This is a genomic window from Nitrosomonas sp. HPC101 (assembly GCF_009833125.1).
Taxonomy (GTDB): domain Bacteria; phylum Pseudomonadota; class Gammaproteobacteria; order Burkholderiales; family Nitrosomonadaceae; genus Nitrosomonas.
This window is the reverse complement of the sequence record NZ_QRCC01000008.1, coordinates 230,687-278,453: the sequence shown is the minus strand read 5'-3', so window position 1 is coordinate 278,453 and position 47,767 is coordinate 230,687. Positions and strand designations below refer to the sequence as shown.

At 51.7% G+C, this 47,767-nt stretch carries 43 protein-coding genes and 5 pseudogenes (1 of these 48 only partly in view); 8 read left to right on the top strand and 40 right to left on the bottom strand.

Going from position 1 to position 47,767, the window contains the following annotated elements; translation table 11 throughout:
• A partial coding sequence (locus tag ABO04_RS06395) for an integrase core domain-containing protein (RefSeq protein WP_160809833.1) occupies nt 1–225 on the top strand: 225 nt, incomplete at its 5' end.
• Between the two features lie 323 nt (nt 226–548).
• Nucleotides 549–719, top strand: a pseudogene (locus ABO04_RS06390) (IS630 family transposase); the annotation flags it as partial.
• A 1-nt stretch (nt 720) separates the two neighbouring features.
• Here the strand turns inward: ABO04_RS06390 and ABO04_RS06385 are convergent.
• The 35 genes and pseudogenes from ABO04_RS06385 to ABO04_RS12315 all read right to left on the bottom strand — a co-directional run.
• A pseudogene (locus tag ABO04_RS06385) lies at nt 721–972 on the bottom strand (transposase); the annotation flags it as partial.
• Nucleotides 973–1,097: 125 nt separating this feature from the next.
• The gene (locus tag ABO04_RS06380; RefSeq protein ID WP_240141445.1) at nt 1,098–1,631 is read right to left on the bottom strand and encodes an SRPBCC family protein; all 534 of its coding nucleotides are present in this window, start codon (nt 1,629–1,631) and stop codon (nt 1,098–1,100) included.
• 471 nt (nt 1,632–2,102) lie between these two features.
• Nucleotides 2,103–2,369, bottom strand: a complete 267-nt coding sequence (locus ABO04_RS06375; protein WP_164504281.1) for a type II toxin-antitoxin system YafQ family toxin — start codon at nt 2,367–2,369, stop codon at nt 2,103–2,105.
• A gap of 7 nt (nt 2,370–2,376) precedes the next feature.
• Nucleotides 2,377–2,634 (bottom strand): type II toxin-antitoxin system RelB/DinJ family antitoxin, encoded by a 258-nt coding sequence (locus ABO04_RS06370; RefSeq protein ID WP_160809830.1) that lies wholly within the window; start codon nt 2,632–2,634, stop codon nt 2,377–2,379.
• Nucleotides 2,635–2,785: 151 nt separating this feature from the next.
• A pseudogene (locus tag ABO04_RS06365) lies at nt 2,786–3,163 on the bottom strand (recombinase family protein); the annotation flags it as partial.
• A 615-nt stretch (nt 3,164–3,778) separates the two neighbouring features.
• Nucleotides 3,779–5,689 carry a pyruvate kinase gene (locus ABO04_RS06360; RefSeq protein WP_160809829.1) on the bottom strand — a complete coding sequence of 637 codons (1,911 nt, stop codon included), beginning with the start codon at nt 5,687–5,689 and terminating at the stop codon, nt 3,779–3,781.
• Nucleotides 5,690–5,997: 308 nt separating this feature from the next.
• Nucleotides 5,998–8,331: a heavy metal translocating P-type ATPase gene (locus tag ABO04_RS06355; RefSeq protein WP_160809828.1), complete on the bottom strand. Its 2,334-nt coding sequence runs from the start codon at nt 8,329–8,331 to the stop codon at nt 5,998–6,000.
• A gap of 590 nt (nt 8,332–8,921) precedes the next feature.
• Nucleotides 8,922–9,809, bottom strand: a complete 888-nt coding sequence (locus tag ABO04_RS06350) for a PPK2 family polyphosphate kinase (RefSeq protein WP_160809827.1) — start codon at nt 9,807–9,809, stop codon at nt 8,922–8,924.
• A 301-nt stretch (nt 9,810–10,110) separates the two neighbouring features.
• The gene (locus ABO04_RS06345) at nt 10,111–10,842 is read right to left on the bottom strand and encodes a hypothetical protein (RefSeq protein ID WP_205012755.1); all 732 of its coding nucleotides are present in this window, start codon (nt 10,840–10,842) and stop codon (nt 10,111–10,113) included.
• A 55-nt stretch (nt 10,843–10,897) separates the two neighbouring features.
• On the bottom strand, nt 10,898–11,965 hold the full coding sequence (gene pstS / locus ABO04_RS06340) for a phosphate ABC transporter substrate-binding protein PstS (protein WP_160809826.1): 1,068 nt from the start codon (nt 11,963–11,965) through the stop codon (nt 10,898–10,900).
• Nucleotides 11,966–12,054: 89 nt separating this feature from the next.
• Nucleotides 12,055–12,816, bottom strand: coding sequence for a phosphate ABC transporter ATP-binding protein PstB (gene pstB / locus ABO04_RS06335; RefSeq protein ID WP_193565784.1), 762 nt, complete (start codon nt 12,814–12,816; stop codon nt 12,055–12,057).
• Between the two features lie 72 nt (nt 12,817–12,888).
• Nucleotides 12,889–13,779 carry a phosphate ABC transporter permease PstA gene (gene pstA, locus ABO04_RS06330; protein WP_160809824.1) on the bottom strand — a complete coding sequence of 297 codons (891 nt, stop codon included), beginning with the start codon at nt 13,777–13,779 and terminating at the stop codon, nt 12,889–12,891.
• The gene (gene pstC / locus ABO04_RS06325) at nt 13,779–14,744 is read right to left on the bottom strand and encodes a phosphate ABC transporter permease subunit PstC (protein ID WP_160809823.1); all 966 of its coding nucleotides are present in this window, start codon (nt 14,742–14,744) and stop codon (nt 13,779–13,781) included. Before pstC ends, pstA begins: the two co-directional genes overlap by 1 nt.
• Nucleotides 14,745–14,879: 135 nt before the next feature.
• Nucleotides 14,880–15,905 (bottom strand): phosphate ABC transporter substrate-binding protein PstS, encoded by a 1,026-nt coding sequence (gene pstS / locus ABO04_RS06320; RefSeq protein ID WP_160809822.1) that lies wholly within the window; start codon nt 15,903–15,905, stop codon nt 14,880–14,882.
• A gap of 268 nt (nt 15,906–16,173) precedes the next feature.
• The gene (locus ABO04_RS06315; protein WP_160809821.1) at nt 16,174–16,692 is read right to left on the bottom strand and encodes a hypothetical protein; all 519 of its coding nucleotides are present in this window, start codon (nt 16,690–16,692) and stop codon (nt 16,174–16,176) included.
• Between the two features lie 349 nt (nt 16,693–17,041).
• A complete protein-coding gene (locus ABO04_RS06310; protein WP_160809820.1) occupies nt 17,042–18,328 on the bottom strand; it encodes an arsenic transporter in 1,287 nt (428 codons plus the stop codon).
• Nucleotides 18,329–18,382: 54 nt separating this feature from the next.
• Nucleotides 18,383–18,868 carry an arsenate reductase ArsC gene (locus ABO04_RS06305; RefSeq protein WP_160809819.1) on the bottom strand — a complete coding sequence of 162 codons (486 nt, stop codon included), beginning with the start codon at nt 18,866–18,868 and terminating at the stop codon, nt 18,383–18,385.
• 1 nt (nt 18,869) lies between these two features.
• The gene (locus ABO04_RS06300) at nt 18,870–19,289 is read right to left on the bottom strand and encodes an ArsI/CadI family heavy metal resistance metalloenzyme (protein ID WP_160809818.1); all 420 of its coding nucleotides are present in this window, start codon (nt 19,287–19,289) and stop codon (nt 18,870–18,872) included.
• Between the two features lie 27 nt (nt 19,290–19,316).
• Nucleotides 19,317–19,646 carry a metalloregulator ArsR/SmtB family transcription factor gene (locus ABO04_RS06295; protein ID WP_160809817.1) on the bottom strand — a complete coding sequence of 110 codons (330 nt, stop codon included), beginning with the start codon at nt 19,644–19,646 and terminating at the stop codon, nt 19,317–19,319.
• Between the two features lie 250 nt (nt 19,647–19,896).
• On the bottom strand, nt 19,897–21,846 hold the full coding sequence (locus tag ABO04_RS06290; protein WP_275689218.1) for a bifunctional DedA family/phosphatase PAP2 family protein: 1,950 nt from the start codon (nt 21,844–21,846) through the stop codon (nt 19,897–19,899).
• A 93-nt stretch (nt 21,847–21,939) separates the two neighbouring features.
• Nucleotides 21,940–23,115 carry an MFS transporter gene (locus ABO04_RS06285; RefSeq protein ID WP_240141444.1) on the bottom strand — a complete coding sequence of 392 codons (1,176 nt, stop codon included), beginning with the start codon at nt 23,113–23,115 and terminating at the stop codon, nt 21,940–21,942.
• 23 nt (nt 23,116–23,138) lie between these two features.
• Nucleotides 23,139–26,246: a CusA/CzcA family heavy metal efflux RND transporter gene (locus ABO04_RS06280; protein WP_160809815.1), complete on the bottom strand. Its 3,108-nt coding sequence runs from the start codon at nt 26,244–26,246 to the stop codon at nt 23,139–23,141.
• A 347-nt stretch (nt 26,247–26,593) separates the two neighbouring features.
• Complete coding sequence (locus ABO04_RS06275) at nt 26,594–27,682, bottom strand: glycosyltransferase (protein WP_240141453.1); 1,089 nt, start codon at nt 27,680–27,682, stop codon at nt 26,594–26,596.
• Nucleotides 27,683–27,794: 112 nt separating this feature from the next.
• The gene (locus ABO04_RS06270) at nt 27,795–28,817 is read right to left on the bottom strand and encodes a hypothetical protein (RefSeq protein ID WP_205012753.1); all 1,023 of its coding nucleotides are present in this window, start codon (nt 28,815–28,817) and stop codon (nt 27,795–27,797) included.
• Nucleotides 28,814–29,338, bottom strand: a complete 525-nt coding sequence (locus ABO04_RS06265; protein WP_160809813.1) for a glycosyltransferase — start codon at nt 29,336–29,338, stop codon at nt 28,814–28,816. Before ABO04_RS06265 ends, ABO04_RS06270 begins: the two co-directional genes overlap by 4 nt.
• Nucleotides 29,286–29,933 (bottom strand): glycosyltransferase, encoded by a 648-nt coding sequence (locus ABO04_RS06260; protein WP_160809812.1) that lies wholly within the window; start codon nt 29,931–29,933, stop codon nt 29,286–29,288. Before ABO04_RS06260 ends, ABO04_RS06265 begins: the two co-directional genes overlap by 53 nt.
• Nucleotides 29,930–30,310: an efflux RND transporter permease subunit gene (locus ABO04_RS06255; RefSeq protein ID WP_160809811.1), complete on the bottom strand. Its 381-nt coding sequence runs from the start codon at nt 30,308–30,310 to the stop codon at nt 29,930–29,932. Before ABO04_RS06255 ends, ABO04_RS06260 begins: the two co-directional genes overlap by 4 nt.
• Nucleotides 30,311–30,319: 9 nt before the next feature.
• Nucleotides 30,320–31,015: pseudogene (locus tag ABO04_RS12080) on the bottom strand (efflux RND transporter periplasmic adaptor subunit); the annotation flags it as partial.
• Nucleotides 31,016–31,472: 457 nt separating this feature from the next.
• Complete coding sequence (locus ABO04_RS06240; RefSeq protein WP_160809809.1) at nt 31,473–32,780, bottom strand: TolC family protein; 1,308 nt, start codon at nt 32,778–32,780, stop codon at nt 31,473–31,475.
• A complete protein-coding gene (locus ABO04_RS06235) occupies nt 32,777–32,926 on the bottom strand; it encodes a hypothetical protein (RefSeq protein WP_160809808.1) in 150 nt (49 codons plus the stop codon). The genes ABO04_RS06240 and ABO04_RS06235 overlap by 4 nt, the downstream gene beginning before the upstream one ends.
• A complete protein-coding gene (locus ABO04_RS06230; RefSeq protein ID WP_160809807.1) occupies nt 32,926–33,288 on the bottom strand; it encodes a GtrA family protein in 363 nt (120 codons plus the stop codon). Before ABO04_RS06230 ends, ABO04_RS06235 begins: the two co-directional genes overlap by 1 nt.
• 320 nt (nt 33,289–33,608) lie before the next feature.
• A complete protein-coding gene (locus tag ABO04_RS06225) occupies nt 33,609–35,021 on the bottom strand; it encodes a heavy metal sensor histidine kinase (protein WP_160809806.1) in 1,413 nt (470 codons plus the stop codon).
• The gene (locus ABO04_RS06220; protein WP_160809805.1) at nt 35,008–35,703 is read right to left on the bottom strand and encodes a heavy metal response regulator transcription factor; all 696 of its coding nucleotides are present in this window, start codon (nt 35,701–35,703) and stop codon (nt 35,008–35,010) included. The genes ABO04_RS06225 and ABO04_RS06220 overlap by 14 nt, the downstream gene beginning before the upstream one ends.
• A gap of 68 nt (nt 35,704–35,771) precedes the next feature.
• A pseudogene (locus tag ABO04_RS12075) lies at nt 35,772–35,983 on the bottom strand (IS3 family transposase); the annotation flags it as partial.
• A gap of 8 nt (nt 35,984–35,991) precedes the next feature.
• A complete protein-coding gene (locus tag ABO04_RS12315; protein WP_205012752.1) occupies nt 35,992–36,840 on the bottom strand; it encodes an MBL fold metallo-hydrolase in 849 nt (282 codons plus the stop codon).
• Between ABO04_RS12315 and ABO04_RS12065 the strand changes: the two genes are divergently transcribed.
• Complete coding sequence (locus ABO04_RS12065; protein WP_240141443.1) at nt 36,835–37,068, top strand: hypothetical protein; 234 nt, start codon at nt 36,835–36,837, stop codon at nt 37,066–37,068. The genes ABO04_RS12315 and ABO04_RS12065 overlap by 6 nt on opposite strands.
• 180 nt (nt 37,069–37,248) lie before the next feature.
• Nucleotides 37,249–37,839: a Cthe_2314 family HEPN domain-containing protein gene (locus ABO04_RS06205; protein WP_160809804.1), complete on the top strand. Its 591-nt coding sequence runs from the start codon at nt 37,249–37,251 to the stop codon at nt 37,837–37,839.
• Nucleotides 37,840–38,002: 163 nt separating this feature from the next.
• Here the strand turns inward: ABO04_RS06205 and ABO04_RS06200 are convergent, their stop codons facing one another.
• On the bottom strand, nt 38,003–38,908 hold the full coding sequence (locus ABO04_RS06200; RefSeq protein ID WP_160809803.1) for a DUF4365 domain-containing protein: 906 nt from the start codon (nt 38,906–38,908) through the stop codon (nt 38,003–38,005).
• A 540-nt stretch (nt 38,909–39,448) separates the two neighbouring features.
• On the opposite strand from ABO04_RS06200, the gene sbcB reads away from it, so the two are divergent.
• The gene (gene sbcB, locus ABO04_RS06195; RefSeq protein WP_160809802.1) at nt 39,449–40,939 is read left to right on the top strand and encodes an exodeoxyribonuclease I; all 1,491 of its coding nucleotides are present in this window, start codon (nt 39,449–39,451) and stop codon (nt 40,937–40,939) included.
• Nucleotides 40,939–41,655 carry a SprT family zinc-dependent metalloprotease gene (locus ABO04_RS06190; RefSeq protein ID WP_160809801.1) on the top strand — a complete coding sequence of 239 codons (717 nt, stop codon included), beginning with the start codon at nt 40,939–40,941 and terminating at the stop codon, nt 41,653–41,655. Before sbcB ends, ABO04_RS06190 begins: the two co-directional genes overlap by 1 nt.
• Nucleotides 41,656–41,679: 24 nt before the next feature.
• Here ABO04_RS06190 and glcF read toward each other — a convergent pair whose 3' ends face one another.
• Genes glcF through ABO04_RS06170 form a run of 4 tightly spaced genes read right to left on the bottom strand, consistent with a single transcriptional unit; the run spans nt 41,680 to nt 46,411 of the window.
• Entirely contained in the window at nt 41,680–42,948 is a 1,269-nt protein-coding gene (gene glcF / locus ABO04_RS06185) for a glycolate oxidase subunit GlcF (RefSeq protein WP_160809800.1), read from the bottom strand.
• 3 nt (nt 42,949–42,951) lie between these two features.
• Nucleotides 42,952–44,037 (bottom strand): glycolate oxidase subunit GlcE, encoded by a 1,086-nt coding sequence (gene glcE / locus ABO04_RS06180; RefSeq protein WP_160809799.1) that lies wholly within the window; start codon nt 44,035–44,037, stop codon nt 42,952–42,954.
• Nucleotides 44,038–44,046: 9 nt separating this feature from the next.
• Nucleotides 44,047–45,501 carry an FAD-linked oxidase C-terminal domain-containing protein gene (locus ABO04_RS06175; protein ID WP_160809798.1) on the bottom strand — a complete coding sequence of 485 codons (1,455 nt, stop codon included), beginning with the start codon at nt 45,499–45,501 and terminating at the stop codon, nt 44,047–44,049.
• Nucleotides 45,491–46,411 (bottom strand): 2-hydroxy-3-oxopropionate reductase, encoded by a 921-nt coding sequence (locus ABO04_RS06170; RefSeq protein ID WP_160809797.1) that lies wholly within the window; start codon nt 46,409–46,411, stop codon nt 45,491–45,493. Before ABO04_RS06170 ends, ABO04_RS06175 begins: the two co-directional genes overlap by 11 nt.
• A gap of 232 nt (nt 46,412–46,643) precedes the next feature.
• On the opposite strand from ABO04_RS06170, the gene rfbA reads away from it, so the two are divergent.
• Nucleotides 46,644–47,528, top strand: coding sequence for a glucose-1-phosphate thymidylyltransferase RfbA (rfbA, locus tag ABO04_RS06165; protein ID WP_160809796.1), 885 nt, complete (start codon nt 46,644–46,646; stop codon nt 47,526–47,528).
• Between the two features lie 114 nt (nt 47,529–47,642).
• Nucleotides 47,643–47,767, top strand: partial view of a UDP-glucose 4-epimerase GalE gene (gene galE / locus ABO04_RS06160; RefSeq protein WP_160809795.1) — the 5' portion only. 883 nt of this gene lie beyond the right edge of the window; the window shows 125 of its 1,008 coding nt (coding positions 1–125); it begins with the start codon at nt 47,643–47,645; its stop codon lies beyond the right edge, outside the window.

Below are 47,767 nucleotides of genomic sequence, written 5' to 3'. Positions count from 1 at the left end.
CGGCAGCGGCACATGTTTATACGGGATAGGTTCCGGGATGAATGCCTGTCGATGGAATGGTTCCGTAATCGGCTGGAAGCCAAGGTGATCATCGAGAATTGGCGCCATCATTACAATGAGGTTCGACCGCATTCCAGCCTGAATTACCTGATCCCACGGCAGTTCGTGGGTAATCTGAGCGATGATTTAACAACCATGGCCAGAATCTCTAGTTCCAATTGGTAGGAAATTCCCGGTCAGGTCACTTCACACGTCAGCCAACACTCAAGGAATCTTTGGAAAACTATCTGCGTTGTTTTCGGCGTTAGAAATTGGCTCAAGATGCTCATTTATTACGTGTAACGGCTCGCGTTTGAAACTGGCCCTGCTCGCATTTGACGCATTTTCCGGCTTACAATAATTGCAAATGAAAAGTTGTTCATGCTCATACTATCTGCAAATGAGCTTGCATTTGACGGTGCCGGCTTGCATTCCATCGTGATGTACTCACGCTAAGTGAAAATGAACTTTATCTCTACGATCATATTGAGTGTCCAGGTTAGGTATACCCTATTGAGAAAATGTTCTCCAAACTCAAGGCTTTGTTGCGCAAAGCGGCCAAACGAACCGTGGAATCCCTCTGGATCGAGATCGGCACCGTCTTGGATCTCTTCACTCCGCATGAGTGCTCCAATTACTTCGCATCATGCGGATACGTAAATAAATCAAAAATGCTCTAGGGCGGCGCAATTCCTTGTTCTCTCGCTCAAGCGCCTTGATGCGTTCTTGCTCTGCCTGTGGGACGCCTGGTCGAGTACCGGCTTCCACCTCCTGGCGCTGAACCCACTTCAGCAGGGTGTGGGCAGAACAGCCGATCTTGGAGGCAATGGACTGCGCAGCCGCCCACAGCGATGGATACTCGCCACGGTGTTCATGCGCCAGCCGTATAGCACGTTCACGCAGCTCGGGTGAAAATTTTGTTTGATTACTCATGGCTCCACTCTCTCAAGAATTGAAGCCTCCTCAAAACCCGGTGTGATTTACCATGCCCCCTCTCTGCAATGTCTCTTCAAATTTCTGTAATAAATCTTGCGTTTGTTTATATCTTCTAGATTCAGCTATTTTTTAAATTGAGCTGCAAGGTCTTTTAATAAGCTGACGTAAATTGAATTCATGTACGGAATGGCTTCTGAACTATCTGAGACCCAACTACCTGTCCACTCTACATATGTTTTGCCTTCAGATGTGATAGGTAAAAGATGTAAGTCACCTACATAGTTGCTAATTTCTTTATTAGAAATGGGTGAAGGTCCTGAATCAATCGAATAGTTAATGCGGTGATCTGCTGGGTTATAAGCGATCATTGTGTCTAAAAACTGTCCGTTCAGTAGTCGTTTTGCTCCAACTGTAGTTCCATCTTTTGTTCCCACATTTTCAGTCTTTTTAACCAAGGTCGGAGCCCAAGAAAAGTCATGGAAGTCTTTAATACGATTCCAAACAACATCTATCGGAGCGTCTACTACAATTGAGTTGTACACCTTGTGGCGGCCACTCACAGATTTTAATTGGCTTGGATCTACCTTAGTTTCAGCGACCACCGACGTTGTGAATAAAGCCATACTTAAAACGAGCACGCTAGTAATTTTTTTCAATTTTTATCTCCTGAATTTAAGAATATCAACTTCAATTTAAAGACAACCGATTCACTAATTGTAGCGACCTGCAATCAAAAACAGTCCGAACTGCATTTGATCGTCGTTAACCGGGAATAAGTGCAACTGACGTGCCCCTCATTTAAGATCGGCAATCCCGCCGCTGATCAGATCAGCATGGCAGCAAGTCCAATAAATCACGAAATTTACGTATTGCTGGAATTTGAATATTGGAAAGAGATTATGGAGTATCTGAAGGCGGGTTACAGCAGCAGTGCGCGAGGTTGCAAATCGAGTGCAAAAAACGGACGTTTGTTGGAATTCACTGTACAGACACCCGACACGAGTCGAAACAGCCCGCTAAGATGGCGCTCGAATTGGCTCAGGGCCAATTCCAAGCGTTGGGGTTTGTCGCCGGTAAAACCGTCCTGTTGCGTGGGCAATGCAACTAATCATGAGTGATCTTGTTGATTATTCGTCAAACAAGTCTGAATGGGTTCCAGTCCGGGCAAGGTGCAATTCATTGCCAGCAATCCGATAGATCAGCAACCAGTCCGGCTCAATGTGAGCATCGCGCCATCCAGCCCATTCCCCTTTTAACGGATGATCGCGGTAGTGTTCCGGCAATAGCGTGCCCTCGATCAGCAACAACAGAAGAGCCCGCAATCTTTTCATATCCTTGCCGCGTTTTTCGGCACGTTTCACATCACGCTTGAAGGTACCAGATCGAACTGGCATCCGCACATTAAAGCCCCAAGTCTTTTAGCAGATCGTCCGAGTTACCGAAGTGCTTCCCCTTACCCTCATCCAGTTCCTTTATAGCCTTGCGCGTGGCTCGGTTCGGAATCGCCACATCGAAGGGTAACCGGCCTTCTTCTGCAACACGCAGGAAAGTCAGGCGGATTAGATCAGATACGCTTAATCCCATACGATCCAGCGTTTCAATGGCCTTGTCTTTCATATCAGCGGGAATACGCGCCCGCACTACAGCATCAGCTTTCATATTTTTTCCCCATAACAGGTTTGAAAGTGTAGCTCTATTGTGACTACAAATCAACCTGTGTCATTTTCAGAAGACGATTTCACAGAATGTCATGAGTTGATAGCACTCAATTGCTGAAGTTAATGTTGAGACTACTCAATAACAAAGCGAATCAATCCACCATTTTCAAGTATTGGTATAACGTTTCCCGGCTGATACCAAAGTTACGGGCGATCAGTGCTTTTTGATCCCCTGCCATGACTCTTCGCTTTAATTCCGTAACCTGCTTGTTGTTCAGTGATTTCTTACGCCCTCGATAAGCACCGCGTTGTTTGGCAAGTGCAATACCTTCACGTTGTCGCTCGCGGATGAGCGCACGTTCGAATTCGGCAAAAGATCCCATGACCGACAACATCAAGTTAGCTATCGGCGAATCTTCACCGGTAAAGGTCAATCCTTCTTTGACAAACTCGACGCGGATACCGCGCCCGGTAAGTTCTTGAACCAATCGGCGCAAGTTATCCAGGTTACGTGCCAGCCGATCCATAGTCCAAACGGACACTCAACACAATCGTAGGGACAAAGTTCATTTTCACTTAGCGTGAGCACGTCACGATGGAATGCAAGCCGGCACCGTCAAATGCAAGCTCATTTGCAGATAGTGTGAGCATGAACAACTTTTCATTTGCAATTATTGTGAGCCGGAAAATGCGTCAAATGCGAGCAGGGCCAGTTTCAAACGCGAGCCGTTACAATTACGTATAAACGCCACTTTTCGCTGACTTTTTCCTTGAACTGACTGCCTCGCCGACGTTTTTCAGAGGTTTCTTAGCAGAATAAAACGGGTAGATAAAACGCTGCCACGAGATACCAGGAAACGGCGCGACGTAACCGACGCCGGCTTGAAAGATCTGTTATATGGATCCATGTTTCTTTGATGGCTATTTTTACGAAGAGCTTCATATGCTTGATAAAGGACATTCCCCAAAAAATATCCCTTGACAGCTCTTTTCTGACAAGGGATCAGGAACCATTACTAAAGGGGAGCAATGGTTGAGGGGAATCGTGAATATTTCACACCCTCATACTGCCATTGGATTGTTTCTTTAATATGAAAAAGATTGTGTGTATTTCACACCTGTGGGGGAGGCGGTGTTTCGCTGATTCATCGGGCAGGTGCCTGTGAGTGTGACCACGCTGTGAGTGCACGCAGCAATGAGCGCTTCTTCGATTGATGGCCCTGCATACGCTTGAGGATATCATCCAGGGTGTGTATCGCTTCCAGGATATGAGGCCCCTTATTAAGCATTACGCACTCGGCACGCTCGCCCATTGCTGCGTCAGTGATTTCAGCGCGCGACGGCCGGCCCGTCTTGGCAAGTGTTTCGAGTACCTGGGTTGCCCAGATCACCGGCATATGTGCGGCTTCTGCTGCCCATAGGATTTCTTCCTGTACTTCAGCCAGTCGTTCGTAACCGCACTCAACTGCCAGGTCACCCCGTGCAATCATGATTCCCGCTGCACTGCAGTTCATGGCTGACAGTAACAGATCAGGCAGATTTTCGAATGCGCGACGTGTCTCGATTTTCAGAATTACGCCCAAGGTATGGTTTCCGAGCGCATCAAGCTGACTGCGTAATATATTGATGTCGTCGTTGCGCTGTACGAAAGATAGTCCGACCAGATCAGCACACGATGCTACTACGGCCAGATCCTCGATGTCCTTAAGGGTCAGGGCGGGCAAGTTCAGCTGACTGTCTGGTAAATTAATTCCTTTATCTGCTCGCAATCGATCACCCTGAGCGCGAATTTGAGAAATTTCTACCACCAGCGTTTCGGGGTTAACAGTACGAATTACGCCGCCAATGCGACCATCATCAAACCAGATACGCTCACCGACGCATACCTGAGAAAAAACTTCCGGGAGTGTGCATGCAATGGAAGGAATGGTTGTGTTTGTGCCTATATGGTTCGTGTTCGCTGCTTTTTCTTGGACGATCGTAGATTTTGTCAGCTCTAAATGATCTCCCTTGCGCAGAAAAATACTGCCCGGGGTTAATGGAACTTCAGTGACTGCTGTGGTATTTACTGTTCGGCCGTCGCGCCGCAGATGAATTTTTGTATCAACGGCGATGTAGGTCGTGTCATCGCATTCGACCAGCACCCCGATATTATTACGCGCCATTACGCGTAAGGTTCTTTTAGCTTCGCGCGTATCAATCAGCTCCAGATTGTCTCCCGGCTCCAGGCGGGATAACCAGGCGGCATTCACACCGAAGTAGGCCGTGGTGCCCGGTACATCGTTGGATGATTTCTCAGCACGCAGGCCCGCAAGCGCTGGTTCTAGCACTCGTCCATACGTATCACGTTTTGGCCGGATTCGGAATACCGCGGGCGCAGATGCCAGTGAGCCCGTGCGCAGTTTGGGGCCACCGAGATCCATCATCACACGCACGTCACAACCTTGTGCTTTTGCAGCACGTCGTACATGCGTTGCCATTGCTTTCCATTGCCGTGCGCCATCGTGCGCGCAATTGATGCGAGCGATATTCATGCCGGAAGCAATAAGCCGATACACTAAACCGTAATCTATTGCGGCTTCTGAGGGTAGGGTGACCATGATCCGTACTGATCGACTGGCTGGTGAGCTCCCCAGCAAATGTTCTGTATGGCGATCAAGCAAGTGTCGATTAGTAATGACTCCGATTGGCTCGTCCGCTGAGCGTTCTTCCCATTGCTGACCGGTGATGCGATACAAAATGCGGAGTACTTTATCCAGATTGGCAAGTACGTGTGATTCCGCGTGTCCAAGGGAAGAGGTGCCGATCCGTGAGAGTTTTTTCTGCAGCAAACGCCGGTCTTCACGTCGTAGTACCAGATAATGCAGCAGATTACGGGCACTTGCACGGTAATCAGGGGAAATCTTTTCCAATCGTGCGGACTGACTGACCTCGTGATCCAACATCTGTTTGCGCAAGTTTTCCAGTTCTACGATCAGATCCTGACAGATATCAATATCCCAGGTGCAAGCATCGGTACCAGGTGAGGGTAGAGAAATAAGTTGAGGAATATTCATAGTGTTGTTTTGTTGGTATCAGGGGCGAATAGCGAGTGCTGTTTGTAGATGGGTGCTGTGGAAGCCTTACTGATCCGTGTTGTCGGGAGCAAGGCTGCCAGATATATTCAAATGTTATTCTATGTTGCTTTGATGACAGTTCAGAGACAATGGCACAAAGAATCCCACTATCCATATTTCTTCAGACAACTTCCTGAGTGTTCTATTAGAAGGCGTTTATGCTGAAAAAAGCGATTATAAGCTGCTGAAGCATCCATTCTTCAGCCGCTTGTTCTACCGTCTACCGGAGAAGCATTTCCAACCCTTATTCAATCACGCGAGCCACGAAGCCGGAGGGCATTGAACACTACTGATGCCGAGCTGAGGCTCATTGCGAGCGCAGCAAACATGGGTGAGAGCAAGATACCGGTGAAGGGATATAACACCCCGGCTGCGATCGGGACGCCGAGCGCATTGTAGATAAATGCAAATCCCAGATTCTGCTTCATGTTGGCAACGGTACTTTCAGAAAGCTGACGCGCTGTGGAGATCCCGCGCAAGTCGCCTTTGATCAGAGTTACCTGAGCACTGTTCATGGCCACGTCAGTACCCGTACCCATGGCGATGCCTACGTTGGCCTTTGCCAGAGCCGGGGCATCATTTATCCCATCGCCCGCCATTGCCACAATACAGCCTTCATCCTGAAGTCTGGTGACCAGATCAAGCTTGTCAGCAGGCTTGACTTCGCCGTGCACCTCGTCGATTCCCAGCTGCCTGGCAACAGCGTTAGCTGTGGCAACACCATCGCCAGTAGCCATGATGACGCGAATCCCGGCTTTCTGGAGATTCCGCACGGCTTCCGGCGTGCTCTGCTTGATTGGGTCGGAGACAGCCAGCAGGCCTGCAAGCTGGCCATCCGAGGCAAGATACATGACGCTTGCACCATTTTCGCGCAATGTATCAGCGATACCGGTTAGCTCGGTAACAGCAATCCCGTTATGCTGCATCAAGGCAGTATTGCCCAGCACAAGCGTTTTGCCATCGACTTGCCCACGAACACCAATACCGCTGCCTGAATCAAAATTATAGACTGCACTGAGTGCGAGGCTGCGCTCACGCGCCGCGTCCACAATAGCATCGGCCAGTGGATGCTCGCTGCCTTGATCCAGACTCGCAGCGAGACGCAATACTTCATCGGCAGTTATGTCACCTGTCGGGACCGCTTGTTCAAAAGCCGGACGTCCTTCAGTCAATGTGCCGGTTTTATCGACAATCAGTGTATCGACTTTACACAGATTCTCAATTGCCGCAGCATCGCGAAACAGCACGCCTTGCGTAGCAGCTTTGCCGGTGGCAACCATGATGGACATGGGGGTTGCCAGGCCCAACGCGCACGGGCAAGCGATAATCAGTACCGCAACAGCGTTAATCAGGCCATATACCCAGCTCGGTTGCGGTCCAAAAAATCCCCAAACAAACAGGGTGGTGATGGCGATGACGACTACCGCTATCACAAAGTAACCGGCAACCTGGTCAGCCATGCGTTGCATGGGCGCGCGTGAGCGCTGCGCCTGGCTAACCAGTTGCACAATCTGTGATAGTACGGTGGCCGAACCTACTTTCTCTGCTCGGATCACCAGGGCGCCCGAGGTATTGATTGTTGCGCCAATTACCTTGTCTCCAGGTCGCTTGCTGACCGGGAGTGGCTCGCCGGTCAGCATCGATTCATCCAGTGCGCTGTTACCTTCCTCTACCGTGCCGTCCACCGGAACCTTCTCTCCCGGGCGCACGCGCAGGCGATCGCCTTCATGCACATGATTCAAGGGTACATCTTCCTCACTGCCATCCTGGTTGATACGCCGTGCCGTTTTCGGCGCCAGACCCAGCAAGGATTTGATGGCGGCTGACGTTTGCGAGCGTGCCCGCAGCTCAAGCATCTGGCCCAACAAGGTTAGCGAAATAATGACTACAGCGGCTTCAAAATAAACGGAAACCCGGCCCATCGATCTAAAGGCTTCCGGAAATATGTCCGGCGCTATCGTGGCTATGGTGCTATAGATGAAGGCTGCCCCGGTGCCAAGACTGATCAGCGTCCACATATTGGGGCTGCGGTTGACTATCGATTGCCAGCCCCGCACAAAGAATGGCTGCCCTGCCCACAATACCACGGGTACTGACAGTACAAGTTCAATCCATGTCTGCGTTGTCATATTGAACCAGCCCAGCTGGGGGCCGAACATCGCCAGTACTGTAACGATGACGGTCAACGGCAGGGTCCACCAGAACCTGCGTGAAAAGTCTTTCAATTCGGGATTGTCATCATCATCCAGGCTGGGCATCAATGGCTCGAGCGCCATGCCACACTTGGGACAGCTTCCCGGGTGATCCTGGCGAATCTCGGGGTGCATGGGGCACGTGTAGATCGTCCCGGGTTCAGGCGGAGCAGCGGACTCTTCTGACTTGGAAGGATTGAGATATTTCCCCGGGTCGCTTTTGAACCTGTCCAGGCATTTGGCGCTGCAAAAATAGAAAGGTTTACCTCCATGTTCCATGTGATGGGGTGAGTTCTCAGTAACTCGCATGCCGCATACGGGATCCGAAAGCTGAGAATCTATATGCGATTGATGAACGTGGAGCGCTTCTTCTGATTGATGTTGTGCCATGACGATTCATCCTTTCAGGTGTGTATGAAAACTCCATATGAACATGCGTACTATCCGAATATGCATGAATGGAGAAGGAAATTCCTGATAAACTTTTTATGGCTCAGTTACCTGGACTGAATAAAAGAGAGGGATCGTTAGTGATAAATTGTACTCTCAGAGTATTCACTTTTACAGAAGTCAAAAAACATGTTGTCGAAGCGAATTTTGCAAGTGAGACACAGCATTGGATGGGGGTAATGTTACTGTGGCAGGTGAATTGGCTGATTGAATTCAAATGCTGGATCTACTACCAGGAAAAAATCTGTACGATGCCATACAGAAAAAGAATTTTTGTGAACGAGGCGCTCGCAACCTTTCCTGGCAACGTGAAACGCTCCTGATAGAAGGAAAGAACCGGCATAGACGTGGGAAAACTGGTCTTATTATTTGTTATTAGCTTGAAGCGGCCTTCAAAGAGAATTGAAAATAGAGCCAATTTGACAGGGAACCGAGCTTCCCGGCTCAAACCATACATAAACTCTGTGCGGCATGCATGCAAGAACAGCACTGGATCGAGATGTGACGTGAGGAGTGGGCACAGCAGTTAGTCAAATATGCACTTTCTTCTTTTTTATTTCGTGCTTCTCTGCTGCGAGATAACGGCGGCGGATATCGGCCAGATTCACACGCACAGGCGGGGATTTCAAATTCATTGTTTCCAGCCGTTCGGCAATGATCTGTGCCACTGCCAGGTTGCGGGCCCATTTGCGGTTTGCAGGGATGACGTACCATGGCGCAACTTTGGTTGAAGTAGCAGTCAGGGCATCTTCGTAAGCATTCACATAGGCAGGCCAGAAGTGGCGTTCGGTATAGTCGGATTCACTGATTTTCCATTGTCGGGCCGGATCATCAAGCCGATCGCGGAAACGATCCAATTGTTCCTCGGGACTGATATGTAAGTAGAATTTCAGGATGGCTGTGTCGTTTGCAGCCAGCAACGCTTCAAACTGGTTGATCTGATCGTAACGGTCACGCCAGACCTTTTCCGATACCAGTTCGTGGACGCGAGGCACCAGCACGTCTTCATAATGCGAACGGTTGAAGATTATCACTTCACCCCGGCCTGGCGCATCGCGATGAACACGCCACAGGAAATCATGCGAGGCTTCTTGCGAAGTCGGTTGTTTGAAGGCTGCGACTTTGACACCTTGAGGGTTCATTCCGTTTGCGATGTGGCAAATCGTGCCATCCTTGCCCGCTGCATCCAGTCCTTGCAATACGATCAGCAGTGATTGTCCGGCATCAGCGTAAAGCAGATATTGCAGCCGGCTGATCTGGTCGAGGGTGTTGTCTCTCAGCTTGGTTGAATCCTTTTTATGCAGTTGCTTAAACGGCCGCTCGGCCGGATCACGGTTAGCCAGGCCGGGTTTATGGCCCGGGTGCACAATCAGGCTGTCAACCCAATGTGTTAGTTTATCTTGCTGATCACTGCCCATGTGTTCTCCTTTTGCGTTTTATTGGTGGTGGGTAGCAATAACGGTAACACGGAATGAGTAACCCATCAGCGCTGCTGATTGCTAAGGAACCTCTGATTAAATTTCACATGCCACACACTGTGTTTTGCGAATGAGATGGAATCATTTTTATATTATCCGCGGCGCACACATGGTTGGCCAATAATTTCATCCAAATTTTTTATAACGAGTGGGGCAAGCCGGAAAGAAAGATGACTTAAGAATGATTTGTATCGGTACAAATTACGTAGCAGTAAGTGTGCAAATCAATTCGCAGGGTATATCAGCGCGCTCTGTTTTTGGTTGCACGCTTATGTTTTTTGAGCAGAAATTTGGATGAGGCATGATCTTCGAGGAAGGCGGCATATTTTTTCTTGATTTTGGGCAGACGGAACAATGCGGATAATCCGTTTTTTGGCACGCGCCGAATGACAGACGCTGGATTAAAGAAACCAACTGCATTGTCGGTGGATAGCACGAATGGAGGTAAACCTTCCCGCACCAGGAGAAAACTGGCAATGAGCGAGGCACTGCGATGATTTCCCTCAATAAACAGCTGCGGCTTACTGAGAATACGTACAAAAACACCTGCAGCCTGTTTCCATGCTGATTCGCCGCGATGCAGGCGGTGCCATTCTAAGAGATCACGCGCACCGCCTTCGCTACTATCGAAGAAGCGCGAGCGAGTCATGGCGATGTGTCGGGAAAACTCTTTCCGCCGTTCAGGATCAGCTCCGCACAACACCATTGTATTGATCTCGATCATCCAGTCGATTTGCTGCAGATCAAACAAGTCGGCACCTTCAGTGATCAGTTTGTCAATGAGCGCATAGCCCTGCAGCATGTTATCGCAGACCATATCATCTGGAGGATCGCGCTGTTCATCAAGCTGGGTACGTATTGATTCGAATTGTTTCTGTACTTCGTTCAGGGATTTTCTGATGGTATTTAGATCAAGGATATGACAAGACTCCATGGCTTGAGTGAATGAAAGAGTGCTATTGGAAATAATCATCTGAAACCGGGATTACAAGTTGTTGATTCCGCAGTCGGCTCTGTTGAAGAGACAATCAGGGAGCAGGAGTAGTCTGTACTGTAGCCAGTGCCTTGTTGCTGCGCTTTGCTATTTCATCCGGCAAGCGGATATAACCCAGCGCGCTGCTAAGGCTCTGACCTTCCCCCAGACACCATGTTATGAAGCGCTTCAGCGATGTTCCTTTAACGCCGTCTGGGTAGTGCTTTTTGAGCAGCAACCAGGTAAATGATATCAAAGGATATGTATCGGTTCCGGCAGGATCCGGGATATGAATGCGCATGTCAGCGGGTATTTGTTCGATATTTGCTGTCAATGTTGCAATCCCGACATGATCATCCGGGGCGATGAAATGTCCTTCTTTATTCTCCAGATGGGCTGTTTTCAGGTCAAGAAGCTTGGCGAAGCTGTATTCAACATAGCCGATTGATCCTACACTGCGCTGCACCAGCGCTGCAACCCCCTCGTTACCGGGAGCAAACATCGCATTTTCCGGCCAGCTGACGCGCTTGCCAATACCGGGACCATCACGCCATTCCGGGCTGATGGCACTGAGATGTGAGGATAGTACAAATGTCGTGCCGCTGCTGTCCTTGCGTACGACCAGCCGGATTTCACGATCAGGCAGATTAAGCCTGGGGTTAATCGCCTGAATGCGAGCATCATTCCAGCGCGTGATCTCACCTCTTAACAGAGCGGAGTATGTATCCCGGTTCAGCTTCAGCACACCATTCAATCCCGGCAGGTTATATGCCAGTACGACCATGCCCGCAGTAACGAGCACCGTGATTGCGCCATGCGGAGCAGAAGCTATCTGAAAATCCGTCAAGGGGACATCGCTGGCACCAAAATCCACGGTATCATCCAGAAAACGTTTTATTCCTTCACCGCTGCCGACTACGGCATATTTGATTGTGGTTCCTGGATCTACTTCTTTGTAAGCAGCAATCCATTTTTTATACAACGGTGCGGGGAAAGTCGCGCCTGCGCCGTTGAGAACCGGAGGATTAATATCGTTTTGTGCCTGTATTGCTGAAGTTACCAGCAAAGCGATTGCCAGGATCACGCCAGAAACGCCGATTCTTACACCGGTCTGAAGTTTCATCTTTTTTCTCCTCGTTCACTGTCTCACTCGCCTTGCATTTCATCCGCAAAACACAGTGTGCAGCCATGCAGGACCTAATCAGAGGTTCCTTAGCTGAACTGGCCGCTAATGTAATCCTTGGTGAGCTTTTCTCGCGGATTTCCGAAGATTTGGGAGGTAGGCCCAAGTTCCACCAGGTAGCCGGTCCGGGATCCTCCCGAGATGTCAACCGAGAAGAACGCAGTGGTGTCCGCCACGCGCATTGCTTGCTGCATGTTATGGGTCACCAGTGCGATGGTGTAATCCTTCTTCAGCTCGGTCATCAATTCTTCAACGCGACGCGTGGCGATCGGATCCAAAGCAGAGCATGGTTCATCCATCAGCAGCACTTGCGGTTGAGTAGCAATCGCACGGGCGATACACAAACGCTGTTGCTGGCCACCTGAAAGCGACAGACCGCTGGCTTTAAGTTTATCTTTGACTTCATCCCACAATGCGGCACTCTGGAGTGCGTGTTTGACCCGATCACCTATATCGCCTTTGTAACGGTTGATACGTAAACCAAAGGCAACATTGTCATAAATGCTCATTGAGAAAGGGTTGGGTTGCTGAAACACCATGCCGATGTAACGGCGTACGACTACAGGATCCACTCCCTTGCCGTAGATATCCTGCCCGATAAATTGCACATGTCCTTCGAAGCGAAAGCCTTCTATCAGGTCATTCATACGGTTAAGGCTGCGCAGTACCGTGCTCTTGCCGCAACCGGATGGTCCAATGAAACCGGTGATTTTATTTTTTTCAATGGGTACGTGGCTGTCGCGGACCGCCAGAAAGTTACCATAGAAAATCCTGTTCAGTTTGCAGTCCATTGCCAATACCGCTGGCTGAGCATCAGTATCAGTAGCTACTTGTTGCATCATTATGGTGTTCATCATTTTCATTTAAAACTTGGGCTTGCCAAAAATACGGCTGATGGCATTGATGATCAGTACAATTATGACGAGCACCAAGGAAGCTGCCCAGGCAAGTTCAATCTGATTATCGAAGGGCATGCCAGAAAAGTTGTAAATCAGCACGGCTAGTGAGGCGGTGGGATTCATGGCATCCAGGCGGCCATCCTGAATCAGCCAGTAGTTGCTGAATAATGCTGTAAACAGCAGCGGGGCGGTTTCTCCGGATGCCCGCGCAATCGCCAGCATTACACCAGTGAGAATGGCGGGCATGCCGGTTGGCAACACGATTTTCCAGATAACTTGTGTATGGGTGCATCCCATGCCGTAGGCAGCATCTTTCATGATTTTTGGAACCATTTTCATGGATTCCTCAGCAGTCAAAACAACAATGGGCAGCATCAGCACGGCCAGCGCTACACCACCGGCGATCGCTGAGTAGGTGCCGGTGGTAACCACTACCGTGGCGTAGGCGAAAACACCGGCCAGAATCGAGGGCACACCGGCCAGTACTTTTGCCGAGAAGCGGGCAATGGTAGCCAGTTTGCTGTTGGGCCCCAGTTCAGCCAGAAAAATGGCGGCTAAAATACCGAGTGGAATCGCGATCAATGAGGCGATCCCGACCATGAAGAGTGTACCCACCAGAGCGTTACCGAATCCTCCTCCCATTTCGAAACCGGCTGGAGGCAGCTCGGTAAAAGCTTCCCAGTTAAGACGCGCGCCGCCGCGAGTACTCAGCATATACAACACGGAAAACAGCGGTATGCTAGTCAGTATCGCACTGATCCATACTAAGATACTTAGTAGCATGCTGCGCAATGCTCGACCTTCAAGCTTGCGTTGCAGACTTGGGGTTGATTCAGGAAGTGAGGTTTCATTCATTATTTCATTCCACGCTGAGCGTACGTGATTATCATCGAACCAAGAACGTTGACTACTAACGTAATCAGCATGAGAACCAGAGCAGCATACATCAGTACTTCAATTTCGCTCGGACCTGCTTCGGGAAAGTTCAGTGCCAGCATTGCTGCAAGCGTATTGGCCGGTGCGAACAGGGAGAGCGAAATCTGGTTTGAATTACCAATCAGCATCGCCAGCGCCATAGTCTCACCCAGTGCTCGCCCCAGACCTAATACCAATGAGCCAAAAATACCGGTGGCTGCCGTGGGTACCATGACCTTGAGAATGGCTTCCCAGTGGGTGGTCCCCATGCCGTAGGCTGCCTGTTTGGTTCTTAAGGGAACTGCACGCAAGGCATCCTGAGATACAGCAGCAATGGTGGGCAGAATCATGATGGCCAGTACTAAAGCGGCGGGCAATAAACCCGGTCCACTCAGAGTAGAGCTGAAAAATGGAATCCAGCCCAATGACTCGTTCAGTTCATCTGTCAGCGGGCGGATAGCCGGAATGACTACAAAGATCCCCCATAATCCGTATACCACGCTGGGAATGGCTGCGAGCAATTCAACAATGGCACGAAAAATAGCGGCTAAACGCGGATGCAGAAAATCCTGGGTCAAAAAGATCGCCATGCTGATTCCGAAAAAACCGCCAACAAAGAGTGCGATCAGGGAACTGTAGAGTGTGCCCCAGATAGCTGGAAGAATGCCAAATTTTTGTTGACCCACATCCCAGACTGTGCCGGTGATTACATCCAATCCACTTTTCTGGATGCTTGGTAGTGCCTTGATACCGATTTCTAAAACTAGCACTACTATCAGGGAAAAGACCAGAATGACACCCAGGCGTGCCAGCATACGGAAGGCCCGATCAACAAAAATGACGGAGGGTGAGGGTGGTTGGCAGATGGAGTCCGTCTCAACATTATGCAAAAAAGGTTTTTTCATAAGGATGATTCGTTTAATTTGGTAATACTTTTATCAGCAGAATGTTACAAAGCCTCATGTTTGATGAGGCTTTGATCCGGTATCAGCAGAATGTTACAAAGCCTCATGTTTGATGAGGCTTTGATCCGGTTGATGTTACTTGATATTGGCCGCAGCTTTGCGAACGATTTCAACAACTGATTGTGGTAACGGGATATAACCCAGTGCATCAGCAGTTTTTTGTCCTTCGGTAAGGCAATATTCAATCATTTCGCGCATGGCTTTGGCTTTGGCTTTGTCATCATTGTTCTTGCGGAAGATCATCCATGTGTATGTCACGATAGGATAAGAATTTGCACCGTCCGGATCGGGTTCCCAGGCAATCATGTCCGCAGGGATTTTAATGGCAGCTAATGTTTCAGCACTGTTGCCCGGCGCTACAAATTTACCTTCTTTGTTTTCCAGCAAGGCGGATCCGATTTTGGCCAGTTTTGCAAAGCTGTATTCAATATAGCCGATCGCCCCTGGTGTCTGACGCACAGTGGCAGTTATACCATCGTTTTTGGGTGATTTAATAAATTGATTGGTCGCAGGCCAGTTAACGGTATTGCCTTCGCCCAGTGTATTCTTGAATTCGGCACTGATGGCGGACAAATGTTTAGTGAATACCGCAGTTGTACCGCTGGAATCAGCGCGCACTACTACAGTGATAGGCATATTAGGCAGCTTGATGTCAGGGTTGGCTGCAACAATTTTAGGATCATTCCAGCGGGTGATTTTGCCAAGAAAGATATCAGGGTAAACGTCGCGTGGTAACTTCAGACCTGCGGGATTCCCTGGAAGATTGTAGGTTACGATAATTTCTCCCGCTGTCATGGGCAGCAACTGGACGCCTTCAGGGACCTTATCCATGTCTTCCTTCTTCATCGCAGAATCGCTTGCTGCAAAATCGACAGTTTTATTTAGAAAATCCTGTACGCCGGCACCACTCCCCTTGGATTGATAATCCACAATGAGATTAGGATTCGCTTTATTGAGGCTCTTGAACCAGCTGAGGTAGATGGGTGCGGGAAAACTCGCGCCGGAACCAATTAGCCGGACTTTCTCGTTTGCGAAAGATGTGGAAGACAGGGTTAATGCAGCAACAGCGATAACGACAGCATATAAAAATGATTTTTTCATGGGCTCCACCTGTTTTGATTGTCTTTGTATTTTAGGTGGCTTTTATTACGTGAATATTTCAATTCGCATAGATGTGCAAGGCGTGGTGTGTAATGTGTAAGCCGCACCACAATGTTTCCGGTAACGTCTTGTATATTATGAACTATTTTCATGGAATTGGGCAAAACATAAAAGTATGCTGTGGTCTGGACTGCGCCTTTCAATCTGCTGGATTTCAATTGGCTTATACCTCAAATGCCCAAATAATAAGGGATGAAGCGCGAAGAGATTACGTGTATTTAAGCATGGTCACAGCATCCAGGACTTTTTCAACCCACTGCTCATCATAGGGGTTAATGACCACAACTCGGAAACCATACTCGTCTCCTTCCATTTTTACACCTTCTGAATCATCAATATGCAGATCAATGCCAAAAGCCGGCGGAAATTTAGAAGGTAAACGTAGCAAGTGATGCTGATTCGATATATGGCAATGCCGGTTTCTGTTAACGACGCCATCGATGCGGATACCGTGCAGGAGAAACCAGCGTTTGATGTACGCAGAAGATCTTCCGGAGCTGGTATATATCCAGACGCTGCAATCTAATTGCCGCAGTTCACGAAATAATCGTTTAGTTCCGCAACGCAGGGGTTCGCACAGCCAGCGTTTAATAAAGTTGGGGAACGGGCATTTTTCAGTGGGAACTTTCTTGCAATGGCTGGTGAGGGTATCATCAAGATCGAATGATACGCAAATGCGGTATCGCCATTGAGAGGGATTTGCAATCGAACTTATGAATGACATCATAATTTTTTGTATTCTAATTACAAATAAGAGGAGCTAATGATATCGCTTTTCGCTTTAAAAATGTTGCTTACAGGATACATGCGCGATCATCCGCGATCAGGAAAGGAAAAGTATGTTATATGCTGGAAAGTTTTGGTTTTTTGACTGTTGCTCAGACTGACCTGGAACAGGAAGTCAAGGTTTGGGAATTTTTGAGAAATTCTCCTGCTGAGAGTTTCTCAGCAGATTGAACGTGGGTAACTGACAGGCGATATTGATTTATCCTGGAAAATTGAACCTGCAGAGATTGAATATTTTTCATTTCCATTTTCATAAAAGCTTAAAGAGCTAAAGAGCGGCGTTATTGAATTCAATTAATATCAAGCCATAACGCAAGGGCAGAAAGCGTTGCTGTTAATACCGGCAAGGTTAAAACGATACCGACCTTAAAATAATATCCCCAGGTAATAATCATGTTCTTGCGCGCTAATACGTGCAGCCACAACAGTGTTGCCAAGCTGCCTATTGGGGTTATTTTGGGTCCCAGATCGCAACCAATCACATTTGCATAGATCATGGCTTCCTTTATTGTCCCGGTTGCGCTGCTTGCGTCAATGGATAGAGCGCCGATGAGCACTGTAGGCATGTTATTCATGACGGACGCTAAAAAAGCGGCTAATAATCCTGTTCCAAGGGTCGCGCCCCATAAGCCGTAGCCAGCAAAAACATTTAACAGATCAGCGATATATCCGGTTAAGCCTTCATTGCGAAGACCGTATACGACTAAGTACATGCCCAAAGAAAAAATGACAATTTGCCACGGAGCTTCGCGCAGTATTTTGCGAGTACTGATAATGCGACTGTTAGCGGCAACCATAAGTAATATTAGCGCACCCGCAATTGCCACAAAACTGATTGGAATTCCAAATGGCTCCAGCGCGAGAAAGCCAATCAGCAGCAAAACAAGCACTATCCAACCAGCCTTAAAGGTTGCCAAATCTCTTATTGCTTCGCCAGGCGCTTTGAGTAAGCTTGCATCATGTTGTATGGGGATATTTTGCTTAAAGTACAAATAAAGTACCCCTAAGCTGCCTGTGATCGAAACAAGATTGACCGGAATCATTACTTTGGCATACTCGGAAAAGCCGATTTTGAAAAAATCAGCAGAAACGATATTTACCAGATTGGATACTACCAGTGGCAAACTTGCGGTATCGGCTATAAATCCTGCAGCCATAACATAAGCCAGAGTTGCTGCGGGGCTGAATTTAAGCGCAATTAACATGGCCATTACGATGGGCGTTAAAATTAATGCGGCACCGTCATTGGCAAACAGAGCGGAGACAACCGCGCCCAACAGAACAATAAAAACAAACAGCATGCGTCCGTTCCCGCCCCCCCAGCGTGCAACGTGCAAAGCTGCCCACTCAAAAAAACCGGCTTCATCCAGCAGCAGGCTAATGATGATGATGGCAATGAAAGCCGCAGTAGCATTCCAGACAATATCCCACACCACCGAGATATCGCTAAAATTCACTACCCCCGAGACCAGAGCAATTGTGGCTCCAATAGAAGCACTCCAGCCAATACCCAAACCGCGTGGCTGCCAGATAACTAACGCGAGCGTAAATATAAAAATTAAAATAGCAATCAGCACTGGAAATGCTCCTGGTGGAACGAAAGGATTGGATTGGTTGGAAGGATTGAGTTTCTAGCCGGTAATTGAAGTGCCAATGCTGTCCAGTTTTTGCTGTACCGAGGGAGATTTGTTTTTAATCAGCTCTCCCAACCTGGAATCGAAGAAATATTCGATACGAGTACGCAATGTACGATATGCCTTCTCAAAAGCCGCGTTCATTTCTTCTTCTGTGCCGGTGACGATAGCAGGGTCATCAACCCCCCAATGCGTGCGCAAAGCGGAACCGAGATAAACCGGGCAGGTTTCCTTATCCGCATTCCCGCACACAGTAATTACTATGTCCGGAACGATCGGCAAATCATCCCAGGATTTGCTATAAAGCCCTGTTGTTGAAATGCGTTCACGTTCAAGCAAGGCGAGTGACCGCAGATGAACTTTGCCGGTTGGCTTGCTTCCCGCGCTCATCGCACGCCAGCCTTCAGGAGCAATATGGTTGAAAGCGGCTTCTGCCAGAATAGAGCGGCAGGAATTTCCAGTACAAAGAAAGAGTATGTTCATTTCAGAGTGCGCAACAGGATTTGTTTTTAGCCGGGTTTTCCGTATCCGTACCAAATGTTGGGATGGAAGTTAATGAGTGGTATGCCTCCCAGGCAATGCCTTGAGGATCAAGCGTCCAGTATTTGTCAGAAGCGGCATAACAACACTGAGCATTTTTTTGTTCGACTGTGCTGAGTGATGCCGCATTCAATCTCTGGTTTATTTCCTGAAGTTCATCATCTGAGTTGACTTGAATGCCTACGTGATCTATTCCCGTTTTGTCACTTCTCGTTGATATCGCAAAATTGATACAAGGATCTTCTAACATCCATTTCGCATAATCTGATTCATGGACGACCGGGTTTGCACCAAACAAAGCGGAATAAAAACGAATATTTTCCTCCAGATTACTGACGGCAACGTGCACATGAAATCGCTTCATACTATTTTCCTCCGTTAAATAAAAAATTCAGCTTCTTTCCTCGTTGCAGTAAATTTCAGAGGGAGTGCATGCGACGCCCTCACAGCAGTTCTCAGTGAGATATTTCAAAAGTGCATTCATAGTTTCAAAGTTTGCTGAATAAAAAATAAATCGACTTTCCTGTCGAGCTGTAATCAGCTCCGCACCGTTCAATTCTTTCAGGTGGAATGACAAGGTGGCGTTGGGAATGCGTAACGACTCAGCCAGTGTACCTGCCGACATTCCTGGTTCTCCCGCCTGTACCAGTTTTCGAAATATCGTCAGCCGGGTTTCATGACCCAAGGCAGTAAGTGCTTTAGTAGCAATCTTAATTTTCATATTTCCAATATAATCGAAATAAATATTTCGGTCAATTTAATTTTGGTGTAAGCGATCTGCCCGGGAATGAGTTGATTATCTGTCAGTAAAAGCCGGAGATGCTGGCTCTATTTGAACTGCTCTGAGGGTCAGTTCAAACCGAGGTGATTCAGGCGCACGGCCATCCTACACGCGTGGATGATCGGGCTTTGTAGGGCGTGTAACGGAAGCGCATGGGCACTGTTGAGGGATTAATGCTGACCTGGTCGAGTCACGGATTCTTCATCAATAGCACCACACCGTCTGTCCAAGGCGTTTTAATCTCCTCTTTATTGCGTGCCCGTTGAGCGAACTGGAGCCCTGTCATCTTGATCGAGTGGGTCAGAATTGAAAGGGCCTCTTCATATCGTTGGTCCCCGACAGGAATTGTAAATAGTACGAAACGTCCGGGCTTTTCGAACGAGACGTTTCCAACCCAAAGCTGAATTTCGCCGGAATCCAGTGTCACGCCGCTTTTCCAAAGACGAAGGACCAGTTCCCGCGGCTCTTCTTGGTTCGCAGGTATCGGGAAAATCATCTGCAGTACCTCATGTCTCCCATCATGGATCTGTGGGAGAAGAGGCAATTCCTCCAGCTTTGTGTCCGGTGCTAACCAGTGCAAAGCTGTGTGGGCATCCAGGGAAACGGGGGTACGCCAACCCTGTGTTCTGAGTGTCCGTTGCAGGTCGGTCAGCGTTCCCGCCCATTGCACGTTGAGAGGTTGTTCATATTCGCCTTCAAGATCTTGACGATAGACCGGCAAACGTTGCCAGTCCGTCTGCCACCATGTCGTCGTATCGATGTGTTGGGTCATCTGGCGCGGCGCATAGCGCTGCAAGTCGTTGGAATACTGGGTGCTCACGTGCCATCCGCTGGCGAGCGTAAACGCGAGCAGAGCTACACCGAGAAGTCCTCGTGGAGGGGGAGCCGAAACGGGATGACGATAGTATGCGATCGCAAGCAAGCAGACCCATGCGAGCCCAAGACTCAAACCACCAATCACGTCCGACAGCCAGTGTGCACCCAGATAGAGCCGCGAAGCGGCAATGATGCCGATGAGCAATGCAGCCGCGGCATATATGATCCAGCGCCGTTGCCAGGTAAATCGGCCGGCGATGAGTGCAGCCAGGAAGCCGTAGGTCACCATGCTCATGGTGGCGTGACCACTGGGAAAAGCGTAGGTGAAAAGGCCATCGTAGAGATCCACAAGCGGTCGGGGTCGCTGCAATACTAGCTTGATCACGGTGGCGGTGATCTGGCCAAAGATTATTGCCGCGACCCAGTATTTTGCGGTACGCCAGTTCCTGTGCCACAGGAGCCATGCCAATACCGTTGCGGCGACCAGTGCAATCACCGCACCGTCGCCCAGCTCCGTCGCGAACACCATGATCTTGTCGCCCCATGGCGTGCGCAAGCTCTGCATAAGCTGGTAGAAACCCTGATCTGCACGCACCAGTGGATCAGCGGTGATCACATCCTCCAAAACGCCCAGGAACAGCCAAGTGGAACCGATCAGCAAGGCGCCGATCATCAGTAATGCCCCGGCCTCCGGCCGAGATGGGTCAAGCACTCCACCGAATAAACGGTTGAGGCGAGGATGGCTGCCGATCCAGGTCAGGACTGTCTGCACGATCTGGCCGGCCCGCGGAGAGAGCACCCGAAAAGTCCAGCGAACCAGCCACAACAGGAGCCAGATCGAAGCGACCAGCAGAACCAACAGGACCGCCAACCTTGCCGCGACCGCACCTGCCAGCGCAAGCGATGCACCGAAGGCCATACCGGGCAGCAGGTAGGCCGGTGCCCAGACTACTGCCGACAATACGTTCACGGCATAGAAATGCGCCGGTGGCATTCCGAGCATGCCGGCCACCATGGGAACGATCGGGCGCACCGGGCCGATGAAACGGCCGAGCAAAACGCTCATGGCGCCGTGGCGTTGGAAAAAACTCTCTCCTTGCGCTAGCAATTGCGCATGGCTGCGGAACGGCCAAACAGAGCGCAAACGCTCACGGTAGTGATGGCCGAGCCAGTAGCTGACGCCATCGCCGATGATAGCACCTGCGATGGCCACAAGCAGCGTTGGCCAGAATTCAATCGCCCCTAGCGCGATGAGCGCTCCGGCAGTGACCATGACTGCAGCGCCTGGTACGAACAGCCCTACTACGGCCAGCGATTCTCCCAAAGCGATGAGGAAAACGCCCGCCAGCGTCCAGTGGGGATACTGTGCAACCCAGTTCAGGAAGGATTGAATTTCGATTTTGTGTGCTCCCTCTCTCTAACCAGACATGCGCACTTTTCGCCGCTTGAATGCCATGACTGCCAACGCCAGGACGCAAAAGAACGCGCCTGCATAAAACGTGAAAGCTGGCCCGAGCTGATCCCACAGCAACCCGGCCAGTACGCTGGCAACCAGCATACTCAAGCCGCTGAGCAAGTTGAAGAAGCCAAATGCGCTGCCACGCAGATCAGCGGGGGCGGTATCTGCCACCATGGCCGCCAGCAACCCCTGGGTCATACCCAGGTGCAGGCCCCACAGGGCAACGCCGATAAATACAACACCCCAGGACTGGGCATAGGCCAGTACAAAATCTGCAATGATCAGCACGATCAGGCCAAGCATCAGCAGCCTGGTGCGACTCATGCTGTCTGACAGCTTGCCAAATGGATAAGCCGAGGCCGCGTAGACAAGGTTCATCGCCACCAGCACGAATGGCACCCAAGCTATCGGCAGGCCACCTTGCTGGGCGCGCAGGACGAGGAACGCCTCACTGAAACGTGCCAGGGTAAAGATGGCACCGATCGCCACAACCCACCAATAGGCGCCACCCAGTCGCTTGAGCTCGCGCCAGTGAATGGGATTGACGGGCTTCTCGCGTGGCTGCCGCGCCGGCTCCTGCACCCCGAAGAACAACAAGGCCACGGCGAGTACGCCCGGGATGATCGCTACCCAGAACACGGCACGGAAATCGTTGTCCCACAGCAGCATCAGTCCCACCGCCAGCAGCGGACCGGTAAATGCACCGACCGTATCCAGGGATTGCCGCAGGCCGTAGGCTGCACCGCGCACACCAGGCGGCGCGATGTCCGCTATCAGCGCATCGCGAGGCGCGCCGCGGATTCCCTTGCCAATCCGGTCCACGAAGCGCGCGGCGAACACCATGCCGGAACTTGTAGCGATGGCGAACAGCGGCTTGCTAAGCGCGCCCAGGCCGTAGCCGATGACGACCAGCATCTTGCGCCTGCCGAGATAATCACTCAAGGCGCCGGAGAATACCTTGACAATCAGTGCGGCAGATTCGGCAATACCTTCGATGAGCCCGACTGTGAGAGCGCTTGCACCCAGCACCGACACCAGGAACACCGGCAGCAGACTATGGATAATCTCCGAGGAAATATCCATCAGCATGCTGACAAAGCCGAGCACCCAAATGCCCGACGGAATATTCCGCATGCGTGTCTCCTGTGGTAAGTCCATCATGAAATGACATCAGTATGGTTTGCGTTGCTCTTTTGATCTCTCCGGGTCACCAGCCATTCATACATTAACGGGAGCAGCAACAGCGTTAGCGCTGTTGAGCTGATTAAACCGCCTACGACGACAGTCGCGAGCGGCCGCTGTGTTTCAGCTCCGACGCCCTGGGAAAAAAGCATCGGCAGCAGCCCAAGAATCGCTACCGATGCTGTCATCAGCACCGGCCGCAACCTCAATAACGTTGCCTCGCGAACCGCTTCGCGAATCGTTTTAGCGTGTTCCATTTGTTCATTCAGGAACGCTATCAGCACGATTCCGTTCAGCATGGCCACACCAAAGACAGCAATAAATCCGATTGCCGACGGCACGGAGAGGTACTGGCCTGTGACGAACAATGCCAGAATTCCGCCAACCAGGCCGAAGGGCACGTTGGCAATGATCAATCCCGCCAGTGCAGCAGAGTCAAACGCAGTGTACAGCAGAATGAAAATCAGCCCAATGGTCAGGGGTACGATGATGGACAAGCGGGCGATGGCGCGTTGCTGGTTCTCAAATGATCCTCCCCATTCAAGCTGAAATCCGGAAGGCAGCGAGACCTGAGCCGCGATAGCCTCCCTGGCTGCCTGTACGAAACTGTTGACATCCCGGCCTCGGACATCCATCTGTAATACGGAGTAACGCTGCAGCCCATCATGACGGATAAACGCATAACCTTCACCCGCCTCAACTTTCGCTACACGAGACAAGGGAAGCAGCGCGCCTTCAGGCGAACGTATGGGTAGAGCCCGGATTGTTTCCGGGTTGCCACGAAATTGCGGTTGGAGCCAGACCACGATATCAAAACGCCGCGTACCATCCAGCACTACACCCGCGGCTTCGCCACCTATACCGACTCGTACCACCTGTAAGATGTCATCGGCAGTGATGCCATAGCGAGCCACTGCCTCGCGATCCACGCTTATTGTGACTTGCGGCTTGCCTCTATTTGCTTCAAGCGCCAAATTCGTCACGCCATTTACGCCTTCCAAAACAGCCTTGATCTGTCCCGCAAGATGGTCAAGCGTGGCCAGATCATCACCATAAATCTTGAGCGACAACGGGGCCTTGATACCTGAAATCAACTCATCCACCCGGGTTTGTATCGGTTGGCCGGTCGCCACGAGTGCCGTCGGAAGCGCGCGCTCCAGTTCGGACTGTATGGCATCGCTCAGTTCGACATAGGACATCGATTTTTTCCAGCTTGAACGATCCTTGAGATTGACTAGCAACTCGATATGGTTCACGTCCTCAGGCTCACCGTTTTCTGCACGCCCTATGAGTGCAACGGCGGTACGTACCTCCGGGAGCTTCAAAAGGATTTTTTCGGCACGCTGCGATACAGCGATGCTTTCCGTGAGCGAGGTCGAAGGAATGTTGTCGATCCGAAACAGGAATGTCCCTTCTTGCAGGGTCGGCATGAATTCACGCCCGAGGAACGGTACGGCTGCAAGGCTTGACAATAGCAGCACCATGGCTGCCGCGAATGTCTTTCGCTTATGTTCTAATGCCGCATTGAGTAGTGGCAGGTAAAGGCGCTTCGTCCCCCGCACCAGAAAGCTGTCTCTTTCCTCTTTTGCCCGTAAAATAAAGGATGCGAGCACCGGGATGATAGTAAGGGTCAACACGAGGGAGCCGACCATGGCAAAACTGATAGATAGTGCCATGGGTTTGAACAGTTTGCCCTCGATGTCGGTGAGTGTGAACAGTGGCAGAAACACTGTGATGATAATCAGAATCGCGAAGGTAACGGGCTTGACGACCTCGTATGCCGCTTCGCGAATGATATAGACCTGGCTGAGATTTGAGCCGCGTTTATAACAGAGAAGACGGTAGGCGTTCTCAACCAGTACTACTGCACCGTCGATCATCATACCGATTCCCATGGCCAGACCTGCAAGGGACATCAGATTGGCACCCAGTCCGAATTGCTGCATCAGAATGAGTGCAATCAGCATCGCCAGTGGCAGGGCGAGCACCACGACGATCGCGGAACGTACCTCACCCAGAAACAGGAACAAGACGATCACCACCAGCATCGAGCCCTCTATCAGGGCGCGCGTCGCGGTCGAGACTGCTTTATCCACGAGTTCAGTGCGATCGTAGACGGTATCGATCTGTACCCCGGCCGGTAACGCACTGCGCACTGCCTCCAGCTTTTCCCGTACCGCCTGGGTAACGGTCTTGGCATTCTCGCCAATCCGCTGCAGGGCCATGCCAAGCACCACCTCCCGGCCATCGCGCGTTGCGGCACCGAAACGTAGTCCGCCACCTTCATGCACTTCGGCGATGTCCCCGATGCGGACCGATGTTCCGTTTGTGGTAAGGAGTGGAATGTTGCGAATGTCGTCGGTTTGTTCGACAAGTGCTTCCCCGCGAATGAGGTATTGTTCGCGACCCATGCTCAGGTAACCGCCACCCACAAGGCGATTGTTAGCCGTCAACGCTTCCATGACCTCCTTGAAGCCGATGCCATACTTGATGAGCTTGTTCGGATCGACCAGCACCTGGTACTGCATCTGTTGCCCGCCCCAGGACACCACTTCATCGACGCCAGGAGCAGTACGCAGCTGGACACGAATGGTCCAGTCCTGAATCGTGCGAAGCTGCATATCGGAAAGCTTCTGGTCGGCCGCTTCCACGGTGTACCAGAACACCTGCCCGAGTCCGGAAGCATTGGGCGACAGCTCGGGTTCACCATATCCGGCAGGAATGCGGGTTTTGGCCCGTTGAAGCCGTTCGTTAATCAATGTCCGCGCGAAATAGATATCGACGTCATCTTCGAAATACACAGTCACCGTTGACAATCCAAACAGGGAGATCGAGCGGATGGCGCGCACACCCGGCAATCCCGCGAGAGATGACTCTATAGGTAGGGTAAGCAATCTCTCCACGTCAGCGGGAGCGAGTCCCGGGGACTCAGTGACTACGCCGACCTGTACCGGTGTTACATCCGGAAAGGCGTCGACCGGCACGGTCTGCCATGCGTGCGCACCAAGCACAATGATGATCGCCAGCCCAACCAGAGCGAGCAGGCGATAGCGCAATGAAAAATCAACAATCCTTTTCAGCATAGGGTCATTTCAGTCATCGCCACCATCTTGGAGAAAGCCGCAATCACTAAAATTCTTGATCATCTCGGCCTACCTGCCCGAACACAGCTGGAACATCTGCACAAATCTTTGATCCTTTTGAGCCCATTTGAATCGCAACCCAGCTTTTCCAGTTCTTTTCATGATTGAGTTGACCTTTCCCCTCGGATGTCTTTCACTCAAATAGCGAAAAAATGTCTCAAACCAATACATTTTGTTGCTGATTGAACATAAATTTTGCCAATTTTGGATGATTTCCGGTCAAGTTGATAGCCAAGCCTTCTTCCAATATATTCAGTTCCTATGAAAAGCTCATTTTTTTCCTATAGTTATAGTCCTCGTTGCGTGCATAGTCGATCGAACCACGCGAGATAAGCGTCCGCACTTTGGCTGGCTTGATGCCGAGCCACCAATGTTTTGAGCGCCTGCTCCGTAGGTTTCAGATTCAAAGTTTTAAGCACAGCGGACGCAAGTGCTGCTGGTATGGCATCACTGAGCATGCCGAAACTGGGGTCGAATAGGATTTCCTCAATTGCAGGAGAACTATGCGTAGCTACCACTGGAATGCCGGCCGCGAGCGCTTCGACGAGAACTGCTGGGTATCCTTCGTGGTGTGAAGTGGATAGCAGTAATTGAGCGTCTGCCAGATAGGGGCGAATGTCAGGTACATGACCGGCCCAAGTGACGCGGTCGCTGATGTTGAGTCGCTTACTTTCTTGGCTTAATGCATTGCGTAGTGGGCCATCGCCTAAAATTAGTAACTGAATGCTTGTTTGTTGTGCTTTAAGTTGTGCTGCCGTCTGCAAAGCTAGAGAAAGGTTTTTTTCTGTTACCAGGCGAGCAGCTACGACGATGGTCGGTCGCTTTGATGCATTGATTTGGGGGATTATCGCTGCAGTCAGCGCAGAGCTAATACAAGGTTCCCATATAGTTGTGATATCGCTGCGCGGCAATATGCCAACCGCTTCGTCTCGTAGCGTTGGGGACATTGCCACGAGGCTATCAAGTCGTGCACACCAGAAGCGAGTTGTTGTTTCGAATATTTTTTGTGAGAAGCGCGAGCGAGTGGGGCGCCACAGTTGGTTACTGAGTTTGCAGGTGAATATCGGTCTATAGCGATAAGACATTCGCGCGCTGGTGCCGATAACTGGCAGGTGCGCATTGCCCGGAGCAAATACTACGTCGGCATGCAGACAACGTAACGCTCGAGCGACAGCCCAGCCTAGAGGAATACGCGATAGCTGCCATCTTGGTAGGTGTGGACGAATAGCGAGCGTGCGGACATCAGATGCAACGCGTACGTGCAGTGGTCCGCTTGTTGCACCGTACAGCAGGGTGACATCGCGGCCACGCGCCTGCCATGCATTGGTCAGTGTAATGGCGACGCGTTCAGCGCCGCCCGCGTAAAAGTCACGCATCACGACGACAATATGCTGTGCTCTGTGAGGGGTTCCTATCATGATGCAAACGATGTTTCGCACAGCTGGTTACAAATAGCGCGTGTCGCCCGCAATGCAGAAGCCTCGCCGTTTAAGTCGAAGGAGCGGGCAAATAGCTGTTGCTGAATTGGGCGGTAAATTGCGATGTCCGTGGTTGAGCGCGCCAGTCCAGGTGCTTGGGATTAAGGAACACGCATGGACGTGGGCGTTGCAGGAATTCATAGACTTGGCTGCTGGCATCGCCTAGATAGATGTCGGCCGCTTGGGTGTAAGTCATATCTGTACTGGCCTGGCTGCCGATATCAACATGGATATGTGGGCAATCGAGGATGTCCTGCGGCACACGGCCAACACGCTGTGCACCGAGACGTTCCAGGCAGGGTACCCAGCGGCGTTGGAACAGCATGACGTGCGGTGCAAAAATAAGGTTGTAGCGTGTGCTGTCACGGAAATAGCGCAGTACTTGCTGCCCCAGTGTGTACCACGACGACAAGTGCGGTGCCGGGTGGGGGGTGTATAACACTGTGGGCCGGCCGTTGGCTTGCAGCGATAAACGTGGTGGGGTGGTTGGTAATAAATCAAATTTTGGATAACCGACGATATTGATGCGCTCAGCAGGTACATGTGCTTCGACTATGAGACGGTCACGGATTTTGGAGCCGGAAACGAGCACTTGGTCGAAGCGCGCGCTTTCGGCGTTAAAGTCGATGGCGCGGTCACCGGCGCCGTGGCGGCAGTGGATGAGCTTGAGCGTGTCCAGTCCGTAACGTGACTTGAGTAATAGTGAAGTTTTTTCTGTAACCACCAGCGCATCCAGGCTGCGAAAGAAAGCGAGGTTATCGCCGTAAATGGCCGCTTTGTCGAAGGGGACGAAGGGGTTTAGCAGTGGCGATAAGACGTGTCGCAGCGCGCTTTTTAGATGCAGGCGTACCCGTGTGATGTGCAAACTTGGCTCTGTACCCAGTAATTGGTCTACCGCAGCGTCAAGTTTATCGGTGGTGGTGGCCAATACGACTTCTACATCGGGGAATTCGCGTGTCATCGCGATGGCGATAGGTAGGCTGTGCGCTACTTGGTGAATCTGATCGTGGTTGTAGAGGAAGCCGACTTTCATGCGCGTACCTTATTCCAGAGGGCCAGGTAGGCGTCGAGCGCGTGGTCGAGTGAGAACATGGCCGCACGTTGCTGTAAGGCGGCTGTGTCGAGGGTCGGCGCACGGATGGCCGTGATGAGTGCGTTGGCGAGCGCGTCGACATCGCCGACGTCTACGAGTGTGCCCCACCGGCCACTTTCCAGTATTTCTTCAGGTCCGCTGGGGCAGCGTGTAGCGACGATTTTACGGCCCACAGCGAGTGCTTCGATCAGCACGGTGGGTAAGCCTTCGCGCCGCGATGACAGTACAAAAACTTCGCAGCGCGCTAACCACGCCGCAACGCCGGCAATGCACCCGGGCATTTGTACATAGTCGGTGCTGCAAAGCTGCCGTACTTGCGCTTCTAGTTCGCGGCGGCGTTTCCCTTCACCGAGGATGACGAGGCGTGCGCCAGTTTGTTGGTGTATGCGCGGGAAGGCAGCTAGCAGGTCATCGAAGCCTTTCACATAGTGCAGGCGGCCGGCGGCCATCAGGTTGACCAATCCACGGATGCTGAATCGGCGCACATGCTTGTTCGAGGAATTCTGGATGGTAGGCGGGGTTGTAAATGGTGTGTAAGCGTTCGGCAGGCACATTCCAGTGCGACTGTAGGTCTTGTGCCACACCATGACTGACGGTGACGACGGCATCGGCCAATTTAAAATAGTGGCGGACGTGGTAACCAATCCAGCGATACACCAGCGGATGTTGCCATGCGGCGTCGGCGCTCAGGTGCTCGTGTTGCGTGAGCGTCACGTGCACCGCGTCACCAAGATGTGCTTTGAGCACTGCCGCACGAATGTTGTAATGGTTTAGTGCCGCGACTAGCCGCACGCCAGGGTGGCTTAATACGTAGGCTTTCAAGCGTCGGCGCGCAAGCGGCCCAATGCCCAACACAACGCGGCCAACGCGTGTATCTAACAGCGATTCATCACGGAAGCGGCTGGCGGGCGCTTCGCTCAGCACATCTACGGCATAGCCGCGTGCCACTAAACCGTTGGCTAGCGTTAGAACCCATTGCTGCACGCCGCCGCTGGAGCGTTTCGGCCACCCCATTAGGTTGCAGTAGAACGCGATACGCAGCAGCTTGGCACTCATGTGATTTGTTGCCCGTTGTGCGGGGTTCGTAGCTCTAAGGTGTAAGGTTTGCGTATAAGCTGTTGGATGGCCGACATGGGGCCGGCAATGTACGCAGTGCGGTGCGGAACGTCGAACAGGGAGATCGAGCGGATGGCGCGCACACCCGGCAATCCCGCGAGAGATGACTCTATAGGTAGGGTAAGCAATCTCTCCACGTCAGCGGGAGCGAGTCCCGGGGACTCAGTGACTACGCCGACCTGTACCGGTGTTACATCCGGAAAGGCGTCGACCGGCACGGTCTGCCATGCGTGCGCACCAAGCACAATGATGATCGCCAGCCCAACCAGAGCGAGCAGGCGATAGCGCAATGAAAAATCAACAATCCTTTTCAGCATCGGGTCATCTCAGTCATCGCCGCCGATCTGGGATTTGAGCAATCTGGCCTTGAGCTCGTAGATCCCGGAAACGGCAATACGCTCGCCTGCTGAAAGGCCCATCTTGATGCGTACCTTGCCTTCATCAACGGCTTCCGTTTCTACGATGCGAACATCGAAGCCCTGGCCGTCCTCAATGAATACGGCCGATTGTCCCTGGATGATCGATACTGCCTGCTCGGGCACAATGAGCGCCTCGGTCGCTGATCGGGTATTGAGCATCACGGTAGCGAACATCCCTGCTTTGAGTTTTCGCTCCGGATTGTCTACCGCAATACGTGCCTTGATCGTGCGTGTCGTAATGTCCATGATGTCACCGAGATACTGCACCGTTCCTTCGAATTTCTTGCCCGGGTAGGCGGCAACAGTGATGCGTGCCGGCATGCCGATTGCAATCGCGGAAAGATCTTTCTCGAAAACATCTGCCTCGACCCATACAGTGCGCAAATCAGCAAGGGTAAACAGTGACTGATCGAGTTGCGCGAGTTCCCCGCGAACGGCTTTTTGCTCGATGATCGTTCCGAAGAATGGCGCCACCAGAGGATAAATTGGATCCTTAGCCCGCTCACCAGCGTTTGCGGGCGAGACATGAAACAGTCGGAGTTTGGAAGTTGCAGCCTCCAATGCGGCGTGCGCCCGTTCGGCGTCAGCTTTGGCCTGCAGATAGTTTTTTTTGGAATGACATCATCCACCGTAAGCTGTTGGGCCCGCTCCAGTGCGGCGTCGGCCAGCGAGGCCTCGCTCTTCGCCTGACGGAAGACGGCTCGAGCTTCGCCGAGGTCCGTACTTTCCAGGACTGCCAGGATCTGGCCACTATCGACAGAATCACCCTGATTGACTCGAATCGTTACGATGCGGCCCGGCAATATCGGCAGAATCTTCGCAATCCGTGTTTGATCAGGAACAATCGTTCCCGTCAGCCTGAGCGTTTCGCTCTGACGTTGTATTTGCACGACTGCAACGCTGATTCCCGCGTTATGTATTTCGTCTGCGGATAGCATGAGTGGATGCGCTGGTTTAGCTGCGGGAGCCGGGTGCTTTGCCGTCTCATTTTGGCCACTACAGGCCGCAAGCAGCGTGAAGGATAGGGTTGCGCATCTTGTTCTTGCCAGGATTCTCAGTCTCATGGTTGCGCCTCAGAAACACACGCTGCGAGAGGTTCAAGTGCTTCAGGCCATCCGGCACTGTTCTCCAGAGCAACGCGGGTGCGCTGGAGCTCGGTGCGCGCGTCGAGCAGATCAAGGGCGCTATCGAGTAATTGACGACGCACCAGGAGAAATTGGGGGATGCCGATTTCCCCTGCTTGCAATGCCTTGAGTGAAAGCTTCTGGTTTTCTTCAAGACTTGGCAGGACTGTCTTTTGCAACCGCTCCGTGCGTTGTCCCAGACTCTCGAAGCGCTGCCAAAGTGTCGTTACATCTGTTTTGGTGTTTCGTTCTGCCGATTGGCGCTCAATCGTTGCCTGATCAAATTCCGTCAGTGCGCGTCCGATGCCGCTGCCATTTCTCCGGAACAGCGGTAGCGGCAGAGAGAAACTCAACGTCGTGATGCGATCCCGCCCATCGATGTCACGTTCAGGGCTGTAACTCAGTCCCACTGTCAAATCCGGGTAGACCGCGCCACGCTCCACTGCCAACCGGTACCTGGCTGCCTCTGTTTTTGCCGCAGATGCCTGTAGTAATGGCCGTCGTGCAGCAATATCCAGTAACTCCGTCAGCGTATACTCAGCTGGCGATCCGTCGAGATTCCCCAGAGCTTCTTGCACCTTGTTGAGATCCAGCTGCAGGAGTACTGCTAACGCACTGCGAGCCTGTGTCAGCTGTTCCCTCGCTACTACCAATTGATTCTCTCCGCGCTCGGCTTCGACGTGAGCAAGATTACCTTCGAGGCGACTTTCTTCTCCTGCCTGGACTCTTTTCGTTACCAGCTCGGCGCCGCGTCGTAAAATTTCAAGCGCCTGCTCGTTGATACGGACACGTTCCTGTGCAGCAAGGAGTTCAATGAAACGGGTCGCCGCCTCGGCACGCACCTCGCGCTGCGTATTTGCGATTGTCCACTTGACCGAATCGAGAAAGGCCTGCGCCGCATCACGGCGTGATCCCTGTTGACCGGCGAGTTCGAATGTCTGACTGATGCCAATGCCGTTGTCGGTATGGCGCGCATTGAGCCCGCCTGCTCGAGAGAATTCACGGCGCCGGTGCTCGATTGCTATTTCCGGGTTGTTCCACAACAAGGCGCGGCTATCACTCAACTCGCCCTGTGCCGACGCATAGGTGGCACACGCTGCCATGATTGAAGTGCTGCGATGTTCGGCAATATCCAAGGTGTGATTCAGCGTCAAAGGCATATCAGCCGGGGACGCCAGGCTCGTGCTCGTCGCAACCATCAGCGCCGCACCAATGAAAGGTCGAAATTGCACCTCGTTCTTCACATCTCACCCCCATGCCTGGTCAGATAAAAGGCAAGTTTCAAAGGTGTGGTGCAGAAACCGATGATGCTTTCGATAGCCAGTTTCCAGAGGCGCCAGTCAGGCCATTTGCTGATATCGATCGCACGAAGATCACGACGGCAGGTCATTATCGGAACGTCCAGAGACTGTTGAACGTATAGGTGACGAAGAGCGTGAACAGCGTCGCCACGATCTGACTCGCCAGGTAATGCCAGTCGCCAATTTCGCTGCCCGCCCAGACAATTCCACTATTCATTACTGCCTCCAAGGCTGCCAGCAGCAAAAAACGTGGCAGTGCGACTCGGTGGGGTTGAGTGCATCTTGAAAAAGTAAATCCGCGGTGGCCGGCATAGGCGACAAATGCACCAATTGCCGCACCGGTACCGGCTGCCATGGCAGGCCCAACGTGACCAAATTCGACCAGACTCAGCAAAGTTAAATAATGAAAACCAGTAGCAATGCCACCGACAAGAACATATCTGTGAAACATTGCTTTTCCTGGCTGACAGCGTAGAGCGCCAACCCTCATAACCACCTCAATCACGCATCATTCACGAAAAGCAATTCGCCGTCCGAGTCACTTGAACAGGAAGAGCGCGCTTCAATCGGCTGGCTTGTCCAATTTCAAGTGGAAGTCGCCGACCACGTGAGTTTGACGAAACATGGCGGTATGGCCGGTCTTTCCTGGATGTCCCGGAAGATCGTAGGATAGAGATGAGACAGGAACGGGAAGATGACCGTAACCTGTCCGTTTGGTCATCTTCGTGCCGGGTTGGGGTGAGCAAGCCGATGTGGCGTGCTCGGAGGGAATCAGCCGGTAGTTGTCGCGCTCGGAAACATCAGCGTGACCGCCGTGCCGTGATCAATTGCGCTGTGGATCGAAATCGTGCCACCGTGCAGGTGCATGATCGATTGGACGATAGCAAGGCCCAGACCGCTACCGGCGCCTTGCCCCTGCCGCGGTCGTGCCACGTCAGCCCGATAAAAGCGCTCCAGCACACGGGGCAAATCCTCAGGCGGAATGCCATATCCGGTATCGCTCACGATCAGCGTAATCGTGTGCTCGGGCTGCGGCCGGATCTCGACCGTAATTCGTCCGCCGTCAGGCGTGTGGCGCAGGGCATTTGCCACCAGGTTGCCCAATGCCCTGCGCAGAAGTGCCGAATCCGCCGAAATCGTACCTTCGCCAAGACAGGTGAATGTGATGTCTTGTTCGTCGGCCATGGCCTGATAGAAGTCGAAGACGGCAACAACTTCCTGCCTGGCATCCAGCACTTGTCGATCGATATGAGTGTCCGGCTGCTCGCTGCGTGCCAGGAACAGCAGAGCATCCACCATGCATGACAGGCGATCGTACTCGTCTGCCGCTGATTCGATGCTGGCGCGATATGTCTCCACTGATGCTGCGCGGGTAAGCGTCAGCTCTGCTTCGCCGCGAAGAATATGAAGCGGGGTCCGCAGTTCATGAGCGATGTCAGCCGAGAATTGCGACAGACGGGAGAAAGACACTTCCAGACGAGATAGAAGGCCATCGAACATTTGGGCCAATGGTTGCAATTCCTCCGGCCACGGCTCTTCATTCACGCGATGACTTAAGCGATGTACGTCCAGCTGATCCATGACTGCAGCCAGCCTGGATATCGGACGCAGTCCTTTGCGTGCAATGCCGTAGCTCATCGCAACAGCAATTACCACGACCAGAAGGCCAACAATCGACAGCAAACGCCAGAAGTCTGCGAGCAGCATCTCATTATTAGTGCGATCTATCGCGGCGTGTACCGTAAAGCGCTGATCCAGAACCAGGTGGCTCGACATGATTCGATAGCTATTGCCATCCTCGGCAATCCAATCGAAGCCGCTGCCAGCCGTCCATGTCTCTGGCCGGATCGGAATGTCCGGTATGCGTTTTGCAACTGATCCTCCGGTCTCCGCTATCACCACTCCTTTGCCATCGAGGACTTGCAGGTATATGCCTGGAGACGTACTGGCCTCGCGTTCAATTTCTTCTCGCAGGCGACTGTAATCGCTGGCGTGTTGAGAAAGAATGGCGCGCAGCTCCGCAATTCTTCCGGCAAGTAGCTGCTCGTCGTCAGATCGCATTTTCTCCTTGAGCACCGAGTACATCACCAAACTAAATAGAATGATCAACACGCTGCTCAGCAGGGCATACCACATAGCGAGAAGCCAGGCGATAGAGCGTGGGCGCCTGTTATTGGTCTTCATCGTGCGTATTGCGTTGTTCGAGTACATAGCCCACACCGCGCAAGGTGTGGATCAATTTCTGCGCAAATGCATCGTCAACTTTTCTTCGCAGCCTGCGGATGGCCACATCGACGACATTGCTGTCACCGTCGAAATTCATGTCCCATACCTGTTCGGCAAGCCGCATACGCGTCAGCACCTCGCCGGGATGGCGCAGCAGAAACTCCAGAAGACGGTATTCCTGCGGGGCCAGGTCTAACGCTTTTCCCGCCCTGGTCGCCTTGTGCCGCAGCAGATCCATTTCGAGATCGTCGAGGCGAAGCATCTCCATCGGATGCGCCGGTGCCCGGCGCAGGACGTTGCGCACACGCGCCATCAGCTCCGAGAAGGCAAAAGGCTTGACGAGATAATCATCAGCGCCGGCGGTCAACCCCTTCACCCGGTGCGAGACCGCATCCAACGCGGTCAGCAGGATGACCGGCTGATCCGGTCGATGCTTGCGGATTTCCTGAAGCACCGACCAGCCATCCCGCCCTGGCAACATGACATCAAGGACGATCAGGTCATATGTGGAAGTCGTTGCAAGATGAAGTCCGTCGATGCCATTGGAAGCGACATCAGCTACGAAGCCATCCTGGGAAAACCCCTGTTTTACGAAGGAGGCGATCTTCTGCTCGTCTTCAATGATCAGGATTCGGGACATAGTTGTCTTATTGAATCACCCCGGTTTTGAGGGGTTATGAGTCAAAGTAAAACGGTTTTATTAACAGTTTAACTTTTAGATATATCGATTTGCTGATAATAGCGTTGTTCTGCCTCAACGAGTGGGATATTGCCGATTGAGACAAGCAAGCGTTGATGGCTGAATCGAAACACCATCACAAGGTGGCCGGCTCCACGGCAGCTTTGGATTTTTACGGGATTCTCCGGTGAGTCAGCTCTGTTTTATAAAGGCTGTTGACCGTCTCTGCCAATGTATTGTCCCGATCTGTCAGGCCAGTGTGTCAAGCACTTTAGCAATATCAGATCGCCAGTCATCTGCTGAAACTTCCTTGAAAGGGGTATCACCGATTGAGGCGCTCGAAATGACGACTGTGGGCGCAAGGTCTTGCAAAATAATAAGGCTGTTGCGAAGATCTGATTTCGAACCCCCGCCATATCTATTAATGCGAACGTCCCACACGTGATTGTTGAGGTAAATCGTATCGCCGGTGAAGAGATACGATTTGCCGAAAGGCGAGTTCACATAGAAGCATACGCTACCTGCTGTGTGTCCGGGTGTGGGTATGATTTCTATGTTGCCTAAACGCAATTCTCTTATATCGAACAGGCAGTCAACCAAGGTTACTTTTTTTACGGCCGATTCCTCAAGCCGATGGCAGCAAAGTTTAGAGCCGAATCGGCTTTTGATCTCGGCGAGACTGGGACCAACTTCATCCATGTGACTCAGGAATTGGAATGCAACGCCACCTAACGCTTCAATGTGCTCGTATTCCTCACGTATGCCGGAGTTGTAGAAAAGGATGTTGCCCGTCTCGCGCACAAGCAGATACGCATGGGATGTCACTCCTGCAAATGGATGCTCAGCGCGAGTCTGCCAAAGGTCCGGATAGATCTGTTTCATTTTTCCCCTATAAGCTTGGGTGTTTGAACCGTCCCTGGAATGAGGAGGTTGATTGGTCAAAGTAAAACAGCTTGTTTTTTGGATACTTCGATTTGCTGATTCGGCCTGAACTGGCAGCTGTACTTCCGGAGCCGAGGTGGAGGAGGGCGGGCTCCCGGGCGCAAATTCTTGTTCAGCGCCCAGAGCAGAAAAGATCTGCGCCCGTAGTTCATGCACGGAGTACGCGCGCTGCGCCGGAATCTGGATGCATGGCAGGGAAACCGCTTGGCACAGCCCGGACAGGCAAGTATCGCGCTCTTTGCGTTTGCGCTGCTGATGGGATTTATCGTCGAGCTCAATAGCTGCAACGATCGCCAGATCGTCTTTTGCACAGAGGACGAAATCGAAGTGTTGCTGTGGTCTAATTTAGACGGCAGCTCAATAGGAGGAAAATTCACCAATTGAGGAGCATTATATGGCAAGCTAGCTCTGCGCCCCTGAACTTCGACGTTATATGCTACAAGGAGTATCGTTATTCATTCAGAGAATCCACATATCAAGCTACTATTACCGTTAGTTAAGGCATCATTATATAAAGGTTTATCTGCCTTATCCAACGGAGAAAGCACTTATAGCGCATCGGCTATGGAGAAGTACTCTCAAGATATATTTGAGAGGGTTGCAGAAATTGACAATGCGTTTAAGAATATAAATATCACACTTGAATATTTAGGAAAAAATGCGTACGCAGATTCAAAATATAGCTTTTCCGAGCATCATGCGTTACACATTGAGAATTTTTTACTTAGGATAATTAGCGTAGTAGAACGCTCTTACCTATTAGCCGGGTCGACCATGCTCATGGAAAACAACAAAATTGAACGACTGGGCGGCCATAAGAAAGTCTATAAAGAGCTAACAACTTTCTCCCCAGCCTCTTCTGAAATCTTAAAAAAAATGGAAGATACTATAGGTCATCTAAGAAAACCTAGAAACCAAGTGGCTCACCAAGCTGGCTTTTCTAGTAAAAACCTATGCATTTTACAAACAATTGAAAACTCAAAAATAGAATCGATTTCAATAAAGCAAATCACAGACATTATGTCATACGATGAAATCAAAGAGCTAGTAATAGCTGATTCACTTGAGAAATTTAAAAGTACTTCATCAGTTCTGGATGGCCTGGTTACGGAGCTAATTAATAGTTTATCGTTTGCCTATTCCAATCTCACATAATAATCGGTTCAAATCGCCCGATGCGATCGCAAAGATAAATTTCATTTTCACTTAGTTGGAGTAATTTTGATTACAGGCTGCCACAAATACTGTATCGAATGTGGGTTGGCTACCCAAGGCGTTCTGCTGCTGGAATTTTATTTATAAAAGATTCAATGTATGGTTATTGAGCGAGAAAATCATCAAGTTCCAAGAAAGCTTCGCCGACCTCATTCAGCATTAGGATCAGCGAGTAGGACTCAATCTCACCGTCGCGTGAGACAGGTTCAATGCCGCGAGGAGGCCGGTACCACTCTTCGAATGACTTGGAGTAGCCGCGTTGTCCCGTCTCAGGGTCTCGCCATAGCACGTACTCAACCTCCCATTGTTCCTCTGCGCTAGCTACGTGAGTGACCTCATCAACGGAGAAGTCCGCCCACGGGAAGAAGTGCTCAAGCATCCCTTCTACTCCAATGCCAGGAGGTGCGAAAAGGGTTGGCCAGATTTCCGTGTTCTCTTCCGACGAGATGGCGATTTTGTAGCGCGGCAGGGACTTGTTGATCCACTTATCAAACGTGATTCGAACTTCGTAACCTTTGGCGAGCCTGTCCATCCAGTGGCGATCAACGCGCAGGCGATTGAGTCTTCGAATGTAGGGCTCGGGTTGGGTCAACGAGTCCAACCACTGGAGAGTTCTCTCGGGCGCAGTAAGTACGTCTCCGTCCGGAACCAGAATCTTCCAGTTCTTCCCTGTGCTCGTTACTGTCTGCTGGGAGACGTGTTGGAAGCATGCCTGCTTCGTTTCGGGGTTGTACAGAGCAAGGATGACAGGCATAGAGTGTCCGATCCAGTAACTGATGTGAATGTCATCAGTTCTGAAAACGTAGTTGCTACCTGATTTTTCTTTGAAGAAACTATTACCACTCTTTATCTGAAGGGCAAGCAGCTTCCCCGTCGGCCGCTCATCTGCGACTATTTCTGCATGGGCGTCGATCCCGTAGTCTTGCGTTGGTTGCTCGCGAAAGAGCCACCCATGCTGCGCGAAGAAGTACTCAAGCGCAGCCAAGCCAAGCCGTTCAGTCTGGGGCATGAGTATGAGTGCTAAGAGGTAAAGAGTGAATTACTCGGTAAGGCGGCTGCATTTACCGACCGCGAGCAATAAGGAATCCTTCTAATCATTCTTTAGATTACTTGAAATATTAGCATGCCATGGAAATCTGATGAATCTGCCGTCAGGATGAAATCTTGGGCAGGTTGTGATTTTTTATTCTGATACAGCTGTAATTCAACGAGTTATGGATTCATAACGATTACAATGGGTAGAACTCATACCTAATTCATAGTTTAAGAAGCGAATAATCCTTGTTTTCTCCTGTTTTCTGATGGCAGATAATCAATATCCAGAATCTGTATTTAAAACAGCGATATGTAGTATATTTTCGAGCGCTGTGTTGACGGCGGCTGATGCATACCGCTGGAGTATTACAGCGAGCTGATACATTATTGTCTGAAGAAAGTGTTCACCAACCGGATGTGCTTATTTATATCCGCCTGCGATTACACATTCGTATGATCGCATTTCCTGATGTAGCAATAACGGACCACGCAGCCCTGACGGCCTGCTATTACGATGCAAACAGATAACTCAACACTCTATTGGCACGATTATGAAACTTCCGGTGCAGATCCTCGTCAGGATCGGCCGGTTCAGTTTGCCGGGCTGAGGACGGATGAAGCACTCAATGAAATTGGCGATCCGCTGGTGATTTATTGCCAGCCGGCACGTGACCGGTTGCCTCATCCGGAAGCTTGTCTGCTGACTGGCATCACGCCGCAAACAGCAGAAGCTCGGGGGCTGCCGGAACCGGAATTTATCGCATTGATCCACGCACAGCTGGCGCAGCCTGGTACCTGCGGGGTGGGTTATAACACATTGCGCTTTGACGATGAAGTGACCCGGTTCACGCTGTACCGTAATTTTTATGACCCCTATGCGCGCGAGTGGCAATTTGGCAATTCGCGCTGGGACGTGATTGACCTCGCCCGCATGACTTTTGCCCTGCGCCCGGAAGGGGTTTGCTGGCCGCGTAATAGCGAGGATAAACCGAGTTTTCGGCTGGAGGATATCACGGCAGCCAACGGATTGATGCATGACAGCGCGCATGATGCGCTATCTGATGTCCGGGCGACGATTGCGCTGGCCCGCCTGCTGCGCGCACAGCAGCCACGTCTGTACGACTGGCTGTTTCGCTTGCGGGACAAACGCGCGGTATCTCGCCAGCTTGATCTGGTAGCGCATACCCCGGTGCTGCATACCTCCCGCATGTATCCCTCTGAACAGGGCTGCACCACCCTGGTCATGCCGCTGCTGGCGGAAACCGGTAACGCCAACAGTGTTCTGGTCTATGACCTGCGGCATGATCCTGCTGAATTCATCCAACTGGATAGCGATACACTGGCGGAACGTCTGTTTACGCCCAGGGAGGAACTGGCAGAAGGGCAGCAGCGCTTGCCAGTCAAAGCCATCAGGCTGAACAAATGCCCGGCGCTGGCCCCCCAGAAAGTGCTTGATCAGCGAGCAACTGATCGGATTGGGCTGGATACGGAACAGTGTCATCAGCATTGGCAACTGTTGCTGCAGAATCTGGATTTCATGCAACGGATCAGGCAGGCGTATTCAAATGGCAGGATTTTTGCAGAAAACGATGCCGATCTGGCGCTGTATGATGGCTTTGCCAGCGATCACGATCGCAACCTGTTTCCGCGGGTGCGCGCTGCGCAACCGGGAAACCTGGCTGATCTGGCCGATAAATTTCAGGACGGGCGTTATATCGAACTGCTGTTTCGCTACCGTGCCCGCAATTTTCCCGATACCTTATCAACTCAGGAAAAACACCGCTGGCAAACGCATTGCCGCAGACAACTTGGAGAAAATACTGTCAATGGTGGTCTGACATTAAATGAATATCACCACAAACTTTTACAACTGCGCACGGATTGCCCGCAGCAAGCGCAGCGTGAGGTCCTGCATGCGCTGGAAGCGTGGGGCAGGGGGCTGGCACAGGAAAATGATCTGCCCTGGCCGCCTGATCATTCCAGGACGGAAGAGCAGATCGATTGATGAGCGAGCAGATTCAGCTGGAAGATCTCACGATTCTCGTGCAGCGTAAGGCAGTGAAGCATGTGTACCTAAGGGTGTATCCGCCGGACGGTCGGGTGACGCTGGTAGCACCAGCGGGTACTCGGCTGGAAGCAGTGCGTGCTTTTGTCATTGCGAAACGGGGCTGGATCCGTAAGCAGCAGGCAAAACTGGAAGCGCGATCCAGAGAAACGCCCCGGCTGTTCGTTGAGCACGAGAATCATGCCGTCTGGGGCCGGCACTATTTACTGCAGGTAGTGGAAAAACAGGCCGGGCCATGTGTCATGCTGGATCAGCAAACGATTACGTTACAGGTGCGCCCGGGCAGTGATCTGCTCAAACGTGCTGCCGTGATGCACGCCTGGCACAAATCCCTGTTACATGCCGTGATACCCGGCCTGATTGAAAAATGGCAGGAGCGACTGGAGGTGAGGGTATCTGCCTATTTTTTACAGCAGATGAAAACCCGCTGGGGCAGCTGCAACACGAGGCGGCGTCATATCCGCTTGAATACCGATCTGGTGAAAAAACCGCAGAATTTGCTTGAATATGTGGTGGTGCATGAGCTGGTTCACCTGCTCGAACCCTCGCATAACAAACGATTTGTCGCGTTGATGGATCAGCATTATCCGGTCTGGCGCGAGGCTACGGCAGAGCTGAATCAATTGCCACTGGCAGCGGTGCGACCACGTGGCTAGGCGGAAAATTAGCCTGACTTTTATTTAAGTGGTGACCTCGGTCAGGGTTTCATCCAGCAGTTCAATCCAGTGGCGCACCGGTAATGAAGTACCCCCTTGCAGGTGCATCTGGCAGCCAATATTGGCAGTGACCACCAGTTCCGGGTTTTCCATGGTCAATGCAGTGATTTTGTTATCACGCAGCTGGCGGGAAAGTTCCGGTTGCAGAATGGAATAAGTGCCTGCCGAACCACAGCAGAGGTGGGGATCAGCTACCTGGGTCAGATTGAAGCCTGCTGCTTGCAGGACGGGTTCAATTTTTCCTTTCAGTTTCATGCCGTGCTGCAAGGTGCAGGGGGCATGAAAGGCCAGATTGCGCGGGGACGAGGAGGGCGATGATGTTTTCGACTTTTCCAGCAGCGGAATCAGGTTGGCGGTTTCTGCTGCGATGACTTCACTAATATCCCGGGTCAGGCTGGCAATTTTTGCCGCTTTTTCAGCATAATCCAGGTCGCGTTGCAGCAAGTGTCCGTAATCTTTGACTGTGACGCCGCAGCCGCTTGCCGTAACAATAATGGCCTCTACCGGATTTTCGGATCGTGTAATAAAAGGCCACCATGCATCGATATTGCGGCGCATGGCGTTCAATCCTTCTTCCTGTGCATTGAGATGATAGGCGAGTGCACCGCAGCAGCCGGCCTGTTCTGCAGTCACTACTGAAATACCGAGTCTGTCCAGTACACGGGCAGTGGCGTGGTTGGTATTCGGCGTCAGCGCGGGTTGCAGGCAACCATCCAGTATCAACATGGAACGGGAGTGAATCCTGCCGGAAGGGGTGCTGCTGGTGGAGGGTTTGGGCTGAATCGTTCTTTTCAGATGATCGGGGAGAAAAGGACGACCAAGGCGGGCGGCACCCATGAAAAAACTGGAAAGTGCACGATTGGGCAGCAGTTTACGCAGGGTATAACGCTTGAAAGTAGCGTAGGCTGTGCGCGGGATTTGCTGTTCAACCATGCCGCGGCCGATATCGAGCAGATGCCCGTACTGTACTCCGGATGGGCAGGTGGTTTCGCATGCGCGACAGGTCAGGCAGCGATCAAGGTGCAGCTGCGTTTTTTCAGTGACCGCCTGGCCTTCCAGCAGCTGCTTGATCAGATAAATTCGCCCGCGCGGGCTGTCCAGCTCATTCCCCAGCAGCTGGTAGGTAGGGCAGGTCGCGAGGCAGAAGCCGCAATGTACGCAACTGCGCAAAATGGCATCGGCTTCTTTCCCTTCCGGTGTGTCTTTGATGAGGTCTGTCAGATGGGTTTGCATGGTTCAAAACTCGGTATACATACGTTGTGGATTCAGGATGCCTGCCGGATCGAATTGCTGTTTCAGGCGCTGATGGATTTTCAGCAAAGCAGGAGAAAGCGGGTGAAACACGGGAATGGTTGTTTTATCGCCATGAAACAGCGTGGCATGGCCACCGGCATCTGCGGCGTGTGTGCGTATTACGGCTGCGTCGGCATCTTCATCAGTGACGAGCCAGCGCAGTGCTCCGCCCCACTCGATCAATTGCTTGCCTGGCAGTGAAAGCGGGGGAGTGGTCGGCTTGATTGACAGACGCCACAGTGCCTTTCCAGCGGCGCTTCCTTCCTGAAAAAACAGGTGAGTATGATTTCTGACCGATTCCCAGAAATCATCCTTGTCTTTGATTTCATCCCCACCCAGCCTGGCATGAGCAGTTTGCACGGCGGATTCAGCACCGGAGAGCCGAACATAAAGTTGATCATCATGAAAACAGGTGGCTGAAACCGGCAGCGGTTCAGTCGCGCAGCGACGCATGATTGCCATGGCTTCCGGCGTGCTGGCCTGAAAGCATAGAGTGCGGTCTGCTGCCGGTTTGGGAAGTACCTTGAGTGATATTTCGAGCAAGACACCCAGTGTACCCATTGCACCTGTCATAAGGCGAGAAACATCATAGCCGGCAACGTTCTTCATTACCCGTCCGCCAAAGGACAAAATACTTCCCTGACCATCGAGCAGCTGGGTACCGAGTACATAGTCACGTACTGCACCGGTATAAGCACGTCTGGGGCCAGACAGTCCTGTTGCGACACATCCGCCTAGCGTGGCAGAGGCGCTGAAATAAGGCGGTTCGAAGGCCAGCATTTGGCCGTGGTCGTGCAACAGTTTTTCCAGTTCGACCAGTGGCGTGCCGGCACGGGCAGTGATCACCAGCTCGCTCGGTTCATAATCGACGACTCCTTGCCAGGTGGATGTATCGAGTAGGGAGGCATGCTGCAAAGCCTGCGAATTGCCGTAAAAATCCTTGCTGCCGCCACCACGGATGCGCAGTGGCTGTTTATTTTCGGTTGCAGCATTGATTGCGTTAATGAGATGTTCAGGGAGGATCTGCATGGCTAAAAATTAGAATCTGGGTATTTCCGGGAATCTTTCAGCACCCCGGTGTACATGCATAGCGCCGAATTCGGCACAACGGTGTAATTCTGGAATCGCTTTGCCTGGATTGAGTAATAATTGCGGGTCAAATGCTGCTTTGATGGCATGGAACCGGCTGCGCTCGGCATCATTGAATTGCAGGCACATCTGGTTGAGTTTTTCGATGCCCACGCCATGTTCGCCTGTCAGGGATCCGCCTGCTTCGATGCAGATTTCCAGTATACGCGCGCCAAATGCTTCCGCCTTTTCTAATTCACCTGGCTGATTGGCATCGTACAGAATCAGGGGATGCAAATTGCCGTCTCCTGCATGAAACACATTCATGCAGCGCAGGCCGTATTCTGCCGAAAGTTGTTCGATTTGTTCCAGCACATGCGCCAAATGCTTGCGTGGAATGGTGCCGTCCATGCAGTAGTAATCCGGTGAAACCCGGCCTGCTGCCGGGAAGGCTGCTTTGCGTCCGGCCCAGAAGCGCTGCCGTTCGGCTTCATCCTGTGCAAGGCTGATCCGGGTAGCTCCGCTTGCCTGCAGGATGGCGCAGACCCGCTCGATTTCATCGTCCACTTCTGCTGCCATGCCATCGGATTCACACAGCAGAATGGCTGCACCTTCGAGATCGTAACCCGCATGCACAAAATCTTCGACGGCATGAATGGTAATTTTGTCCATCATCTCCATGCCGGCCGGAATGATACCGGCCTGAATGATGCTGGCGACGGCTTCTCCAGCTTTTTTGATATCGTCAAACGTGGCCATGATCAGTTTCACTGTTTCCGGTTTGGGCAGCAGTTTGACCGTAATTTCGGTGACGATACCCAGCATGCCTTCACTCCCCGTCATCAGGGCGAGCAGGTCGAAGCCAGGACTGTCAAGCGCATCTGCACCGATTTCCAGCAGATCTCCCTCGATCGTCAGCACGCGTAGCCGCAGAATATTATGGACGGTCAGCCCGTATTTGAGACAGTGCACGCCGCCTGAATTTTCTGCCACATTTCCGCCGATACTGCAGGCGATCTGAGAGGACGGATCGGGCGCGTAATACATTCCATAATGTGCAGCCGCTTCACTGATGGCCAGATTACGGACGCCCGGCTGTACGCGCGCAGTACAGGCTGCCGGATCGATTTCCAGAATACGGTTCAACCGCGCCAGCGGCAGCAGCACACCTTCGGCATGAGGAAGTGCGCCACCGGACAGGCCGGTGCCGGAACCGCGAGCTACCACCGGGATGTGTCCGGTATGGCAGATTTGCAGGATGGCAGCAATTTCCGCCTCTGTTCGCGGCAGCACAGCGATCATCGGCAATTGCCGGTAGGCAGACAGTGCATCGCATTCATATGGTCTCAAATCTTCTGCCGCGTGCAGTACGGCTTCCGCAGGCAGAAATTTGCGGAAGGATTCGATCAGTTGATTACTGTTCATGGGCAGATTCCGTGGATGTGTCGAGCGTATGTCCGGCCAGCTGTTCGAGAATGCGTACGATGGCCGAACTGTCCTGTTGCGCGTCTCCTTGCGCAATGCTGGCGTTATAGAACGATTGAACCAGTGCCGTGCCGGGTAGACTGACACCCAGCTCGGTGGCGTAATCCAGTGCGATACCAAGATCCTTCCGGTGCAGATCGACCCGGAAACCGGGGGTGAAGGCATGTTTGATCATGCGCTCTCCATGCACTTCCAGGATACGCGAGGCGGCAAACCCTCCCAGCAGCGCCTGTCTGACTTTGTCCGGATCAGCCCCTGCTTTGGAAGCCAATACCAGTGCCTCAGCCACGGCTTCAAGTGTCAGGGCGGCAATGATCTGGTTGGCAGCTTTGCAAACCTGGCCGGTACCCGGATCACCGATGCGCGTGATGGTTTTACCCATCAGTGCCAGTATCGGCTCAATTTCTGCAAAAACCGGTTCGGTTGCCCCAACCATGATCGTGAGGGTGGCATTGCGAGCGCCAATATCTCCGCCTGATACCGGTGCATCCGCATATTCGTGACCGGACTGCCTGATACATGCGGCGAAATCTCGGGTTTTGGCCGGAGAAATTGTGCTCATGTCGATGATGATTTTCGATTGAGCTGGATTTGCAGGCAGGCCCTGTACTACGCCATTTTCAGTAAATAACACTTTCTCGACATCAGGCGTATCCGGCAACATCAGAATGATGATGTCCGCTTGTTCAGCTACGGCTTTGGGGGTAGGGCAGGCCAATCCGCCCAGTACTGTCAGCTCGGCAGGTACGCCACTGCGTGAGTTGAGATAAACCGGATATCCTCCCCGGATGAGATGGCTGGCCATGGGTCTTCCCATGATACCCAGACCGACGAAACCGATATTTTTCATGTTGTGAACAGTATTACCGAGAAAATGAGTCGTTATCTGCTGTTAAGCCATGCTGACAAAACGGGTAAACTGCCTGCCAGCTGGTTACATCCGGAATTGTCTGCATCCGCAGGACTGGCTGCGGGACTTGTAGTATAACAGCCCGTATTTTGCAGATTGATCCTATCCGAAGGAATTTATATGCTGTTTTGTTTTTCAATTTCATTCTTCTGCTGGCCACTAGAAAATTACTATGACATATAGAAAGGGGATTATTCTTGCCGGCGGCTCCGGCACACGATTGCATCCAGCGACGCTTGCACTGAGCAAGCAGCTGTTGCCGGTATTCGATAAACCCATGATTTATTATCCACTCAGTACCCTGATGCTGGCAGGGATACGCGATATTCTCATTATTAGCACCCCGCAGGATACGCCTCGTTTTCAGCAACTGCTGGGTGACGGAGAACAATGGGGACTGAATCTGCAATACGCTGTGCAACCTTCACCTGACGGCCTTGCGCAGGCTTTTCTGATTGGCGAGGATTTTATTGATCACCATCCTTCTGCCCTGGTGCTGGGGGATAACATTTTCTATGGTCATAATCTCCAGCGTTTGCTGGCCCATGCCATGCAGCGTACCGAAGGGGCCAGCGTATTCGCTTACCATGTGCATGATCCGGAACGCTATGGTGTGGTCGAGTTCAACACCCAAGGCAAAGTATTATCACTGGAAGAAAAACCCACGCAACCAAAATCTGATTACGCGGTGACCGGGTTGTATTTCTACGATACGCAGGTCGTTGATCATGCCAAAGCACTCAAGCCATCCGCCCGCGGCGAACTGGAAATCACCGATCTCAACCGTGTGTATCTCGAACAGAGCAATCTCAGTGTGGAAATCATGGGACGCGGCTATGCCTGGCTGGATACTGGTACGCATGCAACCCTGCTCGATGCCAGTCAGTTCATTGCCACCCTGGAAAACCGGCAGGGTCTGAAAGTTGCCTGTCCGGAAGAAATTGCCTACCGGCAAGGCTGGATAGATGCGGCCCAGCTGGAAGTGCTGGCCCGGCTATTGGCCAAAAATGGTTATGGACAGTACCTGCTGAAAATCCTCAGGGACAATGTGTTCTGATGAAATTGGGAAATATTAATTGGTGCAGGTATGTTTTGTATATGCAGTGGCAACGCAGATAGTTTTGTAGAGATTCCCTAACCTCTCGATATGGAAATTGAATAAGGTGCCGATATGAAAATTTTTGTTACGGGTGGAGCCGGCTACATTGGTTCGCACACTTGTGTCGAACTGCTGGCAGCCGGACATGAGGTTGTTGTATTCGATAATTTTTGCAATAGCCATCTGGAAGCGTTACG

Excerpts from the sequence above, each read along its gene's own strand:
- ABO04_RS06375 (WP_164504281.1), bottom strand. The coding sequence starts at position 2,369 with ATGCCAGTTCGATCTGGTACCTTCAAGCGTGATGTGAAACGTGCCGAA.
- ABO04_RS06370 (WP_160809830.1), bottom strand. The coding sequence starts at position 2,634 with ATGAAAGCTGATGCTGTAGTGCGGGCGCGTATTCCCGCTGATATGAAA.
- ABO04_RS06360 (WP_160809829.1), bottom strand. The coding sequence starts at position 5,689 with ATGAATATTCCTCAACTTATTTCTCTACCCTCACCTGGTACCGATGCT.
- ABO04_RS06355 (WP_160809828.1), bottom strand. The coding sequence starts at position 8,331 with ATGGCACAACATCAATCAGAAGAAGCGCTCCACGTTCATCAATCGCAT.
- ABO04_RS06350 (WP_160809827.1), bottom strand. The coding sequence starts at position 9,809 with ATGGGCAGTGATCAGCAAGATAAACTAACACATTGGGTTGACAGCCTG.
- ABO04_RS06345 (WP_205012755.1), bottom strand. The coding sequence starts at position 10,842 with ATGATTATTTCCAATAGCACTCTTTCATTCACTCAAGCCATGGAGTCT.
- pstS (WP_160809826.1), bottom strand. The coding sequence starts at position 11,965 with ATGAAACTTCAGACCGGTGTAAGAATCGGCGTTTCTGGCGTGATCCTG.
- pstB (WP_193565784.1), bottom strand. The coding sequence starts at position 12,816 with ATGGACTGCAAACTGAACAGGATTTTCTATGGTAACTTTCTGGCGGTC.
- pstA (WP_160809824.1), bottom strand. The coding sequence starts at position 13,779 with ATGAATGAAACCTCACTTCCTGAATCAACCCCAAGTCTGCAACGCAAG.
- pstC (WP_160809823.1), bottom strand. The coding sequence starts at position 14,744 with ATGAAAAAACCTTTTTTGCATAATGTTGAGACGGACTCCATCTGCCAA.
- pstS (WP_160809822.1), bottom strand. The coding sequence starts at position 15,905 with ATGAAAAAATCATTTTTATATGCTGTCGTTATCGCTGTTGCTGCATTA.
- ABO04_RS06315 (WP_160809821.1), bottom strand. The coding sequence starts at position 16,692 with ATGATGTCATTCATAAGTTCGATTGCAAATCCCTCTCAATGGCGATAC.
- ABO04_RS06305 (WP_160809819.1), bottom strand. The coding sequence starts at position 18,868 with ATGAACATACTCTTTCTTTGTACTGGAAATTCCTGCCGCTCTATTCTG.
- ABO04_RS06300 (WP_160809818.1), bottom strand. The coding sequence starts at position 19,289 with ATGAAGCGATTTCATGTGCACGTTGCCGTCAGTAATCTGGAGGAAAAT.
- ABO04_RS06295 (WP_160809817.1), bottom strand. The coding sequence starts at position 19,646 with ATGAAAATTAAGATTGCTACTAAAGCACTTACTGCCTTGGGTCATGAA.
- ABO04_RS06285 (WP_240141444.1), bottom strand. The coding sequence starts at position 23,115 with ATGCGGAATATTCCGTCGGGCATTTGGGTGCTCGGCTTTGTCAGCATG.
- ABO04_RS06280 (WP_160809815.1), bottom strand. The coding sequence starts at position 26,246 with ATGCTGAAAAGGATTGTTGATTTTTCATTGCGCTATCGCCTGCTCGCT.
- ABO04_RS06275 (WP_240141453.1), bottom strand. The coding sequence starts at position 27,682 with ATGCGTGACTTTTACGCGGGCGGCGCTGAACGCGTCGCCATTACACTG.
- ABO04_RS06270 (WP_205012753.1), bottom strand. The coding sequence starts at position 28,817 with ATGAAAGTCGGCTTCCTCTACAACCACGATCAGATTCACCAAGTAGCG.
- ABO04_RS06260 (WP_160809812.1), bottom strand. The coding sequence starts at position 29,933 with ATGAGTGCCAAGCTGCTGCGTATCGCGTTCTACTGCAACCTAATGGGG.
- ABO04_RS06255 (WP_160809811.1), bottom strand. The coding sequence starts at position 30,310 with ATGCTGAAAAGGATTGTTGATTTTTCATTGCGCTATCGCCTGCTCGCT.
- ABO04_RS06235 (WP_160809808.1), bottom strand. The coding sequence starts at position 32,926 with ATGACCTGCCGTCGTGATCTTCGTGCGATCGATATCAGCAAATGGCCT.
- ABO04_RS06230 (WP_160809807.1), bottom strand. The coding sequence starts at position 33,288 with ATGTTTCACAGATATGTTCTTGTCGGTGGCATTGCTACTGGTTTTCAT.
- ABO04_RS06225 (WP_160809806.1), bottom strand. The coding sequence starts at position 35,021 with ATGAAGACCAATAACAGGCGCCCACGCTCTATCGCCTGGCTTCTCGCT.
- ABO04_RS06220 (WP_160809805.1), bottom strand. The coding sequence starts at position 35,703 with ATGTCCCGAATCCTGATCATTGAAGACGAGCAGAAGATCGCCTCCTTC.
- ABO04_RS12065 (WP_240141443.1), top strand. The coding sequence starts at position 36,835 with ATGCACGGAGTACGCGCGCTGCGCCGGAATCTGGATGCATGGCAGGGA.
- ABO04_RS06205 (WP_160809804.1), top strand. The coding sequence starts at position 37,249 with ATGGAGAAGTACTCTCAAGATATATTTGAGAGGGTTGCAGAAATTGAC.
- ABO04_RS06200 (WP_160809803.1), bottom strand. The coding sequence starts at position 38,908 with ATGCCCCAGACTGAACGGCTTGGCTTGGCTGCGCTTGAGTACTTCTTC.
- sbcB (WP_160809802.1), top strand. The coding sequence starts at position 39,449 with ATGCAAACAGATAACTCAACACTCTATTGGCACGATTATGAAACTTCC.
- ABO04_RS06190 (WP_160809801.1), top strand. The coding sequence starts at position 40,939 with ATGAGCGAGCAGATTCAGCTGGAAGATCTCACGATTCTCGTGCAGCGT.
- glcF (WP_160809800.1), bottom strand. The coding sequence starts at position 42,948 with ATGCAAACCCATCTGACAGACCTCATCAAAGACACACCGGAAGGGAAA.
- glcE (WP_160809799.1), bottom strand. The coding sequence starts at position 44,037 with ATGCAGATCCTCCCTGAACATCTCATTAACGCAATCAATGCTGCAACC.
- ABO04_RS06175 (WP_160809798.1), bottom strand. The coding sequence starts at position 45,501 with ATGAACAGTAATCAACTGATCGAATCCTTCCGCAAATTTCTGCCTGCG.
- ABO04_RS06170 (WP_160809797.1), bottom strand. The coding sequence starts at position 46,411 with ATGAAAAATATCGGTTTCGTCGGTCTGGGTATCATGGGAAGACCCATG.
- rfbA (WP_160809796.1), top strand. The coding sequence starts at position 46,644 with ATGACATATAGAAAGGGGATTATTCTTGCCGGCGGCTCCGGCACACGA.